The organism is Streptomyces sp. NPDC008092 (genome assembly GCF_042957285.1).
Lineage (GTDB): Bacteria > Actinomycetota > Actinomycetes > Streptomycetales > Streptomycetaceae > Streptomyces.
The window spans coordinates 114,265-171,352 of the sequence record NZ_JBIBHY010000020.1; the positions used below are offsets into that span (position 1 = coordinate 114,265).

Genomic DNA, 57,088 nt, shown 5'->3' on the forward strand with positions numbered 1-57,088 from the left:
GTCAGCGAGGGCTGAGCCCCAGGCGGTGCGCAGCTGGTACGGCCCCGGAGGCAGCGCCTCCGGGGCCGTACCGCGTCACGGGCGGCGGCCCACGATCCGGGCGAAGCCGAGCAGCTGCCCCCGGTCGGCCTTCACCAGCTCCACCGACTCCCGGGCCATCTCCGGGTCCGGGCTCTCCGCGGCGCACACCTCGCTCCACAGCAGCCAGTCGCGCCAGCCGTCCTCCAGCCAGTCGGCGGCCTCGACCTGCACGGCCCCGCTGCGGGTCCAGTGCCGGTGCCACCAGCCGACGGAGTGGAACGACCAGAAACCGGGGTCCCAGTGCGCCTTCAGGTGCTCCGGCGGCTCGGCGCCCGCAAGCTCCTCGCGCACCGCGGGCACGACGATCCCGATCCGCCCGCCGGGCTTGAGCAGCCGGGTGAGCGTGGGCAGATAGAGGTCGGCGGTGCCGAAGTACTGGTACGCGTCGACCGAGACGATCGCGTCGAAGCTGCCCTCGGCGAAGGGCAGGTCGTGCGCCTCCACGTGCACCGGCTGCACGCGGTCGGCGAACCCCGCCTCGGCGATGCGCCGGGCGTTGTCGTCGGGCCTGATCCACAGGTCAGCGGCGGTGACCTGCGCGTGGAACTCCCTGGCCAGGAAGATGGAGGTCATCGCCCGGCCGCAGCCCAGGTCGAGCACGCGCGCGCAGGGGCGCAGCGCGTCCAGGCCGAGGGCGGGGGCCAGCCACTCCAGCAGCCACAGGGCGTGCGGGCCCATCTGGTTCTCGACGGCCCAGCGGGCGTCGTAGGTGCTGCTGAGCGGGTACCGGGGGAGGGTCAGGCGGTCAGTGAGAGAGGCGTCCTTCGACGGTGCGGGAGAGACGGCGTCGGACATGGCTGAACGGGCTCCTTGTGATCTTCGTAGTGAAGGGCGATGCGTAGGAGCTCATTCGGACCGTCAAACAATGCACCCGCTTCGGTCGTCGGCGAGGGGCCGATCAGTGCTGACCAGCGGAAGCTAGCAGTTGTCGACCTGGTCCGCAGCCGTTTTCCCCAGGTGCGGGCAGTACGCTCGCCCGCCATGACCGCACACGCCGAATCCGAGGCCGAACCCGTGACACCCGGGGTGGAGGCCGCGGACGACGAGGACGAGGACCTCTACGAGGACGCCCGCCGGGCCCGCTGGACGGCCACCGTGACCGGGGCGCTGCTGACCCTGATGGGACTCACCGCGGCGCTGATGAGAGTGGGCGGGGGCGTGCCCGCCCTGGTGCCCGCCGCCTACGGCTCCGGATCCGCCGTGTGCGTGCTCGCGGCGGCGCTCGGGGCCCGCGGCCGTACCCGCTGGGCCCTCTGGCTGATGATCCTCGGGGTCATGGTGATGGCTCTCGGAGACCAGTTCGACTGACGCCCCGCCCAGCAGCGGTACCGGGCTCCCCGGGTGCCGCGCCGCGCATGAGAGGCTCGACGGGCCGGCCGAGCACGCGGTGGAACTGGAGAGACACGATGTACGCGATATCCCTGGGCGACGACGGCGCCGAACTGCGCCCGCTGGAGCCCTGGCACGCCGAGGAGTTCCTGGCCCACCTGGAACGCGGGCGGGAGTTCATCGGGCAGTTCATCGCCTTCGGGGCCAAGGCCACGGACGTGGCCTCCACACGGGCCATGCTCCAGCGGTACGCCGACATGCGCGCCGCCGACACCGGTTCCCTGCACGGCCTGTGGCTGGAGGGCACGCTCGTCGGCGGGGTGCTCTTCCTGAACTTCGACGCCGAACACGGGAACGCCGAGGTCGGCTGCTGGCTGGAGCCGGCCGGCACCGGGCGCGGACTCGTCACGCGCGCGATGCGGGTACTGCTCGACTTCGCGGTCGAGCAGCGCGGTATCCACCGGATCGAGTGGGTCGCCGCCTCCGGCAACGTGCCCAGCCTGAACGTGGCCCGGCGGCTGGGGATGACCCGCGATGGCGTACGCCGCCAGGCGCACCCCTATGGTGGCCTACGGCACGACCTGGAGGTGTGGTCGATCCTCGCCCCGGAATGGCGTGAAGCACGCGAGCGTGCCGCAGACAACGATCATTAAGACACCTCTCAGACAGGATCCGTACGGTGCCGGACATGGGAACCAAGACAGCTGACGAGACCGGTGCCGAGACGGGCGCCGAGGCCACGACCGACGAGGAGAAGGTGAGCGTCACCAAGACCGCCGACGACGCGTCGGAGTCCGCCACCGGGGCCGAGCCGGAGGCGGCGGCCGCCGGCACCGAGGCCGCCGCCGGCACGGACGCCGCCCTCGACGCCGAGGGCGCGGAGAGCGCCGACGACGCGGAGGACGCCGACGACGCCGACGACCTGGCGGACGACGCCGACCTCGCCGCGGAACTGGCCGAGGCCGAGGGTCCGTCGGGCGTCGGCCAGGGCGCCGGCGCCGTCGTCTCCGTCGCGCTCGGCCTGGTCTCGCTCACGGGCGGCTGGATCGGCACGGTGGCCGCCGCCCGCGAGACCCTCGTCGGCCAGCTCCAGACCTCGTCGACCGCGAGCGTCGCCACGCAGGTCAAGGAGGTGTACGGCGACGCGTGGCAGACCACCGCGCTGTGGGCCGGCCTGTTCGCGCTCGCCTCCCTGCTCACCGCCGTCGTGGTGCTGGCCCGGCCCGCCTTCGGCGCCCCCGGCAGGCCGCAGGCGCCGTGGATCAAGTCGGTCGCCTGGGCGGGTGTCGCGCTCGGTGTCATCGGCCTGCTGCTGGCCGTCCTGAAGTACTCCGACGCTCTCCTCGGACTGCCGTCTACCAGCTGAGCCGACTGCGACGGTCCAGGTCACAAGGGGCCTTAGGGCGTCCGTAAGCACCTTACGGACGGCCTGAGGCCCCTTACGCGTGTCCGGGGTCCGGCGGCCCCGCGAAGATGCGGAACTCTCCCGATGTGGCGCACCCCCCTCGGAGACGAAAGTGGAGGCATCGCGGAAAGCGAAGCCCAACCACCCACTCTCACAAGGGACACCACCATGTTCGAGTACGAACTCCACCGGATCCGTTCCGCCGAACTGCGCCGGCAGGCCGCGGACGAGCGTCTCGTCCGCGAGGCCGTCCGCTCCCGCCGGGCCGCCCGCCGCGACGCCCGGGCGGCCGGGGCCGCGGGCAACGCCACGGAGCCGGGAGACGCCCCGGTGGCGCAGGAGGCCCATACCGACCGCCGTGGCCGGCGCCGGCTCCCGCGCACCGCATGAGCACGGGGCTGCCGGGCGGGACGGACCGCCCGGAGGCCGGGAACGGGGAAGCCGGTGGCCCCACGGGGGTGGGCCACCGGCTTCCCCCGTTGCCTGCCACGCCACCGTCCACCGGTACGACAGTCGCACCGGTGCTGTGGAAAACCGCTGCCGCGGGCTCCGGGCCCCATGCGATGCTCTGGCCTGTGGAAACCAGGTCCGTGAGTCCCGTGTTCGTAGGCCGCAACGAAGAGTTGGACACACTGAACGACGCGCTGGAGCGTGCCGGGGCCGCCGAGCCGCAGGCGCTGCTGCTCGGCGGCGAGGCCGGCGTCGGCAAGACCCGGCTGGTCGAGGAGTTCGCCACCGCAGCCTGCCGCCGGGGCGCGGTCGTCGCCCTGGGCGGCTGCGTGGAGATCGGCGCCGACGGGCTGCCGTTCGCGCCCTTCTCCACGGCCCTGCGCGCCCTGCGCGCCGCCCTGCCCGACGAACTGGCCGAGGCCGCCGCCGGCCAGGAGGACGAACTGGCCCGGCTGCTGCCCGAGCTCGGCGAGGCCACCTCCGGCCGCCACGACGAGCAGGGCATGGCCCGCCTCTTCGAACTCACCGCACGCCTGCTGGAGCGGGTCGCCGCCGAGCGCACGGTGGTCGTCGCCCTGGAGGACCTGCACTGGGCCGACGCCTCCACCCGCCACCTCCTCGCCTACCTGCTGCGCACCCTGCGCACCGGCCGGCTCGTCGTCCTCGCCACCTACCGCTCCGACGACATCCACCGCCGCCACCCGCTGCGCCCCCTGCTCGCCGAGCTCGACCGGCTGCGCACCGTCCGCCGCCTCGAACTCGCCCGGTTCACCCGCGAGGAGGTCGGCCGCCAGATCGCCGGCATCCTCGCCGCCGAACCCGACCCCGCCCAGGTCGACGACATCTTCGAGCGCTCCGACGGCAACGCCTTCTTCGTCGAGGAACTCGCGGTGGCCGCAACCGAGGGCTGCTGCACCGGACTCACCGACTCGCTCCGCGACCTGCTCCTGGTCCGGGTCGAGGCGCTGCCCGAGAGCGCCCAGCGGGTCGCCCGGATCGTCGCCGAGGGCGGCTCCACCGTCGAGTACCGGCTGCTCGCCGCCGTCGCCCAGCTCGCCGAGGACGACCTCATCGAGGCGCTGCGGGCCGCCGTCGGCGCCAACCTCCTCACCGCCACCCCGGCCGGCGACGGCTACCGCTTCCGGCACTCCCTGGTCCGCGAGGCCGTCGCCGACGACCTGCTGCCCGGCGAACGCTCCCGGCTCAACCGCCGCTACGCCGAGGCCCTGGAGGCCGACCCGCTGCTGGTCCCGGCCGACGCGCGGGTGACCCGCCTGGCCAGCTACTGGTACCAGGCCAACGACCCGGCCAAGGCCCTGCCCGCCGCCCTCGACGCCTCCGTCGTGGCCCGCCGCCGGCACGCCTACAGCGAGCAACTGCGGCTCCTGGAGCGGGCGATGGAGCTGTGGGACACCGCCCCCGAGGAGGTCCGCGCGGCCCTGCGGCCCGTCGACTACACCGACGTCTACCCTCCCTGCGGCTGCGATCCCGCCACCACCCCGCTGCGCTACCTCGACCTGATGGCGGAGGCGGCCGTCGCCGGCCGCTTCTGCGGGGAGCGCGAACGCGCCCTGAAGATCACCAAGAAGGCGCTGCGGATCCTCCAGGACGAGCACGACGCGCAGCGCGCCGCCTGGTTCTGGGTGCAGCGCTCCCGGCTGGTCCAAGGGCTCGCCCGCGGCGACGGCCGGCAGGAACTGGGCACCGCACAGGACCTGGTGCGCGGCCTGCCGCCGTCCGAGGTGCACGCCGACGTGCTGGCCAACGCCGCCGCCTGGTCCATGCTGCACGAGCCGGGCCCCGAGGCCTTCGCCGCCGCCGAACGGGCCGTGGAGTACGCGCGGATGGTGGGCGCCCGCGAGATCGAGCTCAACGCGCGCGTCACCCTCGGCACCCTCATGGTCGACGCGGGCGACGTGGACAACGGCCTCGCGGAGCTGGAGCGCGTCAAGGACGCGGCGCTCCAGGAAGGCGTCGCCCACGTCGCCGGCCGCGCGTACACGAACCTCCCCTCCGAGCTGGAGTCGGTCGGCCGCTCCCGCGAGGCGGTGCCGATCCAGCGCGAGGGCATCGCCTTCACCCGCCGCTACGGCCTGCTGGACTCCGAGGCATGGGTCTGGGGCAACCTCTCCGAGTCGCTGTACGCGCTCGGCCGGTGGGACGAGGCCGCCGAAGCCGCCGCGGGCGCCCTCGGCTCCGCGGCCAGCGCCAAGCCCCGGGGCGCCGGCGCCCTGCACCTCGCCCACATCGCCCTCGCCCGCGGCGACACGGCCGAGGCGGCCCGCCGGCTGGCCATCGCGCGCGCCCACTACGGCACCCACGACCCGATGCCCCAGGCACAGCTGCCGGTCGCCCGGATCGCGATCGGCGTCGCCGCCGAGGAGGGCAGGTTCCTCGACGCCCGCGCCGAGCTGGACCGCGCCCTGGCGGCCGGCTTCCCGCCCGGCACCCACCGCTACGGCTGGCCCCTGCTGCTGGCCGCCGCCACCGCCGAGGCCGAAGCCCGCGCCCTGCCCGCGGCGGCCGACGGCCGCACCGAGGCGCTCGACCGGCTCGCCGAGGCCGCCCGCAAACTCACCACCGGCGCGCCCCTGTGGCAGGCGTACGAGCGCTGGACCCGCGCCGAGCTGCACCGCGCCCGGGGCACCGGGACCGCCGCCGTCTGGTCGGACGTGGTCACCGACTTCGAGTGCCTGGACCGCCCCTACGACCTCGCCCGGGTCCGCCGCCGCCTCGCCCAGGCCCTCCTCGAAGAGGCCACCGGCGACGACGAACGCGACCGCGCGACGGAACTCCTCCGGCTGGCCGGGGCCGTCGCCGGCCACCTCGGCGCCCGCCCGCTCGCCGAGGCCGTCGCCCTGCTGGCCCAGCGCGCCCGCCTCACCCTGACCACCCGCGCCGACCGCCGGACCCTCGACCCCGCCGGGAGCCTCGGCCTCACCAGCCGGGAGCGCGACGTCCTCCGCCTCGTCTCGGCCGGCCGCACCAACCGACAGATAGCCGAGGAGCTCTTCATCTCCCCGAAGACCGCGAGCGTCCACGTCTCGAACATTCTGGGCAAGCTGGGCGTTGCAGGGAGGGGCGAGGCGGCGGCGGTGGCACACAGACTGGGGATGTTCCCCGCCGAGGCCCTCGACCCGACCAGGTAGGGGACCGGCGGAGGAGGCACCGTGTTCAACATGTTCGAGGAGCTGTTCGCACCCGGCCGCAGACACACCCACGAGGAGCAGAAGCGGCTGGAGCTCACCCGGGAGGACGTGGGGGACGCGGATCCCGGACGCGGACCGATAGACCTCGCGTCCGGCAAGGTCGTCATACGGCTTCCGCAGGAGGAGCCCGCGGCGGACTCCGGGGCCGACAAGGAGTGAGAGGTGCCGCGGCCTACTTCACCCGCAGTTCCAGGATCCGGTCGTCGCCCGCCTTCGGCCTGCCCCGCCCGTCGGTGTTGCTGGTCACCAGCCACAGCTTGTCACCGCCGGCCGCCACGACCGTGCGGAGGCGGCCGTACTCGCCGGTGAGGAAGGCCTGCGGAGCCGCGGCTGCCGTGGTGCCGTCCAGCGGGATGCGCCACAGCCGCTGCCCCTTCAGCCCCGCCATCCAGATGACGCCGTCGACGTAGGCGATGCCGCTCGGGGAGGCGTCGTCGGTGTGCCACTGGGCGATCGGATTGACGTACTTCGGGTCGGACGACTTCCCTTCCGCGTCCGGCCAGCCGTAGTCGCCGCCGGGTTTGACGGCGTTCAGCTCGTCCCAGGTGTCCTGCCCGAACTCCGAGGCGAACAGCCGTTCCTTGTCGTCCCAGGCGAGCCCCTGCACGTTGCGGTGGCCGTAGGTGTAGACGGGGGAGTCCGGGAAGGGGTTGCCGGGGGCCGGGTCGCCCTCCGGCGTCAGCCGCAGGATCTTGCCGCCGAGGGACTTCCTGTCCTGCGCGAGCCCCCGCTGCCCGCTCTCCCCGGTCCCCGCGTAGAGCATGCCGTCCGGGCCGAAGGCGATCCGGCCGCCGTTGTGGATGAACCCCTTCGGAATGCCCTTGAAGATCGTGTCGGGGGCGCCCAGCTGCTCCTCGGCCGGTTTGCTCTCGTCCCAGAGCATGCGGACGATCCGGTTGTCGGAGGCCGACGTGAAGTACGCGTAGATCATGTGGTCCGAGGCGAAGCCGGGGGAGAGCGCGATCCCCAGCAGACCCCCCTCACCGGCCGCGGACACCCCGGAGACGACCCCCAGCTCCGTGGTCTTCCCGGTCTTCTCGTCGACCTTGCTGATCGTCCCGTCGTCCCGGTCGGACACCAGCAGCCCGGCGCCGTCCGGCAACGGCGCCAGCCCCCAGGGCGACTTCAGCCCCTCGGCGACCGTACGCACCACCGTGACCGAACCCTTGGCGGGCGCGGGCGAGTCCGGCGCCCCGGCGGACGCGGAGGCCGCCCCGGAACCACTCGCCGACGAACCCCCGGCCCAGGACGGCGTGGGCAGGCCGCCACCACCCCCGCCGGAGGAACAGCCCACCGTCAGCAGGAGTCCCGCCGCGGCCAACACAGCGGGCACAGCTCGACGTTGCACGATCACGGTCCCTCCGAACAGCCCTGGCTCCTCCGGCCGACGGTAGTACAACGCGCCCCGAAGGGGCGCGGGGAACCGCGCGACCAGCCACGACGGCGCCGTACCGAACCACCGGCAGACCGCGGCACTTCCGACAACCGCTCAGTCCCAGGAGCCCTGCGCAGCAGGCAGTCCGCCCAGCTCCGCCAGATCCTCAGCAGTCAGCCGGACGTCCGCCGAACCGGCGTTCTCGGCCACCCACCGCCCCTGCTTCGCCCCCGGCACCGGCACCACATGCGCCCCCTGCGCCAGCACCCACGCCAGCGCCACCTGAGCGGCGGTGACACCGTCGCCCCCCTGCCGGCCCGCAACCCTGCGCAGCCCCGCCACGATCGGCTGGTTCGCCGCCATCATCTCCGCCGTGAAGCGAGGGTGCCGCGCCCGCAGGTCGTCCGGCTCGAACCCCTCACCCGGCGTGAGCGTCCCGCTCAGGAAACCGTTGCCGAGCGGCATCGCCGCGAGGAACCCCACGCCCCGGGCCGCGCACCACGGCAGCAGCGACTCCAGCGCCTCCGGCGACCACACCGACAGTTCCGCCTCCACCGTGCTCACCGGAAACACCTGCTGCACCCGCTGAAGCTGTCGCAGGGTCGCGTCGTGCAGCCGCGCGCCGGACCTGCGCCCCCCGCGCGCCCCCACGGCGCACAACCCCAGCGCCCGCACCTTTCCCGCCTGCACCAGTTCCGCCATCGCGCCCCAGGTCTCCTCGACGGGAACCTCGGGGTCGGCGCGGTGCAGCTGGTAGAGGTCTATGACATCGGTCTGCAGCCGGCGCAGCGACGCGTCGCAGGCCCGCTTCACATACCCCGGCCGGCCGTTCGCCACGATGTGCTGGTCGCCCACCAGCAGCCCCACCTTCGTCGACACGAAGGCCTCCGCACGCCGCTCCCTGAGCACCCGCCCCAGCAGCAGCTCGTTGGTGAACGGGCCGTACATGTCGGCCGTGTCAAGCAGCGTCACACCCAGGTCCAGCGCCCGGTGCACCGCTCTCAGCGACTCGTCACCCCGCTGCCGCGACCCGCTGTACGCCCAGCTCATCGGCATGCACCCGAGTCCGACGGCCCCCACCCCGAGCGCCCCCGCACCGATCGTCCTGCGCTCCACCAGCTCGTGAACCTCCTTCTTGGGTCCCCAACCTAACCCGGTCGTGCACACGCCTCTGACATAGCCTCCTGCCCATGACCTCCGATGTATGGCTACCCATCCCCCCGGCCGAGATCCAGGGGCTCCCGGAAGGCCTCAGCTACCTCTTCTGGGACGGCGACCAGGACTTTCCCGGCGACCCCGCCGACTGCGCCGTGTACGTCGTCCCCTACATGAAGCGGCAGCCCGTCAAGGTGCGGCCGCTCCCGGCGATGCGCAACGTCCGGCTCATCCAGACCCTCACCGCCGGCGTCGACGACATGACCGCGGCCCTCGACCTGATCGCCCCCGGCGTGCAGCTCTGCAACGCGCGCGGGGTGCACGAGGCGAGCACCGCCGAACTCGCGCTCGCCCTGACGCTGGCGTCCCTGCGCGGCATCCCGGGGTTCGTCCGGGCCCAGCGGGAGGAGCGCTGGGCGAGCGGCTTCCACCAGGCCCTCGCCGACAAGTCCGTCCTCGTCGTCGGCTACGGCGCCATCGGTTCGGCCATCGAGGACCGGCTCGTGCCCTTCGAGGTTGCGCGGGTGGCGCGCGTCGCGCGCTCCGGGCGCGCCTCGGCGCGCGGTCCCGTGCATCCGCTCACCGAACTGCCGAATCTGCTTCCGGACGCCGATGTCGTCATCCTTGCCACGCCCCTCACGGACACCACGCGTGGCCTGGTCAACGCGGAGTTCCTCGCGCGGATGAAGGACGGCGCCCTGCTCGTGAACATCGCGCGCGGGCCCGTGGTGGACACCAAGGCCCTCCTCGCCGAACTGGAGAGCGGCCGCATCACCGCGGCCCTGGACGTCACCGACCCCGAGCCGCTGCCCGCCGGACACCCCCTGTGGCAGGCGCCCGGAGTGCTGATCAGCCCTCATGTCGGCGGCCCCACCTCGGCCTTCCTGCCGCGCGCCAAGCGCCTCGTCACCGATCAGTTGAACCGTTTCGTGAACCGGGAGCCGTTGCGAAACGTGATTTTGACGACGGGATCCACCGACAACTGACCATCACGGCAATACGCGTGTAATCCGCTTCCGGTACGGTCCGCAACCTTCCGGGCGCGGTGCGTGCAGACTCGACCGCTGATCGTCACGGAGCGTAGAGAAGCTATGTCCCTGAGTGACGAGACTGGTGTATCGTCCCGGAAGGGGCAGCGCCGCGCACCGTACGGCGCCGGGGATGGACATTTCAGATTTGTGAGGGGGGCGACGGGCGATGCACGGCCTATGGACGAACGATCCGACGCGGCGGAGCCGCCGGCGGCGACCCTGGCGCACAGCTGCGCGCAGACGCGGCCACCACACCAGCCATCACCACCACCGCAGGCACAGCGGGCGCAGGAGGCACGCTCACCCAGCGCACCGGGACCCGCGGGACCCGACAGCGGCGCGGACCGGGAGCCTCCGGTGACAGCGTCGACGCCCGTGCCGACCACCCTCCCCGGAGCGCTGCGGGCACAGCCTCCGGCGGGGATGCCGCATCCCCGGCCGCCGGCCACCGGCGGCGGGACCGGCGTGGTCCGCCAACTCGTCCTGGCCCTGATCTGCGCGGGATACGCCGTCGGTTCCGCGCTCGACTGGGGCTCGAACCAGATCGCCCTGTTCATGGGTGACTTCGGTCTGACCGCGGCCGCCGGCACCGCCGCCGTGTCGTGCTTCTTCTACGCCCGCTCCCCGCGGGTCCGCTTTCGACCTGCCTGGCTGCTGTTCGCCCTCTCCTCGGCGATGGCGGCCCTGGGCAACGCGGTATGGGGGTGGTACGAGGTCGTGCTCCAGCGCCCCGTGCCCAGCCCCAGCTACGCCGACCTGTTCTTCCTGTGCTTCGCGCCGCCCGCCATCGTCGGTCTGCTGGTGCTGGCCAAGCGGCCGGTGACCAAGGCCGGCTGGATCTGCCTGGCGCTGGACGCCTGGCTGATCGGCGGCTCGCTGCTCACCCTGTCGTGGAGCCTCGCGCTCGCCCAGGCCGCCCGGTTCGACGGGCCCAGCGTCGCGCACACCGCGCTCTCGCTGGCCTACCCGCTGCTGGACATCGCCCTGGTCAGCATGGTGCTCGCGCTGCACTTCCGGCGCTCGCCGGGCAACCGCACCGCGGTGAACACCGCGATCGGCGCCCTCGCCCTGACCGTGATGTGCGACGCCCTGTTCACCTCGCCGCTGCTGCACAGCAGTTACCGCTCCGGCCAGCTGCTGGACGCCGGCTGGTTCGCCGGCTCGCTGCTGCTCGCGTACGCCCCCTGGGCCGCGCCCCGGCCACCGGGCGCCCAGGACCCCGAGGGGCACACGCGCGTGGTCCACGAGCACGTGCCCGGCGGCCGTGCCCCGGCGGCCAAGCAGCCGCCGGCGCCCGCCCCGGGAGGCGATCACAGCCGGTACCCGGCGGGCCGCCCGATCACCGGCTCGCTGGCCGCGCTCACCCCGTACCTGGCCGCCGCCGTCTGCACCCTGGGCATCCTCTACAACGTCCTCAACGGCCGCAGCCCGGACCACGTCGTCCTGATCACCGCCGGCCTGGTGGTCCTCGCGCTCGTCGTGCGGCAGGGCATCATGCTGCTCGACAACATCACCCTCACCCAGGAACTGGCGCAGCAGGAGAACCACTTCCGCTCCCTGGTGCAGGGCTCAAGCGACGTCATCATGATCGCCGCGCCGAACGGCATGCTCCGCTACGTCTCCCCGGCCGCCGCCGGGGTCTACGGCCGGTCCGCCGAGGACCTGGTGGGCTCGGAACTGGCCAACCTCATCCACCCGGAGGACCTGGGCTGCGTGGTGCACGAGGTGCGCCGCTTCCTCGCCGCCAGCTCCCTGGAGGAACCCACCACCCGCATCGAGTGCCGGTTCCGGTCCGGCGAGGGCGGCTGGCTCAACGTCGAGTCCACCGTCAACCGCCACCACGGCGGCCTCATCTTCAACAGCCGGGACGTGACCGAAAGAGTGCGCCTGCAGGCGCAGCTCCAGCACAACGCCGAGCACGACCCGCTCACCGACCTGCCCAACCGCGCCCTGTTCACCCGGCGCGTGCAGCAGGCCCTGTCCGGCCGCCGTTCCTCCGACCGGGGCCCGGCCCTCAGGAACACGGCGGTGCTCTTCATCGACCTGGACGGGTTCAAGGCCGTCAACGACACGATCGGGCACCAGGCCGGGGACGAACTGCTCGTCCAGGCCGCGCGCAGACTCCAGGACGCGGTCCGCCACGGCGACACCGCGTCCCGGCTGGGCGGCGACGAGTTCGCGGCGCTGATCGTCGGCGACGGCACCCGTGACCGCAGTGCCCGGGAGCGGCACATCCTGGAGCTCGCCGACCGCCTCAGGGTGACCCTCTCCCAGCCGTACGCCATTGACGGCAACGATGTCCGTGTCAACGCGTCCATCGGTGTCGCCTTCGCCGAACCGGGTCTCGGCGCCGGTGAGCTGCTGCGCAACGCCGACCTGGCGATGTACCGCGCCAAGTCGGCCGGAAAGGGCCGCGTCAAGCTCTACAAGCCGCAGATGCAGCAGGACGTCGTACGCAAGGCGGAACTGGCCACCCGGCTCCGGGCCGCCCTGCACGACGGCGAGTTCGCGCTGCTGCACCAGCCCGTGGTCTGCCTGGAGAACGGCCGGATCGAATCGGTCTCCGCGCAGGCGCGCTGGCGCTCCTCGCAGGGCGTGCTGTTCACGCCGGCCGAGTTCCTGCGGGTCGCCGAGGACAGCGACAAGACGGCCGAGCTGGACCGCTGGATCCTCCAGGAGGCGGTCGAGCAGGCCGCCGAGCGGGCCGCGAGCGGACTCGTGGTGCCGGTCGCCGTCCGGACCTCCGCCCGGCGGCTGCTCGACCGGTCCTCGCCGCTCGGCTCGGTGGAGGCCCTGCTCACCCGGCACGGGCTGCCCTCGGGGGCGCTGCTCCTGGAGCTGTCCGACACCGACCCCCGGGTCCCGCTGGACGAGCTGGAGCGGCGGCTGACCGCGCTCAGCCGGCACGGTGTCCGGATCGCGCTGGACGGCTTCGGCAGCGGCTACGCGGCGATCACGGCCCTGCGCAAGCTCCCCGTCGACGTGCTCAAGCTCGACCGCAGCCTGGTCGAGGGGGTCGTCGAGTCGGCCCGCCTGCACAAGATCACCAGCGGGCTGCTGCGGATCGCCTGCGACCTCGGCCTGCAGTCCGTGGCCGAAGGCGTGGACCTGCCCGAGCAGGTCACGGTGCTCCGCGCGATGGGGTGCACGCACGGGATGGGCATGGCGTTCTCCGGCCCGGTGGACGAGTACCGGCTGCGCCGGGCGCTCGGTTCCGGCCACTATCCGGTCCCGCACGCACCGGCCGAACCGGCCTTCGCGGGGGGCGTGAGAGAGCCGGAGGGGCGGAGGGCCGCGGAGGTGAGCGCACAGTGAAAAGGGCCTCGGGGGTGTACACCAGTGGTGTACCCGCTGGTGTACCCGCCGTGCCCGGAGCCGTAAGTGGCCTACGCTCACATAATGAGACTCCCGTCCCACCCGCTTGACACGTGGTGCGCGTCGGAGGGAGGGTCAGTCCCATGCGCACCCGAATTCTCGTACTTGGACAGCGCGTCGGCTGAGCTGGGACCCACCGGAGGACGATCCGGAATCCCCAGCGACCACACCGGCGCGCTCCCCTCGCTTGCCTTTTGGCACGAGGGGTTTTTTGTTGCACCAGCACCAGACGTACGGCAGCGAAAATCCGTACGAACCTCGCAAAAACCCTCAGCATCGAGAAGAGAATGCCGATGACCGAGCAGGCCACCGGGGCCCACCATCCGCAGCCGCGGCCCCGTTCCGGAGGACAGCAGACCCCGACCGTCGAGCACGTCACGGGTGCGAAGTCCCTCATCCGCTCGCTTGAGGAGGTCGGCGCTGACACGGTATTCGGCATTCCCGGCGGCACGATCCTGCCGGCGTACGACCCGATGATGGACTCCACCCGGGTGCGCCACGTCCTGGTCCGGCACGAGCAGGGCGCCGGTCACGCGGCCACCGGTTACGCGCAGGCCACCGGCAAGGTCGGCGTCTGCATGGCGACCTCGGGCCCGGGTGCGACCAATCTGGTGACCCCGATCGCGGACGCCAACATGGACTCGGTGCCGCTCGTGGCGATCACCGGCCAGGTGGTCTCGGCCGCGATCGGTACGGACGCCTTCCAGGAGGCGGACATCGTCGGCATCACCATGCCGATCACCAAGCACAGCTTCCTGGTCACCAAGGCCGAGGACATCCCGCGGATCATCGCGCAGGCGTTCCACATCGCCTCCACCGGCCGTCCCGGCCCGGTCCTCGTGGACATCCCCAAGGACATCCTGCAGGCGAAGACCACCTTCTCCTGGCCGCCGGTCATGGACCTGCCCGGCTACCGCCCGGTGACCAAGCCGCACGCCAAGCAGATCCGCGAGGCCGCCAAGCTGATCACCGCCGCGAAGCGGCCGGTCCTCTACGTCGGTGGCGGCGTCATCAAGGCGCACGCCACCGCCGAGCTCAAGGTTCTCGCCGAGCTCACCGGAGCGCCCGTCACCACCACCCTGATGGCGCTCGGCGCGTTCCCCGACAGCCACCCGCTGCACGTGGGAATGCCGGGCATGCACGGTGCGGTCACCGCCGTCACCGCGCTGCAGAAGGCCGACCTGATCGTCGCCCTCGGAGCCCGTTTCGACGACCGCGTCACCGGCAAGCTGGACAGCTTCGCCCCGTACGCGAAGATCGTCCACGCCGACATCGACCCCGCGGAGATCGGCAAGAACCGCGCCGCCGACGTGCCGATCGTCGGTGACGCCCGCGAGGTCATCGCCGACCTGATCCAGGCGGTGCAGAAGGAGCACAGCGAGGGCAACCGGGGCGACTACACCGCCTGGTGGAAGGACCTCGACCGCTGGCGCGAGACCTACCCGCTGGGCTACGACCTGCCGGAGAACGGGTCGCTCTCGCCGCAGCAGGTCATCGAGCGCATCGGGCAGCTCGCCCCCGAGGGCACGATCTTCACGGCGGGCGTCGGCCAGCACCAGATGTGGGCCGCGCACTACGTGCAGTACGAGAAGCCCGCCACCTGGCTGAACTCCGGCGGTGCCGGAACCATGGGCTACGCGGTCCCGGCCGCCATGGGCGCCAAGGCCGGACAGCCCGACAGGACCGTCTGGGCGATCGACGGCGACGGCTGCTTCCAGATGACCAACCAGGAACTGACCACCTGCGCCCTGAACAACATCCCGATCAAGGTCGCCATCATCAACAACGGCGCCCTCGGGATGGTCCGCCAGTGGCAGACCCTGTTCTACAACCAGCGGTACTCCAACACGGTGCTGCACTCCGGCCCCGACGACGTCAACCCGGACGCCCGCGGCACCCGGGTCCCCGACTTCGTCAAGCTGTCGGAGGCCATGGGCTGCTACGCCATCCGGTGCGAGTCCCCGGACGACCTCGACAAGGTCATCGAAGAGGCCAACTCCATCAACGACCGTCCCGTCGTCGTCGACTTCATCGTCCACGAGGACGCCATGGTGTGGCCGATGGTCGCCGCCGGCACCTCCAACGACGAGATCCTGGCCGCCCGGGACGTCCGCCCCGACTTCGGCGACAACGAAGACGACTGAGCGAGAGCCGTCAAGACAGACGTCAAGAGAGAGACGCAGAAAAAATGTCCAAGCACACGCTCTCCGTCCTGGTGGAGAACAAGCCGGGCATCCTCGCCCGGATCGCCGCCCTGTTCTCCCGCCGCGGCTTCAACATCGACTCGCTCGCCGTCGGGGTCACCGAGCACGCCGACATCTCCCGCATCACGATCGTGGTGAGCGTCGAGGCGCTGCCGCTGGAGCAGGTCACCAAGCAGCTCAACAAGCTCGTCGAGGTGCTCAAGATCGTCGAACTGGAGCCGGGTTCGGCCGTTCAGCGGGAACTCGTTCTGGTGAAGGTGCGCGCCGACAACGAGACGCGCTCCCAGATCGTCGAGATCGTCCAGCTGTTCCGCGCCAAGACCGTCGACGTCTCCCCGGAGGCCGTCACCATCGAGGCCACCGGCAGCAGCGAGAAGCTCACCGCCATGCTCAAGATGCTGGAGCCGTTCGGCGTCAAGGAGCTGGTGCAGTCCGGCACCATCGCGATCGGGCGCGGGGCCCGTTCGATCACCGACCGGTCGCTGCGCGCCCTCGACCGATCTGCGTAAGGCTTGAGCAAGGCCTGATACGGGCGGCCGACGGTCGTTCGCGGCGCGCCGGCCGCCCGTATACCGAGACCCCGAAACTTCCCTTCCGCCCGCCGTCATACGGTGGGACGCAACACCTGCACACCAAGGAGAGAACCCAAAGTGGCCGAGCTGTTCTACGACGCCGACGCCGACCTGTCCATCATCCAGGGCCGCAAGGTCGCGGTCATCGGCTACGGCAGCCAGGGTCACGCCCACGCCCTGTCGCTGCGCGACTCGGGTGTCGACGTGCGTGTCGGTCTGCACGAGGGCTCCAAGTCCAAGGCGAAGGCCGAGGAGCAGGGCCTGCGCGTGGTGACCCCGGCCGAGGCCGCCGCCGAGGCCGACGTCATCATGATCCTGGTCCCGGACCCGATCCAGGCCCAGGTCTACGAGGAGTCCATCGCCCCGAACCTGAACGACGGCGACGCGCTGTTCTTCGGCCACGGCCTGAACATCCGCTTCGGCTTCATCAAGCCCCCGGCCGGCGTCGACGTCTGCATGGTCGCCCCCAAGGGCCCGGGCCACCTCGTCCGCCGTCAGTACGAGGAGGGCCGCGGCGTGCCGTGCATCGTGGCCGTCGAGCAGGACGCCACCGGCAACGGCTTCGCGCTCGCCCTGTCGTACGCCAAGGGCATCGGCGGCACCCGCGCCGGCGTCATCAAGACGACCTTCACCGAGGAGACCGAGACCGACCTGTTCGGTGAGCAGGCCGTCCTCTGCGGTGGTACCTCCGCCCTGGTCAAGGCCGGTTTCGAGACCCTGGTCGAGGCCGGCTACCAGCCGGAGATCGCCTACTTCGAGTGCCTGCACGAGCTGAAGCTCATCGTCGACCTGATGTACGAGGGCGGCCTGGAGAAGATGCGCTGGTCGGTCTCCGAGACCGCCGAGTGGGGCGACTACGTCACCGGCCCGCGGATCATCACCGACGCCACCAAGGCCGAGATGAAGCAGATCCTCGCCGAGATCCAGGACGGCACCTTCGCCAACAACTGGATGGACGAGTACCACGGCGGTCTGAAGAAGTACAACGAGTACAAGAAGCAGGACTCCGAGCACCTGCTGGAGACCACCGGCAAGCAGCTGCGCAAGCTGATGTCCTGGGTGAACGAAGACGCGTGAGCCCCAGGTGACAGGGCCGGGGCGAGCCGCCCCGGCCCTGTTGTCCGCCCCGTCGAATCTCGGACGGGTGATCCTTCCGCGGAGGCGCAGGACGACTCCCGCCACGCCACTACACTGCCGTACTACATACGCGTCAGGCCCACAGCGTCGTGCGTCTCCACGCGGCTAGCCAACCTCCACCGCCAGCGGCCGTCGGGACGGCCGTCCGCATTGGACATGTGAGGACTCACGTGAGCTCGAAACCTGTCGTACTCATCGCTGAAGAGCTGTCGCCCGCCACCGTCGACGCGCTGGGCCCGGACTTCGAGATCCGGCACACCAACGGAGCAGACCGAGCCGAGCTGCTCCCCGCCATCGCCGACGTGGACGCGATCCTGATCCGCTCCGCCACCAAGGTCGACGCCGAGGCCATCGCCGCGGCCAAGAAGCTGAAGGTCGTCGCACGAGCCGGCGTCGGCCTGGACAACGTCGACGTCTCCGCCGCCACCAAGGCCGGCGTGATGGTCGTCAACGCCCCGACCTCGAACATCGTGACCGCCGCCGAACTGGCCTGCGGTCTGCTGATCTCCAGCGCCCGCCACATCCCGCAGGCCAACTCGGCGCTGAAGAACGGTGAGTGGAAGCGCAGCAAGTACACCGGCGTCGAGCTCGCCGAGAAGACCCTCGGTGTCGTCGGCCTCGGCCGCATCGGCGCCCTGGTCGCGCAGCGCATGTCCGCCTTCGGCATGAAGGTCGTCGCCTACGACCCCTACATCCAGCCCGCCCGCGCCGCCCAGATGGGCGTCAAGGTGCTCTCCCTGGACGAACTGCTCGAAGTCGCCGACTTCATCACCGTGCACCTTCCGAAGACACCGGAGACGGTCGGCCTGATCGGCGACGAGGCGCTGCGCAAGGTCAAGCCGTCGGTGCGGATCGTCAACGCCGCGCGCGGTGGCATCGTCGATGAGGAGGCGCTGTACGCGGCGCTCAAGGAGGGCCGGGTCGCCGGCGCCGGCCTCGACGTGTACTCCAAGGAGCCGTGCACCGACTCCCCGCTCTTCGAGCTCGACCAGGTCGTCTGCACCCCGCACCTCGGCGCCTCCACCGACGAGGCCCAGGAGAAGGCGGGCATCGCGGTCGCCCGGTCGGTCCGCCTCGCCCTCGCCGGTGAGCTGGTCCCGGACGCGGTCAACGTCCAGGGCGGCGTCATCGCCGAGGACGTCAAGCCGGGCCTGCCGCTCGCCGAGCGCCTCGGCCGCATCTTCACCGCGCTCGCCGGTGAGGTCGCGGTCCGCCTCGACGTCGAGGTCTACGGCGAGATCACCCAGCACGACGTGAAGGTGCTGGAGCTCTCGGCGCTCAAGGGCGTCTTCGAGGACGTCGTCGACGAGACGGTGTCGTACGTCAACGCGCCGCTGTTCGCGCAGGAGCGCGGCGTCGAGGTCCGGCTGACGACCAGCTCGGAGTCGGCCGACCACCGCAACGTGGTGACCGTGCGCGGCACCCTCGGCAGCGGCGAGGAGGTCTCGGTCTCCGGCACGCTGTCCGGCCCGAAGAACCTCCAGAAGATCGTCGCGGTCGGCGACTACGACGTGGACCTCGCGATCGCCGACCACCTGCTGGTGCTGCGGTACGAGGACCGGCCGGGTGTCGTCGGCACCGTCGGCCGCATCCTGGGGGAGGCCGGGATCAACATCGCCGGTATGCAGGTCGCCCGTGCGGCGGCGGGTGGCGAGGCGCTGGCCGTGCTCACCGTCGACGACACGGTGGCCTCCGGCGTGCTGGCCGAGGTCGAGGCGGAGATCGGGGCCACGTCGGCTCGTTCGGTGAACCTCGTGTAGCGGCAACTTCCGCGAACGGCGGGCGGGCTGACGCAAGTCAGCCCGCCCGCCGTTCGCATGTCCTGCTACTCACCGAGCCTGCGCAGCGTCACCCCCGCCCCCACCGCCGCCAGCACCAGCAGCACCGCCCCCGCGATCGCCGCCCCCTGCATCCCGCTGGTGAACGCCTCCCGTGCGGTCCGGGTCAGGGCCTCTCCCGCGGGCCCCGGCAGCCGGCTCGCCGTGGCCAGCGCGCCGCCCAGGGTCTCGCGGGCCCCGGCCGGAGCCGTCGCCGGCATCTCGTGGCGGTAGACCGCCGTACCGATCGAGCCCAGTACGGCCATGCCGAGCGCACCGCCGAACTCCGCGGACGTCTCGAGGAGCGAGGACGCCGTCCCGGCCCGCTCCACCGGGGCGCCGCCCATCGCCAGGTCGGTCAGCTGGGAGACGATCGCGACCATCCCGCAGGCGAGGACGCCGGCGCCGGTCAGCACCAGCCACAGCGAGTCGGTGCCGACGAGGGCGAGCAGCACGAACCCGGCCGCCATGGCCGCGAAGCCGCCGGCGACGACGTATCCCCGGTCGGCGCCCCGCTGCACCAGCTGCGCCGTGAGCGGCCCCGCGGCTCCGATGAACACCGAGGGCAGCAGGCTCCACAGCGCCGCCGCGAGCGGGCTCATCCCGAGGACCGACTGCAGGTACTGCGTGGTGAAGATCGCCGAGCCCATCATGGCGAGCGAGGCGACGAGGTTCAGGACCAGGGCCGGGGTGAAGCCCCGGCCCTTCAGCAGGGCCGGCGGGATCAGGGGAGAGCCGGTGGTGCGCTGCCGGCGGACGAAGAGGGCGGCGAAGAGCAGGCCGACGGTGACCGAGACGACGTAGAGCGGGTGCCAGCCCTCGGAGGGGATCTCCTTGACGCCGTAGATCACCGGGAGCACGGCGGCCATCGAGAGCGGGACGCTCAGCCAGTCGAAGCGGCCGGGGGAGGGGTTCCGGGACTCCGGCAGCAGGAACGGGCCGACGAGCAGGAGCAGGGCCATCGCTGGGAGGTTGACCAGGAAGACCGAGCCCCACCAGAAGTGCTCGACGAGGATCCCGCTCATCACCGAGCCGAGCGCGATCCCGCCGGTCATCACCCCGGACCACAGGCCGATCGCCTTCGCGCGCTGGCCGGGGTCGGTGAACATCGTGCGCAGCAGCGCCATCGTCGACGGCATCAGGGTCGCGCCGCCGATGCCGAGGACCGCGCGGGCGGCGATCAGGGTCCCGGCGCTGTCCGCGTAGGCGGCGAGCAGCGAGGCGCCGCCGAAGGCCGCGGCGCCGAACAGGAGCAGGCGCCGGCGGCCGATGCGGTCGCCAAGGGCGCCCATCGTCATCAGCAGGCCGGCCAGGACGAAGCCGTAGATGTCGAGGATCCACAGCTGCTGGGTGCCGCTCGGCCGCAGGTCCGCGCCGATCGCCGGGAGGGCGAAGTAGAGGACCGAGACGTCCATCGAGACCAGGAGCAGCGGGAGCATCAGCACGCCGAGCGCGGTCCATTCGCGCCGCCCGGCCAGGGCGTTGGTGTCCGGTGGAGTGGTTGCGGTCGTGCTCGTCGGGTTCGTCATACCGAGGAATGTACGGGCGTCTTAAACGTGTGTCTAGAACGCTTGTATAAGTCATGCGTCTAGGACGACTGTATGGAATCCGGGTAGGGTGGTCGGCATGGGACACCGTGAGGATCTGCTGGAAGGCGCCAAGCGCTGCCTGCTGGAGAAGGGGTTCGCGCGGACGACGGCGCGCGACATCGTCAAGGAGTCGGGCACCAACCTCGCCTCGATCGGCTACCACTACGGCTCCAAGGACGCGCTGCTCGCCCAGGCCTACATCGCCCTGGTGGAGGAGATGTCCTTCGAGGGCGGCGACGGGGGACTGGCCGGGGCGCCCGGCTCCCTCGAACGGTTCCGGGAGGTGTGGTCGAACATCGTCGACAGCATGCGCGGGCCCGGCTCCATGTGGCGGCTCGGCGTGGAGATCGTGACGATGGGCGACCGGATGCCGGAGGTGCGCGACCAGTTGGCGCGCGCCCAGCGCGAGGGCGGCCGTGGGCTCACGTCACTGCTGATGGGCGTGCCGGAGGAGGAGGTGTCCGACGAGACCGCCGACACCCTGGGGCGCTTCTACATGACCCTGATGTCCGGCCTCATCTCGCAGTGGACCTTCGACCCGAAGACCGCGCCCGACGGCGACACCCTCGCCGAGGGGCTGCGCCGGATCGTCGAGGCCGCGAACCGGAGTTGACGCGCCGGACGGGCCGGTGCCGTGCGCCGGTCAGCCGAGCGGGTACGTGATCACGGTGCGGGCCGGGAACCGGAGCGCGTCGCCGTACAGCGGCGACCGCTCGACGGTGACCCGGACGCCGTCGGCGACGTCGTAGTACCAGACGGGGCTCTGCAGGGTGGGTCCGCACAGGCCGTCCGGGAGCTTGTACGGCTCGCCGGCCACGCCGACGCTGCCGTGGCGCTCGTCGAACAGGTCCGCGCCCGCCGGCAGGATGCCCGCGCCGCGCAGGTAGCCGGAGAGCAGGCCGCTCCGGAAGGACAGGTCGGCCCTGCCGTTCCGGGTGAAGTAGTGCACGTCGGAGGCGTCGGACGGGATCGGCGTGCCCCCGACGAGGATCCGGTCCGGCAGCCGCTGCTCGCTTCCGGCGCAGGCCCGTTCGTCGCCGAGCGGCTGGGGCAGGTCGTCCCGGAAGAGCCAGACGGCTCCGGCGGCCAGGCCCGTCAGGGCCAGCCCCGCGATCCCCAGCGCGGCCGACCGGCGGCCCGGCCGGGGCCGTTCGCCCGCGCCGTTCTCCTCCGCAGGCGAGGCCGCCGCCTCGCCCTGCCGTATGTCCGGACCCGAATCGCCCATGTCCGCCCCCGCCGACATCCTTGATGTGAACACGCGGAGCATACGCCGACCGGCCTCCGCGCACGGCCCGGAAGGCGCGCCTCAGGCCAGCCGGGCCCCCTTCAGTGCCATGTGCAGCAGCAGGCGGTCCTCGCCGTCGTCCAGGTCGAGACCGGTGAGCTGCTCGACGCGGGACAGGCGGTAGTACAGGGTCTGCCGGTGGATGCCGAGCGCGGTGGCCGTGCGGCCCGCCTGGCCCGCGTGGTCGAGGTAGACCTCGGCGGTGCGGGCCAGTTCGTGGTGGGCCGGGGTGAGGAGAGGGGCCACGGCCGGGTCCTGCGGGGCCTGCGGCGGCAGCGCGGTCAGCAGGCGGTAGGGGCCGATGTCCGCCCACCGAGCGACCGGCCCGAACCGCGGCTCCGCCAGCGCGGCCCGGGCGGCCGCCGACGCCTCCTGCCAGACCGCGCCCAGCTCGGCCAGCCCGGTCCGGGCCCCGCCCACGCCCGCGGCGCAGGCCTGCGCGCCCGGGACCGGCCCCGCCGATCCCGCGGCCACCGCCGCCGCCGTCCGCGCCCCGGCGCCGCGTGCCGCCGCCGACCGGGCCTCCTCCGCGTCCCTGAGCAGCCGGGCGGCGGCCGTCAGGGCGGGCGTGGCGGTGTCCGTGCTGCGCAGCCGGACCAGGACGGCCAGGCTGTGGCCGGCGGCCCCCCAGGGCAGGGCGCACAGCGCGGTGGCGTGCGGGACCGTGCGCGGGGACGGCGCGTCGTCCGGGTCGGCGGACGGCCAGGGGGCGACGCAGACCAGGGTGTGCGGGACGTCCGCGCGGGCGCCCAGGGCGGTACGGAGCTCGGCCACCGCCATGTCCCGCTGCCAGCCCCCCTCCGCGACCAGCACCGCCCGCAGCTCCCGGCCGAGCCCCGCGCCCGCCTGCGCCTCGTCCGCGAGCAGCGCCCCGATCCGCCCCGCCACGCCCATGGCGGCGGCCAGCTGGGCGTCCGTCGGACCCGGATCCGAGTCGAGCAGCCACACATAGCCGAGGACGACACCCCGATGGCGTACCGGCAGGCAGATCCGCCCCCGGTACACCCCGGCCTCCGGGGTCGGCGGGATCCGGACCGGCCCGGTCGCCCGGGTGATGCCGAAGCCCTCGAACCAGGTGCGGACCGCCGTCGTGGAGCGCCGGGTCAGGATCGAGCGGGTGCGGACCGGGTCCAGCGCCGACGGATCGAGGTCGCCCTCACTGTCGTACGCACCGAAGGCGATCAGCTCGAAGTCGCGGTTCTCCAGGGTCGCCGGGACGCCGAGCAGCTCCGAGATCTCGTCGACCAGCTCCTGGTAGTCACTCTTGAATTCCGACGTCACCCGGGCATTCTCCCGCAATTCACGGACGCCTTCATACATCTGTCTGAGATCCGCGGCACGGATGCGTGACAGCTGTCGATGGCACACGATCGGAGGGATCCTTAACTTTCACGGTGGTTCCCCGTGCCGTATCCAAACCGTCGGATCGCGGCCTGTCTGGCATGTGTTGTGGAGGTGCCCCGTGCTGGGTCCCGTGATTCTCGCCGCGTCGCGCAGCGACCGGATGCGACGCCTGATCTCGGCGGCCCCGGTGACGAAGCAGGTCGTCGACCGCTTCATCCCCGGCGAGTCGGTCGCGGACATCGTCCCGATCATCGAGGAGCTCACCGGCCGCGGCCTGGAGCTGACGATGGACGTCGTCGGCGAGGACATCACCACCCCGGAGCAGGCCACCGCCGCCCGGGACGCCTACCTCGCGCTCGTCGAGCGGCTGCGCGGGCTGGGCCTGGGCGAGCGGGTCGAGATGTCGGTGAAGCTGTCCATGTTCGGCCAGGCGCTGGACGGCGGTCACGAGCTGGCCCTCGCCAACGTCCGCCCGGTCGTCGAGGCCGCCGCCGCCATCGGTACGACCGTCACGCTCGACGCCGAGGACCACACCACCCTCGACTCGATGTTCGCCATCCACGAGGAGCTGCGCCGGGACTTCCCGCAGACCGGCTGCGTCATCCAGGCCTACCTCTTCCGCACCGAGGCCGACGCCCGCCGCCTCGCCGCGGCCGGCAGCCGGGTCCGCCTGGTCAAGGGCGCCTACAAGGAGCCCGCCGAGGTCGCTTACCAGCAGAAGCACGAGATCGACAAGGCGTACGTGCGGATCCTGCGGACCCTGATGGAAGGCGAGGGGTACCCGATGGTCGGCTCCCACGACCCGCGCCTCATCTCCATCGCCCAGGAACTCGCCCGGCGCGCCGGCCGCAAGCCCGACGAGTACGAGTTCCAGATGCTGTACGGCATCCGCAGCGACGAACACCTGCGCCTCGCCGCCGAGGGCCACCGCATGCGCGTCTACACCGCCTACGGCACCGACTGGTACGGCTACTTCATGCGCAGGCTCGCGGAGAAGCCGGCCAACCTGCGCTTCTTCGTCCGCTCGATGCTCAGCAAGGGCTGAAGCGCCGTCCCACCCGCCCGCCTCCCTGCAACACCCGCTCACGTACAAGGAGTTACGGATCCCATGGACGCTGTGACCCAGGTCCCCACCCCCGTCAACGAGCCGGTGCACGGCTACGCCCCCGGCTCTGCCGAGCGCACCCGCCTGGAGGCGAAGCTCAAGGAGCTGGCCGAGAACCCGATCGAGCTGTCGATGACCATCGGCGGCGAGAAGCGGCTCGGCGGCGGCGAGCCCTTCCAGGTCGTGCAGCCGCACAACCACAAGGCCGTCATCGGCACCGGCCGGCACGCCACCCAGCAGGACGCCCGGGACGCCGTCGACGCGGCCCTCGCCGCCGCGCCCGCCTGGCGCGCGATGTCCTTCGACGACCGCGCCGCGATCATCCTGCGCGCCGCCGAACTGCTCGCCGGCCCCTGGCGCGAGACGATCGCCGCCTCCACCATGCTCGGCCAGTCCAAGACCGCCCAGCAGGCCGAGATCGACAGCCCCTGCGAGCTGGTCGACTTCTGGCGGTTCAACGTCCACTACGCCCGCCAGATCCTGGCCGAGCAGCCCCCGGCCAACTCCCCGGGCGTCTGGAACCGCCTCGACCACCGCCCGCTGGAGGGCTTCGTCTACGCGATCACGCCGTTCAACTTCAGCGCAATCGCGGGCAACCTGCCGACCGCGCCGGCCCTCATGGGCAACGTGGTCGTGTGGAAGCCGTCGCCGACCCAGACCCACGCCGCCGTGCTGCTCATGCGGCTGCTGGAGGAGGCGGGTCTGCCCAAGGGCGTCATCAACCTCGTCACCGGCGACGGCATCGAGGTCTCCAAGGTCGCCCTCGAACACCGCGACCTGGCCGGCATCCACTTCACCGGCTCCACCAAGACCTTCCAGTACCTGTGGAAGACGGTCGGCAACAACATCGAGAAGTACCGCTCGTATCCGCGTCTGGTCGGCGAGACCGGCGGCAAGGACTTCCTGGTCGCCCACCCGAGCGCCGACCGGGCCGTCCTCAAGACGGCGCTCACCCGCGGTGCCTTCGAGTACCAGGGCCAGAAGTGCTCGGCGACCTCCCGCGCCTACATCCCCGCGTCCATCTGGAACGACGGCTTCCGCGAGGAGTTCGCCGCCGAGGTCGACTACCTGACCATGGGTGACGTCACCGACCTGTCGAACTTCGTCGGCGCCCTGATCGACGACCGCGCGTTCGCCAAGAACAAGGCCGCGATCGACCGCGCGAAGACCGACCCGTCCTGCGAGATCGTCGCGGGCGGCTCCTACGACGACTCGGTCGGCTACTTCGTCCGCCCGACGGTCGTCGTGTGCAGCGACCCGGAGAACGAGGTCTTCCGCACCGAGTACTTCGGCCCGTTCCTCGCCGTGCACGTCTACGAGGACGACGAGTACGACGAGATGCTGACCCAGATGGAGTCGGTGTCCGACTACGCGCTCACCGGCTCGGTCGTCTCCAACGACCGTGCGGCGGCCGCGTACACGATGGAGAAGCTGCGCTACGCGGCCGGCAACTTCTACATCAACGACAAGTCGACCGGTGCCGTCGTCGGCCAGCAGCCCTTCGGCGGCGGCCGCTCCTCCGGCACCAACGACAAGGCCGGCGCCCCGCAGAACCTGCTGCGCTGGACGCTGACCCGCGCGATCAAGGAGACGCTGGTCGCGCCGACCGACTACGCGTACCCGCACATGGGCTGACCCTCAGCCCCCCGAGCACGGGCCGGGAAGCCTGACCCACGAGCAGGCTTCCCGGCCCGTTCCCATGAGGCTCAGCCCGCCGGTGCCACCGCGTCCCGGAACCTGGCCTCCGCCTCGGTGTCCGGCGCCGCCGACAGGATCACGATCTTCAGCTCGGAGTCGCCGTCGGTCAGGACGTCGCAGTCCACCGGCACCGGCCCCACCCTCGGATGCTCGACCGTCTTGCGGTCCTCGCGGTGGCCCGCCACCGTGCCGCTCGCCCACATCCGGGCGAACCGCTCGTTCCCCTCGGACAGTTCCCTGATCAGCTCCGCCAGCCGGGCGTCCCGCGGAAAGCGGCCGGTCGCGCGGCGCAGGTCGGAGACGAGGGCGAGGTCCGAGCCGTCGACGTCGTCGACGTGCACCGGCCACCACGTGACCCGGGCGTCCGCGGTGCCGACCGGGAACCGCTCGCGGGCGAAGTTGCGCAGCTCCGGCGGGGTGGCCGACGGATCACCGAGGAGCGCGGCCCAGCGGGCGTTCCAGCACAGCAGCTGCCAGTGCGCGGTGAAGACGGCGACCGCGACGTCCCCGAGCCGGCCGAGCACGCGGCATACACCCGGCGGGAGGTCGTCGGGGATCGGACCGCCGTCCGGCGGGACCAGGCCCGCCATGCGGTAGAGGTGCTCGCGCTCGTCGGCGGTGAGCCGCAGGGCACGGGACAGGGCGGCGACCACCTGCCCGGACGGCGCCGTGGCCCGGCCCTGCTCCAGCCGTACGACGTAGTCCACCGACACCCCGGCCAGCTCGGCGAGTTCCTCGCGGCGCAGCCCCGTCGCACGCCGGGCCCGGCCGGTCTCGGGCACGCCCACGGCGGCCGGCGACAGCCGCTCCCGCCAGGCCCGGATCGTCGGGCCCAGACCGGCTTCCTCTTTCCTGGCCATGGCCCCCATCCTGCCCCAACCCGGTGATCCTGGTACCGCCGTTCCTACGGTCGAGGCGTACCTGGCTGCGGCCCCGCGCCGGGCAGACGATCGACGCATGACCATCACCTTCATCACCGGGGCCAACAAGGGCCTCGGCCGCGAGACCGCCCGCCGCCTCGCCGGACTCGGCCACACCGTGCTCGTCGGTGCCCGCGACCCGGAGCGGGGCGCGGCGGCCGCCGACGCGCTCGGCGCGCGGTTCGTGCGGATCGACGTGACCGACGACGCCTCGGTCGCCGCCGCGGCCGCCGACGTCGCCGCCCACGAGGGCCGGATCGACGTGCTGATCAACAACGCCGGCGTGGCAGGGCCGCACGGCGACCCGGGAGAGCTCACGGCCGCCGACGCCCTCGCCGTCTTCGACGTCAACCTCTTCGGCGTCATCCGCACGACCACCGCGTTCCTGCCCCTGCTGCGCCGGTCGGCGGACCCCGTCGTCGTCAACGTCAGCAGCGGGCTGGGGTCGGGCGCCGTCACCCACGACCCGGCCCGCATCGAGTCCACCGTCGTGGCGCCGCTCTACAACTCCTCCAAGGCGGCGCTCGTCATGCTCAGCACCCAGTACGCCAAGGCCTTCAAGGACATCCGCGTCGACGTCGTCGACCCCGGCTACACCGCGACCGACCTCAACGCCCACAGCGGCCCGCAGACCGTCACCGAGGGCACCGACGCGATCGTCCGCCTCGCCACCGAACCGTCCGGCGCCGGGACGGGCCGCTTCGTCGACCGCCACGGTCCCGTCGCCTGGTAGTCCGGTACGCCCCCGCAGCCCACCGGTTCCGTACGACACTTGGGCCATGTCTCTCCGTGTCGCCCACACCGCCGACCTCGACCCCGCCGACCTGCGCGCCGCCCGGGACCTCCTGCACGAGGCGTTCGGCGGGGACTTCGCCGACAGCGACTGGGAGCACGGGCTGGGCGGCCTGCACGCCCTCGTCCACGACGAGGCCGGGCTCGCCGCCCACGGCTCGGTCGTCATGCGCCGCGCCCGGCACCGGGGCCGCTGGCTGCGCGTCGGCTACGTCGAGGCCGTCGCGGTACGCCCCGACGCCCGCCGCCGGGGCCACGGCGGGCGGGTGATGGCGGCGCTGGAGCGGATCGTCGAGCGGGCCTACGACCTCGGCGCGCTCGGCGCGAGCGACGACGGCGCCCGGCTGTACACGGTCCGGGGCTGGCAGCGCTGGCCCGGCAGGATCTGCGCCCTGTCCCCGGACCGGGGGATCGTGCGGCTCGCGGCGGAGGAGGGGGACGTGTTCGTGTGGCCCGCCCTCGCCGGTGCCCTCGACCCCGCCCACGAGCTGATCTTCGACTGGCGCGACGGAGATGTCATGTAACCCGTTCGCCCCATCCGCCCCGGCCGTCAAAACCCCAGCTCACCGGCGGGTGCCCGGCCTTGCCGTCTCAGATAGTAGGAAGTCCGAGTAATTGTGCAGACAGAAGCGGGCCGCTCGCTTACTTTTGTAGGAGCCGAACGTCTCGCTCGATCAAGCGAATGGCGGTCGTGAGCCGGGCCCCGTGCAGGCAACCCCTGCGGCACCGCTCCCCGCCCCTTCCGGCGTCTCGTATCCCCCCTTGCCGTACTCCACGTATGTCGAAGGAGTCGATTTCCATGGCCGAGACGACCGTCCGCCGCCGAGTCCGCCACGTGTCCCGCACGAGCGACTCGGACCGCAAGAACGCCGCCGCCGCACTCCAGCGTGCCCTCGACCGCCGCGACAACGGCGGCGAGACCGGCCACTGAGCCGTTGACGAGCCGTTGACGCACCGCCGGTAACACGAGTAACAAACCCTCAACGGGAGCCGCACCCGCACGGGGTACGGCGCGGCCGGGACAGCCGCGCCGTACTCCGGGGAACTCCGGGGATCAGCCGCCCCGGCGCACCTCGAAGTGGTCGATCCGCGCACCGCTCTGCGCCAGCGCCGACACCTTCAGCCGCGGGGCCGTACCCGCCTCCGCCTCCACCCTGAGGAAGGAGAAGCCGGTGTACCGCACCCGCGACCACTCCACCGTCTCCGCGACGTTGTGCTGCCCCTTGGCCCAGTGGAAGCTGTCCACCGCGCCGTGCCGGGTGACGTGCCCCTCGTAGCTGTCCTTGACCCCGGACGGGAACCCGTACAGGTTCCGCCCGCCGCCGCCCGCCGTGACGTACACGATCCCGTCCCGCGTCGGGTCGGTCGAGCCGCCGACCGGGACCGCGCGGCCGACCCCGCCGTTCTTCACCGCGTCGGTGCGCTCGTAGACGTGGTTGTGGCCGTTGATCACCAGGTCCACCTGGTACTTGGTGAACAGCGGCAGCCAAGCGGCCCGGATCCCGCCGTCGGAGGCGTGCGAGGAGGTCGAGTACGCGCAGTGGTGGAAGAAGACGACCACGAAGTCGACGCCCTTCGCCGCGCGCAGCTCCTTCAGCTTCCGCTCCAGCCACTTCGTCTGCCGGCCGCCGCTGTAGCCGAGGTTGGCGGGGATCTCGTACGACACGTCGTTCGCGTCCAGCGCCACGAAGCCGACGTTGCCGTAGGTGAACGCGTACACACCCGGTGAGCCGTGCGGGTCGAAGCCGCTGTCCGGGAGGGCGAAGCGGGCGTACTGGCCGCCGTAGCCGTCGGGGGAGTACCAGGCCTCCATGTCGTGGTTGCCGGTCGTCACCATCCACGGGACCGACCGTGCCACCGGGTCGTTCTGCTTCAGGAACCGGTCCCACTCCCGGGCGTCGTAGCCGTCCGAGGTCTTCCCCGCGCCGTTGCCGTCCGCATAGCAGATGTCGCCGGCGTGCAGGTGGAAGGCGGGGTTCTGCTTCAACAGGGCGTTGTCACTGGCCTTTCCGGCCTGGCTGACGCCCTGGTCGCCGAAGGCCGTGAACACGAACCGCTCCGGGCTCGCGGGCGCGGTGCGGAACGGGGTGACGGCGGAGCGGTGGTTCGGCGCGGCCGGGTCCCAGCCGTCGTGGCCGACGCCGTAGTAGTACGTGGTGCCGGGCGTGAGGCCGGTCAGGGCCGCGTGCACGTAGTACTGCTCGACCACCGGGCGCACCCCCCGCACCCCGGGGGTGTGCAGGTGCCGGATCTCGGCGGCGACACGCGTGCCCAGCTGGTCCGGGCGGGTCCCGACCCGCACGAACGGCTTCTTCACGGCGAACGGCACCTGCCAGGAGATCCGCATCTGCGTGCGCGGGTCGGCGCCGAAGGCGAGATGGCGGCCGAACGGCACGACCGCCGCGCCCCGGACCGCCGAGGTGGCCGGTGCCGGACTCGCCGACTTCGCGGCGCACCCGGCGACCAGGCCGCCGCCCGCCACCGCGCCCGCCGTCACCAGGGTGCGGCGGCTCACCAGCCGGGCGCGCAGGTACTCGTACTGCTCGGCCATGCTCATCCGGGCGGCCAGCCGCGGCGGGATGCCGAAGTCGGGGATGTCCATGAGAGGGACGCTGCCCAGCGCAGGCCAACACCAGCCGCACATACGGGTGAACGCAGGTCGACGGAACGACCCGCCGCGTCCGTATGCCGGACAGTGTGTGTCATCCCATGGGACGAGGAGTAGGGTGCCGACATGTCTCGCAGCATCAATCTCGCAGTGATTCCCGGTGACGGCATCGGGCAGGAAGTCGTGGCCGAAGGCCTCAAGGTCCTCTCCGCCGTCCTCCCGCAGGATGTGAAGCTGGAGACCAAGGAGTACGACTTCGGCGCCAAGCGTTACCACGCCACCGGTGAGACCCTCACCGACGCCGACCTCGACGCGCTGAAGCAGCACGACGCCATCCTGCTGGGCGCCATCGGCGACCCGAGCGTCCCTTCCGGAGTCCTGGAGCGCGGCTTCCTGCTGAAGCTCCGCTTCGCCTTCGACCACCACGTCAACCTGCGTCCGTCGAAGCTCCTCCCCGGTGTCGCCACCCCGCTGGCCGGCGAGCCGCAGATCGACTTCGTCGTGGTCCGCGAGGGCACCGAGGGCCCGTACACCGGCAACGGCGGCACCATCCGCAAGGGCACCGAGCACGAGGTCGCCACCGAGGTCTCCGTCAACACGGCTTTCGGTGTCGAGCGCGTCGTCCGGGACGCCTTCGCCCGCGCCCAGGCCCGCCCGCGCAAGAAGCTCACGCTGGTCCACAAGAACAACGTGCTGACCTTCGCCGGGCACCTGTGGACGAACATCTTCAACAAGGTCGCCGCGGACTTCCCCGAGGTCGCCACGGACTACATCCACGTCGACGCGGCGACGATCTACCTCGTCACCGACCCCGGCCGCTTCGACGTCATCGTCACCGACAACCTCTTCGGCGACATCATCACCGACCTCGCCGCGGCCGTCTCCGGCGGCATCGGCGTCGCGGCGAGCGGGAACATCAACCCCGGCGGCGAGTTCCCGTCCATGTTCGAGCCGGTCCACGGCTCCGCGCCCGACATCGCCGGCCAGGGCAAGGCCGACCCCACCGCCACGGTCCTGTCCGTCGCCCTCCTGCTCCGCCACCTCGGCTACGAGACCGAGGCCGCCCGCATCGACGAGGCCGTCACCGCCGACCTCACCGAGCGCCAGGGCAGGCCCGCCCGCTCCACCTCGGAGATCGGCGACGCGCTCGCCGTACGAGTAGCCGGCTGACCCGCCGCGCTTCTCCCCTCACGACAGAAGCCGCCGGGTCGCACAAGCGCTCGGCGGCTTCCCCATGCCTGCCGCCGGGTGCCACCATCAACCCCGGGTCCGCATTCACCCCGATTCCTTCCACCCCGGCCCCCGCGAGATAATCGAACGCGGAGCCGCGCCATGAGGGAATGCTCGGACGTCCTAGGACAAGGGTGTGAGCGCGGCCCATCACTACAACCGGTGAAGGACACCTACTCATGACGACGCCCACGATCGAGCTCAAGCCGTCCGCACATCCGCTCGCCGCAGCCGAGCGCGAGGCGATCCTGGCCAGCCCCGGATTCGGCCGCCACTTCACCGACCACATGGTGACGATCAAGTGGACCGAGGGCCGCGGCTGGCACGACGGCCAGCTCGTCCCGTACGCGCCGATCCCCCTCGACCCGGCCACCAACGTCCTGCACTACGCCCAGGAGATCTTCGAGGGCCTGAAGGCCTACCGCCGCCCCGACGGCTCGGTGGCCACCTTCCGCCCCGACCAGAACGCCAAGCGCTTCCAGCGTTCCGCCCGCCGGCTCGCCATGCCCGAGCTGCCGGTGGAGACCTTCATCGAGGCCTGCGACCTGCTGGTCCAGCAGGACAAGGACTGGGTTCCGGCGCACGGCGGCGAGGAATCCCTCTACCTGCGCCCCTTCATGATCGCCACCGAGGTCGGCTTGGGCGTCAAGCCGGCCAACGAGTACCTCTTCCTGGTCATCGCCTCCCCGGCCGGCGCCTACTTCCCCGGCGGGGTCCGGCCGGTCTCCATCTGGGCCTCCGAGGACCGCGTCCGCGCCGTCCCCGGCGGCATGGGCGACGCCAAGACCGGCGGCAACTACGCGGCCTCCCTGCTGGCCCAGGCCGAGGCGGCGGCCCAGGGCTGCGACCAGGTCTGCTACCTCGACGCGGTCGAGCACAAGTGGGTCGAGGAGCTCGGCGGCATGAACCTGTACTTCGTGTACGGCGACAAGATCGTCACCCCGACCCTCACCGGTTCGATCCTCGAAGGCGTCACCCGCGACTCCCTCCTCACCGTCGCCCGCGACCTCGGCTACGAGTCCGAGGAGGCCCGGGTCTCCATCGAGCAGTGGCAGCGCGACTCCGAGAACGGCACCCTCACCGAGGTCTTCGCCTGCGGCACCGCCGCCGTGATCACCCCCGTCGGCACGGTCAAGCGCGCGAACGCCGAGTGGCAGCAGTCCGGCGGCGAGCCCGGCGAGGTCACCCTCAGGCTCCGCGAGGCACTCCTCGACATCCAGCGCGGCACGGCCGTGGACAAGCACGGCTGGATGCACCAGCTCGGCTGACCGATCTTCGGTCGCCCGTTCGACGCGTATTGCCTCCCCCGTACGGGTATCTCCTGAGTCCACACGGGGGAGGGAGCACGCGTGAGCGGACGGTCGCCGATGCCACGGCTGCGCTGGCTGATGCGCACGTTACGCACGCCGCGCCGCCCGCAGAGCCTCACCGTGCTCGCCCTGCTCACCGCCGTCGCGGGCCTGCTGCTTTGGCGGGCCTCGACGATGGACAACTACGGGCAGAACCTCGCCCTCAACCTCGGCACCGACATCGTCGGCGTGGTCGTCACCGTGTTCGTCATCGGCCCGCTGATATCCCGGGCCCAGGAGGGCCGGGTCCGCGAGCACACCCGGCTGGACTACGAGTGGTTCGCCGGGCAGGTGCACGGCTCGACCTCCAACGTGAAGGTCCTGGACACCTTCTCCAACCTGTTCGGACCGCAGTTCTCCGAGCGCCTGTTCCGGGGCGTCAGGTCCGCCACCGCGAGCGGCGCCCGGGTGCAGATCCTGCTCCTGGACCCCGACTCCCTCGCCGTCATCCTGCGCGGTCGCGAACTGGGCGAGCAGAGCGCCGACATCCGCCGCGACATCATGCGCAACCTGCGCACCCTGGACGCCTTCGCCCGCCGCCTGGACGCCGGCTCCCGGCAGCTCCTGGAGGTACGGCTGTGCTCCACCTCCCCCGGCGTCACCCTCTACCGCTGGGACGAGCGCTGCCTGGTCTCCTTCCTGACCGTCGGCCGGCTCTCCGGAGAGGGGGTCCAGCTGGAGGTCGCGGTCCGCTCGCCGCTGGGCACCTTCGTGGAGCAGCGCTTCGACGAACTGTGGCAGCAGGGCAAGCCGATGGAACGCTTCACCCGGCTGCCCGTCACCCTCGTCGACGCCACGGACGGGCGACGCGAGTTCGTCTGCCACTTCGTCTTCCTCGACGACCGCCTGTACGTCGCCGCGCCCGACCTCGTCACCTATTTGGCCCGTCACCGGCTCGACCAACTCAGTGCCTACAGCGAGGCGCTGAGCGGGTCCGGCGCGCACGACGTCATCGTCGTTGACGACGAGAGCGAGCTGCACCGGCGGCTCATCCACCACTTCGGGGAGAAGTACGATGCGCGGGCGGCCGCCTTCGTGGAGTTGCGGCCGTCCACGGTCCTGGTCACGGAATGAACAGAGGGCCCCGCCACACATGAGCTCAGCGCACCACCCCCGTTTCCGCGCCTTCACGCCCCGTGACCTGGACGGTCTGCTCCGGCGGGTCTCCCTGACGGACGATCAGCGGCTGGCGCTGCGGGCGGTCTCCTCGGTCCTGCCGTTCCGTACGAACGCGTACGTCGTCGACGAACTGATCGACTGGTCGGCCGTGCCCGAGGATCCCGTCTTCCGGCTGACCTTCCCGCAGTCCGGCATGCTGCCCGCGCCCGACGTCCGCCGGATGGCCGACCTGCTGGCCGGGGCCGCGCCGCGCGCGGAGATCCAGCGCGCCGCGCACGAGATCCGGATGCGGCTCAACCCGCACCCCTCCGGCCAGCTCGACGCCAACGTCCCCGTGCACGAGGGGCAGCGGCTGACCGGCCTGCAGCACAAGTACCCGGAGACGGTGCTGGTCTTCCCGCGCCAGGGCCAGACCTGCCACGCCTACTGCACCTACTGCTTCCGCTGGCCGCAGTTCGTCGGCGAGGCCGACCTGCGCATCGCGACCGACGACATCGCGGCCACCAGCGCCTATCTGCGCGCCCACCCCGAGGTCGCCAGCATCCTGGTCACGGGCGGCGACCCCCTGGTGATGAGCACGGAGGTGCTGCGCCGCTACGTCGAGCCGCTGCTCCGGATCGACACCGTCCGCTCGATCCGCATCGGCACCAAGTCCCTCGCCTTCTGGCCGTACCGCTTCACCACCGACCGCGACGCCGATGACCTGCTGCGCCTCTTCGAGGAGGTGGTGGCGAGCGGCCGGCACCTGGCCCTGATGGCCCACTTCACGCACCCGCAGGAGCTGCGCCCGCCCGTCGTCCGGGAGGCGATGCGGCGGGTCCGCGGCACCGGGGCCGTGATCCGCTGCCAGGGCCCGCTGGTCGCCGGGATCAACGACAGCGCGGACGCCTGGGCCGAGCTGTGGGAGGAGACGACCACGCTGGGCGCGGTGCCGTACTACCAGTTCGTGGAGCGGGACACTGGCCCCCAGGGCTACTTCGGCGTCCCGCTGGCCCGCGGCCACGCCGTCTTCCGCGACGCCTACGCCCGCGTCTCGGGCCTTGCCCGTACGGTCCGCGGTCCTGTCATGTCGGCGATGCCGGGCAAGGTCTGCGTGGACGGCGTCGCCGAGGTGGCCGGGGAGCGGGTCTTCGTCCTGCACCTGATCCAGGCCCGCGATCCGGACCTGGTCGACCGGCCGTTCTTCGCCGCGTACGACGAGGGGGCGACGTGGTGGACCGACCTGAAGCCGGCGTTCGGGGCGAGCCGGTTCCTGCCGGGGCTTGAGCCGGGGTGACGGTCCTTCTGGGGGCTGCGCCCCCAGACCCCCCTCCGGCCTGAACGGCCTCGTCCTCAAACGCCGGACGGGCTGGAGAGTGGTGCGGTCCGGTCCTCGTCCTCGGAGGTCGGGCGGGACGGGGCGGCCGGGCCTGCGGGCAGCAGCAGATACGCCGCGCCGCCCACCAGCCCCGACAGCAGGAAGCTGCAGTCCACCCCGCCCGTGAGCGACAGCAGCGGCCCCTCGTACGACGGCAGGGACACCGCCAGCAGGCCGACGCCCGCGCCGAGGGCCCAGGACGCCGTGGCCCGGAGGTTCCAGCCCGCCCGGTACCAGTAGATCCCGCCCCGCGAGCGCCGGTTGAAGACCTGCAGGGCGTCCGCGTCGTACACGCCCCGGCAGCGCACGAAGCCGATCAGGGTGATGACCGCCCACGGGGTGCCGATGGCGGTGAGCAGGAGCACGAAGGACGTCATCGCGGACTGCGCGTTCCAGGCGTAGTGGCCGGCGAAGACGCAGGCCGTGGCGACGATGGCGACCGTGTAGGTGGCGCGGGCGCGGGACGCGCGGGGGAGGATCGCGTCCAGGTCGAGGCCCATGGAGTAGAGCATGAGGCCCGCGTTGCCGACCGAGCCGGCCGAGGCGGAGAGCAGGAGGGGGACCAGGTACCAGGTGGGGGAGGCCGACACCAGCGGGCCCGCGTAGTCCGCCGCCGCCCGTGCCGCGTACGCGGTGAACGTGCCGAACAGCTGCGGGACCAGCAGGCCCAGGACCAGGCCCAGCCAGGTCGCGTGCAGGACCCGGCGGGAGGTGTGGCGGGCCGGGGAGATGTAGCGGGTGTAGTCGCCGAGCAGGGTGATGAAGGCGACCGGCCCGGACAGGCCCGCGGCCACCGCCGCCAGGCACCACGTCGGCCAGAAGCCGCCCAGCAGGTAGCCGCCCGCCTCCGGCAGCGCCGAGGTGGTGAAGTGCGGGGCGTAGGCGAAGATCCCGAGGACCAGCAGGCCCGTCATGACGACGGCGAGGACCTTGGACATGGCGAGCAGCACCCGGTAGCCGTAGACCGCGCCCGCCACCGTCGCCGCCGCGAGGACCATGTAGACCACGGCGTACGTCACCCCGTCCGCGGGCATCCCGAACAGCCGGCCCAGCACGCTCACCATCACGTCGCCGCCGATCCACACGGTCAGCGCGGTGTAGCCGAGGGCCAGCAGCAGGCCCACCACCGAGCCGACCAGCCGTCCGCGCACCCCGAACTGGGCGCCGGAGGAGGTGGAGAGGTTGGTGGCGGTGCGCAGCGAGACCAGGGCCAGCGGGGCCGTGAACACCGTGCCGACCAGCGTGCCCGCCACGATCGCGCTCACCGACGCCCACCAGCCGAGCCCGAAGGACGGCGGCAGCCAGCCGAAGATGATCACGCCGAGGCAGAGGTTGGAACCGAGCAGGATCGAGACCAGGTCCTTCGGCCCGCTGGTGCGTTCCCCGTCCGGGATCGTGTCGACTCCGCGCTGTTCAATCGGCATGGCTGGTCTCCTTCGACGGCCGCCTGAGAGTTAGAGCGACGTTCAATGTGGGTGACCCGGCGGTTGATGTCAATGGTTCCCTTCTCGTAATCCGGCATTTAGAGTGTTGTTCTAAGTCGAGCTGGGCAAGACGAAGCGAAGGAGGTGCCGGGCGTGCGCCTGACCCCCACGGAACGTGACCGGCTGCTGCTCTTCGGAGCCGCGGAACTGGCCCGCGCCCGCCGCGCGCGGGGCCTCAGGCTCAACGTGCCGGAGGCCACCGCGCTGATCGCGGACACCGTCTGCGAGGCCGCCCGGGACGGCCGGCGGCTCGCCGAGGCGATCGAGGCGGCCCGCTCCGTCCTCGGCCCGGCCGACGTGCTGCCCGGCGTCGCCGACGTCGTCACCGAGGTGCACGTCGAGGCCGTCTTCGACGACGGGTCGCGGCTCGCCGTCGTCACCGACCCGATCGGCGGCGGCGGACTCGGCGAGGACGCGCCCGGCGCGCTGCTGCCGGGGCCCGAGCACGCCGACCCGGAGGCGGTCGTACGGCTGACCGTCACCAACACCGCGACCGTGCCCGTCTCCGTCACCTCGCACTTCCACTTCTTCGAGGCCAACCCCCGCCTCGACTTCGACCGCGCCGCGGCCTACGGCCTGCGGCTCGCCGTGCCCGCCGGGTCGTCCGTGCGGTTCGGGCCGGGGGAGACGCACGAGGTCGGTCTCGTCCCGATCGGCGGCGGCCGGGTCGCCATCGGCTTCGCCGGGCTCGTCGACGGGCCGCTGGACGCGCCCGGCGCCCGCGAGGAGGCGCTGCGCCGCGCCGCCGCCTGCGGATACCTGGGCATTCGAGAGCAGGAGACCGAGCGATGAGCCGTCCCGGAGGCCACCCCGCCGAGGCCCGCCGCCTCACCCCGCACGAGTACGCGGCCACCCACGGCCCCCGCGCCGGCGACCGCGTCCGGCTCGGCGACTCGGGACTCGTGATCCGCGTCGAGGAGGACTCGCAGCGCTACGGCGACGAGTTCCTGGCCGGCTTCGGCAAGACCGCCCGTGACGGACTGCACCTCAAGGCCGCCGCCGTCCGCGAGACCTGTGACGTCGTGATCAGCAACGTCGTCGTGATCGACGCCGTGCTCGGGATCCGGAAGGTGTCCATCGGCATCAGGGAGGGGCGGATCTGCTCGATCGGGCGGGCCGGGAACCCCGACACCCTGGACGGGGTCGACGTCGTGGTCGGCACCGGCACCTCGATCGTCTCCGGCGAGGGGCTCATCGCCACCGCCGGGGCCGTCGACACGCACGTCCACCTGCTGTCGCCGCGCATCATGGAGGCCTCGCTGGCCTCCGGTGTCACGACGATCATCGGGCAGGAGTTCGGGCCGGTGTGGGGCGTCGGCGTCAACTCGCCGTGGGCCCTGAAGCACGCGTTCAGCGCCTTCGACGCCTGGCCGGTCAACATCGGCTTCCTCGGGCGGGGTTCGTCCTCGCACGCGGCTCCGCTGGTCGAGGCGCTGGCCGAGGGGGGCGCCTCCGGCTTCAAGGTGCACGAGGACATGGGCGCCCACACCCGCGCCCTGGACACCGCCCTGCGGGTCGCCGAGGAGTACGACGTCCAGGTCGCCCTGCACAGCGACGGGCTGAACGAGTGCCTGTCGGTCGAGGACACCCTCCGCGTCCTCGAAGGCCGCACCATCCACGCCTTCCACATCGAGGGCTGCGGCGGCGGCCACGTGCCCAACGTCCTGAAGATGGCCGGAGTCCCCAACGTCATCGGCTCCTCCACCAACCCCACCCTGCCCTTCGGCCGGGACGCGGTCGCCGAGCACTACGGGATGATCGTCTCCGTCCACGACCTCAAGACCGACCTGCCCGGCGACGCCGCCATGGCCCGCGACCGGATCCGTGCCGGGACCATGGGCGCCGAGGACGTGCTGCACGACCTGGGCGCGATCGGCATCACCTCGTCCGACGCGCAGGGCATGGGCCGGGCCGGGGAGACCGTCCGCCGTACCTTCGCCATGGCCGGCAAGATGAAGGCCGAGCTCGGCGCCCCGGACGACGGCCACGACAACGAGCGCGTCCTGCGCTACATGGCCAAGCTGACCATCAACCCCGCCATCGCCCACGGCCTCGCCCACGAGGTCGGCTCGATCGAGGTCGGCAAGCTCGCCGACATCGTGCTGTGGAGCCCGGAGTACTTCGGCGCCAAGCCGCAGCTCGTCCTCAAGTCCGGGTTCCCCGCGTACGGCGTGACCGGCGACCCGAACGCGGCCACCGACACCTGCGAACCCCTCGTCCTCGGCCCCCAGTTCGGGGCGCACGGCGCAACCCCCGCCGACATCTCCGTCGCGTTCGTCGCGCAGGCCGCCCTCGACCAGGGCCACGACACCATGCCCACCCGGCGCCGCCGGGTCGCCGTCCGCGGCACCCGCGGCATCGGCCCGGCCGACCTGCGGCGCAACTCCCGCACCGGAGCGGTCGACGTGGACCAGCGCACCGGCCTGGTGACCCTCGACGGCGAACCGCTGCGCTCGGAACCCGCCGACTCCGTCTCCCTCAACCGCCTGTACTTCCTCTGAATGTCAAAGCCTCTAAGGACCCCCATGAACAAGGCTGCCTCCGACGGCTTCCGGATGCCCGCCGAGTGGACCCCGCACGAGCGGACCTGGATGGCGTGGCCGGGCCCCAACCCCACCTTCGACGACGCCGACGACCTCATCGCCGCCCGGATGGCCTGGGCGTCGGTCGCCCGCGCCGTCCTGCGCTTCGAGCCGGTGACCGTCGTGTGCGGCCCCGGCCAGTCGGCGGCGGCACAGACGCTGCTCGGGCCCGGCGTCGACACCGTCGAGCGGGACCTCGACGACGCCTGGATGCGGGACATCGGCCCCACCTTCCTCACCGACGGCCGCGAACTGGCCGCCGTCGACTGGACGTTCAACGGCTGGGGCGCCCAGCACTGGGCCCGCTGGGAGCACGACGCGAAGATCGCCGCGCATGTCGCGGACCTCGCGGGGGCACGGACGTACGCCTCCCGGCTGGTCAACGAGGGCGGTGCCATCCACGTCGACGGCGAGGGGACCGTCCTGCTGACCGAGACCGTGCAGCTCGGCCCCGAGCGCAACCCGGGCTGGACGAAGGAGGAGGTCGAGGCCGAGATCCACGGGATGCTCGGCACCCGCAAGGCGATATGGCTGCCCCGCGGCCTCACCGGCGACTACCCCCCGTACGGCTTCGGCACCCTCGGGCACGTCGACATCGTCGCCGCGTTCGCCCGCCCGGGAGTCGTGGTCGCGCACTCCCAGCCGGACCCCGCGCACCCCGACCACGAGGTGTCCAAGGAGGTCATCGGCCTGCTGCGGTCCCAGACCGACGCCCGCGGCCGCACCCTGGAGGTCGTCGAGGTGCCGGCCCCGACCGTCCTGGAGGCCGACGGCCACTGGGCCGACTACTCGTACATCAACCACTACCTCTGCAACGGCGGGGTCGTGCTGTGCGGCTTCGACGACCCGCGCGACGAGATCGCCGCCGGGATCTTCCGCCGTCTCTTCCCCGAGCGGACGGTGACACTGGTGGACGCCCGTACGATCTTCGCGGGTGGTGGGGGCATCCACTGCATCACCCAGCAGCAGCCGAAGATCTAGTTCTGGAAGATCTAGTTCTGGAAGATCTAGTTCTGGAAGATCCAGTTCTGGCCGTAGTGCGAGGAGCCGAAAATGGCCGGTGGGCGCAGACAGGCCCCGCCCCGCGAGGACGTGCTCGCCGCCGCCATGACGATGATCGCCGGACGGGGCCTGGAGAAGCTCACCATGGCCGCGCTCGGCCACGAGGTCGGCATGAGCAGCGGCCATCTCCTCTACTACTTCCGCTCCAAGGACGAACTCCTGCTCCAGACCCTGGAGTGGAGCGAGGGCCGGCTCGGTGCCGAGCGCGGCCGGCTGCTCACCCGGCGCGGCACCGCCCGCGAACGCCTCGACGCCTACGTCGACCTGTACGTCCCCGACGGGCACCGCGACCCGCACTGGACGCTCTGGCTGGAGGTCTGGAACCGCTCGCAGAACGCCGACGAGGCGGCCCGGGACCGGCAGGCCGCCATCGAGGGCGCCTGGCACCGCGACCTGGTGGCGCTGGTCGCCGAGGGCATCTCGCGCGGCGAGTTCCGGCCCGTCGACCCCGACCGGTTCGCCGCCCGCCTGCGCGCCCTGCTCGACGGCTTCTCCATCCACGTGGCGATCGGGCTGCGCGGCACGGACCGGGCCCAGGTCCTCGGCCATGTGCGCGAGTTCCTGGCAGCCGACCTTCTCGCGGCCGCGTGACCTTCGCCGACGACCGACGACCGACGACCGCCGACCGCCGACCGCCGACCGACGACCTGGTGACGGGCGACACGAACGGCACCGTCGACGCGTTCGTACGGCACCTGGGCCGACGCCCGCGCCGACACCTGTGCCGCACTGCACACTGCTCGCATCATGAGACGGACGGTGAGCACCGGGCCGGTCTGTGCCAGACTGCCTCCGTGCTCTCGTTCGCCATGATTATTGGCAGCAGGCGCGCCGGTCCGCAGTGACCACCACGTACGACCAGGTACGGGTGGCCATCGTCGTCCTCGACCCGCGCGCAGACCTCTCGCACCCGCGAGGGGTTTTTTCGTTTTCCGGCCCACCTTCAGCCGGAAGGCAGGCGCGAGGGACCATGGAGGGACGGTGGAGCCGGTCATTCCGGTACGACCGAGATTCGACATCAGGAGCCTTGAGACCATGACCGAGACGGAAACCAACGAGCTGGACGACTCGTTCCACGTCTTCGACACCACGCTGCGCGACGGCGCACAGCGCGAGGGCATCAACCTCACCGTCGCGGACAAGCTGGCCATCGCCCGGCACCTGGACGACTTCGGCGTGGGCTTCATCGAGGGCGGCTGGCCGGGCGCCAACCCCCGGGACACCGAGTTCTTCGCCCGCGCCCAGCAGGAGATCACCTTCAGGAACGCCCAGCTGGTCGCCTTCGGCGCCACCCGCCGGGCGAATGCCAGGGCCGCGGACGACCCCCAGGTCAGGGCGCTGCTGGAGTCCGGCGCCCCAGTGATCACGCTGGTCGCCAAGTCCCACGACCGGCATGTCGAGCTGGCCCTGCGCACCACCCTCGACGAGAACCTGGAGATGGTCCGCGACACGGTGTCCTTCCTCAAGGACCAGGGCCGCCGGGTCTTCGTCGACTGCGAGCACTTCTTCGACGGCTACCGCGCCAACCCCGAGTACGCCAAGGCGGTCGTACGGGCCGCCGCCGAGGCCGGCGCCGACGTGGTCGTCCTCTGCGACACCAACGGCGGCATGCTCCCCGCCCAGGTCAACGCCGTCGTCTCCACCGTCCTCGCGGACACCGGCGCCCGGCTCGGCATCCACGCCCAGGACGACACCGGCTGCGCGGTGGCCAACACCCTCGCCGCGGTCGACGCGGGCGCCACCCACGTCCAGTGCACGGCGAACGGCTACGGCGAGCGGGTCGGCAACGCCAACCTGTTCCCGGTGGTCGCCGCCCTGGAGCTGAAGTACGGCAAGCAGGTGCTGCCCGAGGGCCGGCTCCGTGAGATGACCCGGATCTCGCACGCCATCGCCGAGGTCGTCAACCTCACGCCCTCCACCCACCAGCCCTATGTGGGTGTCTCCGCCTTCGCGCACAAGGCCGGACTGCACGCCTCCGCCATCAAGGTCGACCCCGACCTCTACCAGCACACCGACCCGGCCCTGGTCGGCAACACCATGCGCATGCTGGTCTCCGACATGGCCGGCCGCGCCTCGATCGAACTCAAGGGCAAGGAACTCGGCGTCGACCTCGGCGGCGACCGTGAACTGGTCGGCCGGGTGGTGGAGCGCGTCAAGGAACGCGAGCTGAGGGGCTACACCTACGAGGCCGCCGACGCCTCCTTCGAGCTCCTCCTGCGCGCCGAGGTCGAGGGCAAACCGCGCTCCTACTTCCGCGTCGAGTCCTGGCGGGCCATCGTCGAGGACCGCCCCGACGGCACCCATGCCAACGAGGCCACCGTCAAGCTCTGGGCCAAGAGCGAGCGGATCGTCGCCACGGCCGAGGGCAACGGCCCGGTCAACGCGCTGGACCGCGCCCTGCGCGTGGGCCTCGAAAAGATCTACCCGCAGCTCGCCAAGCTGGACCTCGTCGACTACAAGGTCCGCATCCTGGAGGGCAAGCACGGCACCGAGTCCACCACCCGGGTCCTGATCTCGACCTCCGACGGCACCGCCGAATGGTCGACGGTCGGCGTCGCCGAAAACGTCATCGCCGCCTCCTGGCAGGCCCTGGAGGACGCGTACACCTACGGCCTGCTGCGCGCGGGCGTGGAGCCGGCCGAGTAACCAAAGCCCCGCGGCCCGCGCCTGCTGTGCGGGATGTCGGGTGGCCTGCGCCCGCTGTGCGGCACGTCGGGTTACCCGCGCCTGCTGTGCGGGATGTCGGGTGGCCTGCGCCTGCTGTGCGGGATGTCGGGTGGCCTGCGCCCGCTGTGCGGCACGTCGGGTGACCCGCGCCCGCTGTGCGGCACGTCGGGTGACCCGCGCCCGCTGTGCGGGACGTCGGGTGACCCGCGCCTGCTGTGCGGGATGTCGGGTGGCCTGCGCCCGCTGTGCGGGACGTCGGGTGACCCGCGCCGCCGTGCGGGATGTCGGGTGGCCTGCGCCTGCTGTGCGGGATGTCGGGTGGCCTGCGCCTGCTGTGCGGGATGTCGGGTGGCCTGCGCCTGCTGTGCGGGATGTCGGGTGGCCTGCGCCCGCTGTGCGGGACGTCAGGCGGCCCGCCGTCGTCGTGCAGGACGTCAGGCGGCCCGCGCCGCTGTGCCGGACATCAGGCGGCCCGCGCCGTTGTGCCGGACGTCGGGCGGACTGCCCTCACCGTGCCGGACGTCGGGCGGACTGCCCTCACCGTGCCGGAGGTCGGGTGGTCCGCCCTCACCGTGCCGGATGGTCGGGTGGGCCGCCCGGCGCCGGTTCGGCCGGCGCCGGGTGGGTCTTGTCTCTCTCACTTTTCTCCCGACCGAGTCGGGTGGTGGGTGGGCGAGGGTCTTACTGGAGGTGCCACTTCTGGTTGGACGCCCCGGTGCAGGACCAGATCTGCGCCCGCGCCCCGTTCGCCGACGAGTTGTCCGTGACGTCCAGGCACTTGCCGGCCGCCGTGTTGACCACGTCACCCGTCGAGGAGTTGTACGACCACTGCTGCGCTCCGGTGCCGTTGCAGTCGTACAGCTGCACCTTCGCCCCGTTCGCCGTCGACGCCGACGTCACGTCGAGGCACTTGCCGAGCGCCCGGACCGACCCGTCGGACTGCACGGTCCACTGCTGGGCGGTGGAGCCGTTGCAGTCGTAGAGCTGGACGGCCGTGCCGTTGGCGGTCGCGCCGCCCGCCACGTCCAGGCACTTGCTCGCGAGCCCCACGAAGGCCCCCGTCTGGCTGCCGCCGCCCGACTGGGTGCCGGACCAGGTGAAGGTCGCCGAGGTCTTGCCGGGGAGCGAGTAGGTGGCGTGCTGCGAGCCCCAGTTGATGGTCACCGTCTGCGCGCTCGACGAGTCGTTGTAGGCGATCAGCGCCTTCGAGCCGTCCGGGTTGCGCCAGGCCACGTTCGGCACGGTGGTGGACGCGGTGGAGGCGATCCGCTGCGCGCCGGGCCGGACGAACTTGGTCAGGTGGCCCATCGTGTAGTACTCGACGGTGTAGTCGACCGTGCCGCTCGCGCCGTCCCCGTTGTGCACGGTGATCAGGCCGGTGCAGGTGCCGCAGCCGCCGTTGTGCGGGCCCATGTTCTGGTCCACGGCCAGCGACCACTTGGTCACCGACTTCGCCCAGTTGCGGGTGTAGTCGATGATGTTGTTCATGTCCTCGCGCTGCTGGTTGGCGATCCAGGTGCCGCCCGAGTGCTCGGTGCCGAAGGCGTCCAGCGTCGGGTACTGGTTGTGCACGGTGGTCTGTTCGCCGACGTCACCGCCGTAGCCGTGCCAGGCGATCCCGCCGAAGTTGGGGTGGTTGCGGATCGTCGAGTCGTTGACGAGCGCCGCCGCGTACGAGTCGTACACGTCCCAGTTCCAGTCGTGGGCGAGGACCTTGGTGGACAGGCCGGCCGACTGGAGCTGCGGCAGCAGGTTGTTCTTGAGGAAGTACTGCAGTCCCGACGCGTTCCAGCTCATCGACGGGTAGCCGGAACAGCAGGTGGGCTCGTTCTGCGGGGTCACGTAGGAGACGTTGACGCCCTGCGCCTGGTACGCCTGGAGGTACTTCACGAAGTACGCGGCGTAGGCGGCGTAGTCCTCCGACTTGAGCCAGCCCCCGTTCAGCGAGCCGCTGTCCTTCATCCAGGCCGGCGCCGTCCATGGCGAGGCCATGACAGTCAGAGAGGGGTTCAGCTGGAGCGCCTGCTTGGTCAGCGGCACGACGTCCGCGAGGTCGTGCGAGATGGAGAAGCTGTTGAGGTTCGGGTCGGTCTGCCCGGCGGGTACGTCGTCGTACGTGTACCCGTACCGAGCCAGGTCCGAGGCGCCCATCGGATTGCGCAGGAACGACAGCCCGATGCCGTTCGTCGGCGAGAACAGCTTCTGCATGGTCGCGTCCCGGGTGGCCTGGGACAGCGCCCCGCTGCTGTTCATCAGCCAGGCCGCGGTGTCCGTGAAGGACGCGCCGCCGCCGGTGAAGGTCTGGTAGCGGGTGTTCTCGTCGACGGTGATGTTCGTACCGCTGCCACCGGTCCCGGCGGAGAAGGCGAACGGCGTCTGCGCCTGGAGCCCGCGCGTGACATGGCGTCCGGCGGAGTCGTCGGTGGTGGTGAGGTACGCGGTGACCTGCTCGCCGGCCGCGTGCGCCGGCGGCACGACGGCGCTGAAGCCGGCCGCGGTGAGCAGCCCGGCCAGCAGCAGGCGCAGGGTGTGGGGGGTTCTTCTCATGGGCACATCGCCCTTCCTGACGGGACGTCTTGACGGGTGTGCGAGCCGTTAGTTAACTCACGTCGTGATCTAAGCCATGAGTGAACTGTGAGAGCCCCGAGTGAACCAGAGAGTCGAGGGAAGGTCCATGCCAAGAGCCGCCCTGCTCGTCTCCACCGCACTGCTCGCAGCCCTGATACCCCTGTCGGCGGCCAGCGCCGCCGACGACCCGGCCCCCACCCCCGTCGACCGTTTCGAGGGCGAGGTCCCCTTCGCCTCCCAGCCCGCCGAGGGCATCTTCACCTGGGGGAGCGACAGCGACGACCCGCCCGCCCTCCAGTTCGCCGACCGCGCCGACGCCCCCGAGGGTGCCAAGGTCCTCGCCGGGACCTACGACATCAGCGGCTACGGCGGCTTCACCCACGACTACGCGGCCACCGAGCCCGCCCACGACTGGTCCGCCCACAAGGGCATCCGCTTCTGGTGGGACGGCCAGGACAACGGCAAGAAGATCGCCTTCGAGATCAAGGACGGCGGCGCCAACGGGGAGGCCTCCGAGCTGTGGACGACGTCGTTCACCGACGACTTCACCGGCTGGAAGCAGATCGAGATCCCGTTCTCGGACTTCGTCTACCGGACCGACTACCAGCCGGTCGGCGGCATCGACCACGTCCTCGGCCTGACCCAGATGTGGGGGTACGCGGTCACCCTCCCGGTCGGCGTGCAGGGTCATTTCGCCATGGACGACGTGGAGCTGTACGGCAAGGCCGACCAGGCGCTGCGGGCCTCCGTCACCACGGACGCGGCCGTCTACCCGGTCAGGGAGGGCTCCACGGCGACCGTCAAGGTCACCCTCGCGACCACCGGCTCCGCCCCGACCGGCGACCCGGTGACCGTCGCCTACGAGACGTCCGGCGGGACCGCCGACGCCGGCAAGGACTACAAGGCCGTCTCCGGCACCCTCACCTTCCCGGCGGGCACGGCCTCCGGGGCCACGCAGACCATCAAGGTGCCGACGCTGAAGGACCGTTCGGCCGAATCCGCGGAGACCATCCCGCTGAAGCTCACGGTCACCGGCGCCAAGGCCCCCGCCGAGACCCCGCAGGTGGTCATCGACGCGCACGGACTGCCCTACCTGGACAGCAAGCTGCCGGTGAAGAAGCGGGTCGCCGATCTCCTCTCCCGGATGTCCCTGGCGGAGAAGGTCGGCCAGATGACCCAGGCCGAGCGCGGCGCGGTGGGCACCGGCGGTGACGTCACCGCGTACGACCTCGGCTCGCTGCTCTCCGGCGGCGGCTCGACCCCCACGCCCAACACGGCCGCGGCCTGGGCGCAGATGATCGACTCCTTCCAGCTCCGGGCGCAGGCGACCCGGTACCAGATCCCGCTGATCTACGGCGTCGACGCGGTGCACGGCCACAACAACCTGGCCGGCGCCACGATCATGCCGCACAACATCGGCATCGGCGCCACCCGCGACCCCGGGCTCGCCGAGAAGACCGGCGCGGTGACGGCCTCCGAAGTCCGCGCCACTGGCATCCCCTGGGACTTCGCGCCCTGCCTCTGCGTCACCCGTGACGAACGCTGGGGCCGCTCCTACGAGTCCTTCGGGGAGGACCCGGCCCTGGTGAAGTCCATGGAGACCGTCATCCAGGGCCTCCAGGGCCGCGCCGACGGACGCGACCTGAAGGACGACGACAAGGTCCTCGCCACCGCCAAGCACTTCGTCGGCGACGGCGGCACCGCGTACGGGTCCTCCACGACCGGGTCGTACACGATCGACCAGGGCGTCACCACGGTCACCCGGCAGCAGCTGGAGGCGATCCACCTGGCGCCGTACCAGACCGCCGTGGACCGCGGCATCGGCACGGTCATGCCGTCGTACTCCTCGCTGGACATCGTCGGCGACGGCCAGGGCCCGGTGAAGATGCACGCCCGCGCCGACATGATCAACGGGGTGCTCAAGGGGCGGATGGGCTTCCAGGGCTTCGTGATCAGCGACTGGAACGCCATGGACCAGCTCCCCGGCGACTACGCCGCCCATGTGCGCACGGCCGTCAACGCGGGCGTCGACATGATGATGGTCCCGTACGGCTACAAGGACTTCACGGCGTCCCTGACCGACCAGGTCACGGCGGGCACCGTCACCGGGCAGCGCATCGACGACGCGGTGTCCCGCATCCTCACCCAGAAGTTCAGGCTGGGCCTCTTCGAGCACCCCTACGCCGACACCTCCGGCGCCGCGCAGATCGGCTCCGCCAAGCACCGGGCGGTGGCCCGGCAGGCGGCCGCCGAGTCGCAGGTGCTGCTGAAGAACGACGGCGGCGTGCTGCCCCTGAAGAAGTCGGAGAAGGTGTACGTCGCCGGGTCCAACGCCGACGACCTCGGCAACCAGACCGGCGGCTGGACCATCACCTGGCAGGGCCAGTCCGGCACCCACACCACCGGCACCACCATCCTCCAGGGCATGAGGAACGCCGGGGGAGACGTCACCTACTCCAAGGACGCCTCGGCGCCGACGAGCGGTTACGACGTGGGCGTGGTCGTGGTCGGCGAGACCCCGTACGCCGAGGGCGTCGGAGACGTCGGCAACGGCAACGACCTCACGCTGACCCCGGCCGACCAGGCCGCCGTGGACAAGGTGTGCGCGGCCATGAAGTGCGCGGTGCTGGTCGTCTCCGGGCGCCCGCAGCTGATCGGCGACCGGCTCGGCGAGATCGACTCCCTGGTGGCGTCCTGGCTGCCGGGCACCGAGGGCGACGGCGTGGCCGACGTGCTCTACGGGAAGAAGGCCTTCACCGGGCAGCTCCCGGTCACCTGGCCGAAGTCCGAGGCGCAGCTGCCGATCAACGTGGGCGACGCGTCGTACGACCCGCAGTACCCGTACGGCTGGGGTCTGACCACCCTGACCAAGGCCCCCAAGGGCGGCGAGGCCACCCTGAAGGCGCTCGGCGCGGCGGCGAAGGCGGCCGAACGGGCGGGCTCCGACGCGGCCGGCCGGAAGCTCGTCGCCAAGGCGCGGCTGCTGGTCCAGGCGAAGATCGGCCAGTCGGTCACGGCGGCCGTCTCCAAGCCCTTCGCCGACGCCGACCACCTGCTGCTGACCGGCAGGTACGCGGCTGCGGTGGAGAAGCTGACGGAGGCCTACCGGGCAGCGTAGGAGGACAGCGCTCCTGGGGAGGCTTCGGGGTAGGTTCGAAGCATGAACGCGGTGCGACGGACCACCCGAAGCCTCCCGGGGCTCCTGTTCCTGGCGCTTGCGCTGGCTCTGGTCGCCCTGACCGCGACCGCCCCGCGGGCCGGCGCGGCGACCGGCGTCTCGGCGGTCGCCGACGCCCTGCGCAAGAACCCGGTGTACGTCGACCCGGCGGCCGCCGCCCAGCTCTCCACGGCCGACGCCGACGCGCTGGCCCGGCAGATCAAGGACGCGGACAAACCCCTGTTCGTCGCCGTCCTGCCGGCCGGCTACCCCACCAAGGACCTCTTCACGAACCTGCGCACCGCCACCGGCGTCACCGGCCTCTACGCGGTCCGCCTCGGCGACCGCTTCGACGCCCGCGCCGACTCCTCCGTGTTGTCCCGGACGGCCGTGCAGAACCTGGTCACCAGCGTCCAGGGCGAGACCGCCAGGACCCAGCTGACCGACTTCACCGGCCGCGCCCTGACCAACATGGGCGGCAAGGCCCCCGCGAGCTGGGGCGGCGGCAGCACGGGCGGCTCGGGAGTCTCCGGTACGGCGCTGATCGCGCTCGGCGCGGTGGTCGTGGCCGGCGGGGCGGGCGCCTACGCGCTGGTCCGCCGCAACCGCCGGCGGCACGAGGAGGAGCAGCGGGCCGCCCTGGACCGGCTCCGGGTGGTCGTGGACGAGGACATCACCGCGTTCGGCGAGGAACTGGACCGCCTCGACTTCCACCCGGCCGAGCCGGGCGCCGACGACGCGATGCGCGCCGACTACGAGCGCGCCCTGAACGCCTACGACCAGGCGAAGTCCGCGATGGCCGACGCCCGCAGGCCGGAGGACGTCCGCGCGGTCACCCAGGCCCTGGAGGACGGCCGCTTCTCGCTCGCCGAGCTGGCCGCCCGCCGCGAGGGCCGCCCGCTCCCGGAGCGCCGCCCGCCCTGCTTCTTCGACCCCCGGCACGGCCCCTCGGTCACCGACGCCACCTGGACCCCGGCCGGCGGCGCGCCCCGCGAGGTCCCGGTCTGCGCGGCCGACGCCACCCGCCTCGCCGACGGCCGCGACCCCGCGGTCCGCGAGGTCGACACCGACTACGGCCGCCGCCCCTACTGGGACGCCGGCCCGGCCTACGGCCCGTGGGCGGGCGGCTACTTCGGCGGCGGCATCCTCCCCGGACTCCTCCTCGGCACCGCGCTGGGCGGCTGGATGTCCGCCCCCGCCTACGCGGCCGACTACGGCACCGGGTACGGCGACTTCGGCGCCGGCGGCTACCAGGGCGGCGACGTGTCGGGCGCGGACTTCGACCCCGGGGACTTCGGGTCCTTCGGCGGCGGGGACTTCGGCGGCGGCGGGGACTTCGGGGGCGGGGGCGGCGACAGCGGGGACTTCGGCGGCGGGTTCTGACGTACGGGGCACGGGCCCGGCGCGTGGCGGCGCCGGACCCGTGCCCGCGGCTGTGTCCTACGAGGTGTACGAGGCGTACGAGGCGTGATTCAGAGTGTTGCCGCCGCCGCGGCGATCGTGGAGGCGAACGTCGAGACCTCGGAGTAGACACCGGGGGCGTTGGCCCGGGCGCAGCCGATGCCCCAGCTGACTATGCCGACCTGGATCCACGCGCCGGCGCTGTCCTTGCGGAACATGGGGCCGCCGGAGTCGCCCTGGCAGGTGTCGACGCCCCCCGCCGCGTAACCGGCGCAGATCTCGTCGCTCGCGACCAGGCCGCTGTAGCCGCTGTAGGAGCGGCAGGTGGCGTCGCTGACGAACGGCACGGTGGCCTTGAGCAGGTAGCGCTGCTGGGCGCCGCCCTCGGTGGCCGAGCCCCAGCCGGCGATGGTGAAGGTGCCGGTGTTGTACGTCGTGGTGGTGGCGATGGGCAGCGTCGCCAGGTTGATGGGCGAGGCGAGCTTGATGAGCGCCCAGTCCTTGCCGTTGCCGTTGTAGCCGGGCGCCCGGTAGACGTACGTCGACTTGACCTGGACCCGCCCGGTGGTCGACTGGAGGTCCACGACACCGGCGGTGGCCGTGATGCTGGTGTTGGCGCCGGTGCCGCTCACACAGTGCGCGGCGGTGAGCACGATCTGCTGGGTGTACAGCGCCCCGCCACAGCCCATGGAGAGCCGGACCATGAACGGGAACTCGCCCTGCGTGGCGCGGGTTCCGCCGACCACGGGCTGAGGGGCGGCCTGGGCGGCCGAGACGGGCTGAAGACTGGCGATCGCGAGCGCGGCGGCGCCGATGACCGCGCATCTCTTGAGGACCGTGAGGAGTCTCTTCACCGTGATGCCTTCCGGGTGGGGGGCTTGTTCTTTGATCCGAGCATGTCAATCTCAGGCGTTAAAGAATCGCCCAACTTCTGGCATGGCCCGGTCAAATCTGTTCACGAATTATGGGAATCCTGTGAACGTGCGCACAAGGGGGGTGATTCAGCCACTCCCGCCCGGCCGGGCCTCCTCCGCGTCGGCCAGCCGCTCCATCAGTCCGGCGGCGAGCTCCAGCACCCCCCGCTCCGTCGCGCTGAGGGACGCGAGCGCACTCGCGAGCCATGCGTCCCGGTCGGCCATGTCCCGCTCCAGCGCCTGCCGCCCCTCCGTGGTGAGCGACAGCACGGACTGCCGCCGGTCGACGGTGTCCGCCGCGCGCACGATCAGTGCCTCCGCCTCCAGCTCGGCGAAGACCCGGGTGAGCGACTGCGGCCGCTGCCGCTCGGCCGCCGCGATCTCCCCCGGGGTCGCGCTGCCGCGCCGGTACAGATGGCCGAGGACGACGAGCTGATTGGCGCTGAGGCTGCCGTCCCCGCGTTCCTGCCGGAGCCGGCGGTTGAACCGGATGACGGCACCGCGGATACGGGCGGCGTCGGAGAGAGATGGCTGATCCATGGGAGAGATAGTAAGCAAGAACTGACTATTGGTGCGCTGAAATAGCCCTACTATCCTGCTTGTGACCGCAAAACTGATACGCAACGCGTACGAAGCGGCGCTGACGATGACCGCTGTCCTGCTCTGCTGGGCCGCCGCCCTGGCGCTGGAGGGTGCCGCCGGACTGCACACCGATGTGCTCGTTCTCGCGGTGGCCCTGACCATGACCCTCACCGCGAGCCAGCGCACCGCCGACACCCGGCGCCGGCTCACCGCCCTGGCGGTGCTGCCGGTGACGGCAGGCGCCTCGATCTTCCTGGGCCGCCTGATCGCCGCCCACTATGTGATCGGCGCCTGCGTCTACACGGCCGGGATGGCACTGGCCATCTGGATCCGCCGCTACGGCCCCGCCGCCACCAAGGCCGGCACCCTGATCGCCCTCCCGCTGATCGCCCTGCTCGTCGTCCCCGGCCCCGCACTGCCGCCCGAGGCGCAGAGCGGACTGGTGACCTGGGGCTGGGCGGCACTGATCGGGGCGATAGCGTGCGGGGTGGTGTGGCTGGTGCAGGGGCTGGGGGACCGGTACAGCCCCTGGCGCCCGGACCCGACCCCCGCCGCACCCGCGCGCCGCTCCCGCCTCCACCCCCGCCCCAGCACCCGCATGGCCCTGCAGATGGCGGCCGGAATCGCCGCCGCCTTCATCCTCGGCCGCCTGCTCTTCGACGGCCACTGGCCCTGGGCCGTCCTGACCGCCTACGTCGCCGCGAGCGGGAACCGAGGCCGAACGGACGTACTGCGCAAGGGAATCGAGCGCCTTGCCGGAGCCTGCGTAGGCACGCTCCTGGCGGCGGGCGTGGCGGCGGCCGGGATCACGGGCCACCTGGCCGTGGCCCTGATGTTCACGATCCTCGCCATCGCCCTCTGGCTGCGCCCCCTCAACTACGCCTACTGGGCAGCCGGCATGACCTGCGCCCTCTCCCTCCTCCTCGGCTACTTCGGCCAGAACGCGGAGAGCCTGCTGCCGACCCGCCTGGAGGGCATCGCGGTGGGGGCGGTGCTGTCGGTGGCGTCGGCCTGGTGGCTGTTGCCGGTGCGGCGCAGGTCTCCGGGCAAGCCTTCTCAGGGGCGACGGAGGACGTACCGCTCACCGGCGGCATGCCACCAGGTGGGCGGGGAGGGCCCGTTGACGACGGAGGACGGCTGATCAGGGTGCAGGCCGAGCCGCCACAGGGCGCAGGCCTCGACCGACAGGCTGATCCACCCGCGCCAGTGCCCGGTGACCTCCCGTCGGCACGCGAGATCGCACCGGATTTCCCCTTCCGCGAACGGCATCCAGTCGATGCCGCGCTCACGCAGTCAAGCGCAGAGGGCGACGATGGGGCGAGGGCGCCCCGGTACGTTCTCGTACGAGGTGACGAAGACCCAGTCGGTCTGCTCAGCCGCGGGTGACGCGGTCAAGGAACTCACTCCAGGTGGAGGGGGAGACGGTGAGGGTGGCGCCGTCCGTGTTCTTGGAATCGCGAATGTGGATGGCGGTGGGGTGGGTGGCTACCTCTACGCAGTTGCCGCCTTCGTTGCTGCTGTAGCTGGACTTGCGCCAGTGGTAGGCGACTTCGATGCAGTTGCCGCCTTCGCTGCCGCTGTAGCTGGACTTGAACCAGGCAAGCGATGCTGCGTTCATGACTCTCCTAGCAGTCCACTCAAGTAGCGCACGCTCTCGTCGGGTGAGAGGGCCTGTGACCGCAGCATTCCATATTTATGGTGGTAGTCGCTGACCTCGTCGGGGTCGTCCACAAGGAAGCTGACACGCTGCACTTCCAGGTACGCCAGACGCTCGTGTTCGGGTGTCTCCAGCAGAACCATGGGGCCGTCGAGACCGGCGTGCGGTGTCCGGTCCTCGGGCATGATCTGAAAACTCATGTGGACCGGCTCGGTGTACTCCAGGATCTGCCGAATCTGCTCTCGCATGACTTCCGGACCGCCGACCTTCCGCCGCAGGATGCTCTCTTCGATGACGAAGTGCCCCACGGGTGGCCGTTCCCGCTGCCAGACCAACTGCCGCTCCATACGGGCATTCACCCACTGCTCTGCCGTATCACTCCCGAGAGCCGGATACCGGTAGCTGAAGATGGCGCGACAGTAGTCACGGGTCTGGAGAAGTCCCGGAACAAGCAGGCTCTCGTACGACAGGAGGCCCACCGCCTCCTGTTCGTGATCGACCAGCCCTTGCGCGAACTGCACGATCCGCTCCCGCACCGGCAACTTGGCCACCAGTACTGCCAACACCCCACCCGTGCCCAGCAGTTCATCGAACTGCTCGGCCCGGTCCGGCTGAAGTGCCAACCTCCCCTGTTCGATGGACCCCACCGTGTCCACATGGAGGCTCGCCATCTCGGCGAACTGCTCCTGAGTGACGCGGGCTTGTTTCCTGCAGTGGGCCAACACCGCCCCGACTGCCTGCCATGATCCGACCTTCTTGGATTTGCTCACCGAGCGCATGCGTGGTCCTTTCCCCCGTGCACACCCGAAGTCCTCGTAGTGGAGTCGTACGGATCAGAACTACGACTTCACCCATTGGTTCACTGTAGTGACTCACAGTGACACTCGCCTCATGAACCCGGAGTTCCAACACCCCCACACCCGCGAAGCGTTCTACCGCCGCGACCGCAGATCCGTACGCCTGGCCCGGGACTTCACCCGCGAGGCCCTCACCGACTGGGCGGTGGCCCGGCGTGCGGACGACCTGCTGCTCTGCGTGAGCGAACTGACCACCAACGCGGTGCTCCACGGCGTACCCCCGGGCCGCGGCTTCCGCCTCCGGCTGGCCCTGCACCCCGACGGAGTCCTCCGCGCCGAGGTCCACGACAGCGGCCCGGGCGAACTCCGCTACGGCGACATGTCCCCGGAGTCGGAACACGGCCGGGGCCTGCTGCTGGTCAGCCTGCTCGCTGACAAATGGGGGGTGGGGGAGCGGGAGCCGGGAAAGGTGGTGTGGTGCGAGTTCGCGGTGCGGGAATGACCATGTCCGGGCTCAAAAACCACCCTGCGGAGGAACAGCGCGCCCGGCCCGGCGTCGACCTGGTGGCGGACCTGGCGCGTCTCTACGAAGGTGAGTGAGGCGGGTGACCGTCCTAGACTTGGGGGCCTGGGCGGGGGAACCCCACTCCAGGAGGACGCGATGGTGCGGCAGACCAGGCTGGTCGGGGAGTCCGAGGAGTATCTCGGTGCCCGCGAGGAGCTGCGGCTGGCCGAGATCGGGCTCATGCGGCGCCGGGAGGAGGTCGCGGCGCTGCGGCGGGCGCTCCCGCCGGGGCCGGCCGTCGCCGACTACGTCTTCCTCGAAGGCCCCGCCGGCCTCGACGCCGGTGACGCCCCGGTCCGCGAGACCGCGCTGAGCGAGCTGTTCACCGCCCCCGAACGCCCGCTGATCGTCTACCACTTCATGTACGGCAAGCTGCAGACCAGCCCCTGCCCGATGTGCACCCTGTGGATCGACGGCTACAACGGCGTCGCGCACCACGTCACCCGGAACGCCGACTTCGTCATCGCCGCGGCCGCCGACCCGGCCACCCTGCGGACCTACGCCCGCGAGCGCGGCTGGCACCGGCTGCGGCTGCTCAGCTGCGGTGACAGCACGTTCAAGTACGACCTCGGGAGCGAGGACGAGGACGGCGCGCAGGACTCCACGGTCTCCGTCTTCACCCGCGACGGCGACGGCACGGTCCGGCACGCGTACTCCGCCCACCCGCGGATGGCCGACGACATCCGGGAGCGCGGCATCGACCTGCTGGCGCCCGTCTGGCACCTGCTCGACCTGACCCCGCAGGGGCGCGGGGACTGGTACCCGACCATCGACTACTAGGACACCGCGCACCAGGACACCGCGCACGCAGGACGCCGGACATGGCTGAGCGCCGCCCTCAGGGGAGTGGAGGGCGGCGCTCAGCGGTGGTGATCGGGGCCGGCGGTCCGGCGCCGCGGGCTCACGCGTTCTTGATCGCCGAGATGTCGAAGTTCAGCTTGATCTTGTCGGAGACGAGGACGCCGCCGGTCTCCAGCGCCGCGTTCCAGGAGACGCCCCAGTCGGAGCGCTTGATCTCGGCCTTGCCCTCGAAGCCGACGCGCTCGTTGCCGAACGGGTCCTTGGCGGCGCCGTTGAACTCCAGGTCGATGGTGACCGGCTTGGTGACACCGAGGATCGTGAGGTCGCCGGTGATGCGGTAGTCCTCGCCGCCGAGCGCCTCCGCCGAGGTGGAGCGGAAGGTCATCGTCGGGAACTCGTCGATCTTGAAGAAGTCGGCCGACTTCAGGTGACCGTCGCGGTCGGGGCTGCCGGTGGTGATGCTGTCCATCTTGATGTCGAGCGAGGCCGTGGACTTGGACGGGTCCGCGCCGTCCAGGTGCAGGGTGCCCTCGAACTCCTGGAAGCTGCCCTTGACGTTGGTGACCATCGCGTGGCGGGCCACGAAGCCGAGCGTGGTGTGCGCCGGGTCGATCGTGTAGTCGCCGGTCAGCGCGGCGGTGTCGGCGGTCGTGCCGGCGGCGGTGGTCTCGTCGTTCTTGCGGCTGAAGATGCCCATGGGGTGCTCCTTGAGGGGGACGGGTCGCGACTTCGAAGCGGTTGTCTGCGGAAGGTGCGGCCTTGATGTTTAACGTTCAACGAACTCAACGAGAGACACCGTAGACCCATTCCCTTCAACCTTCAACATCATCGACATGCGTGTTGTGCTCATTACTCACCGTAACCTCGCGTGTGTCCCGTTGTCGCGACGGGACCCGCTGGGGGAGCCGCTAGGCTCTGTGTGGGTGAACCGCCGTCCGGAGGCCTGTGTCACTCCGCGGGTGGTATGGACCGCCGGTGAATGTGAGGCGCATCTCAACTCCGCCTTTGTCGCACCCCTACAACGGCGAAGCCCTCTGAGCAGTCGGAACGGCTGCATGCCGTTCTGGTTCTGTTCAGTGGTTCCAGGAAAACGCGTCGGAGACTGTACGGAGTCGACGTCTCGCATTCCTTGGTGTCCTTCGTAAGGTCACTACATGACCGTTTTGGAAGAGACGACGGGTGAGCCCACCGGTGAGCCGACGGACGCGCGCGGGCGGGTCGCCGAGCTGCACGAGATCCGTGCGGCGGCGGTGGCGGGGCCCAGCGAGAAGGCGACCGAGGCGCAGCGGGCCAAGGGCAAGCTGACGGCCCGGGA

Annotated in this window: 47 protein-coding genes and 1 pseudogene (1 of these 48 cut by a window edge); 33 read left to right on the plus strand and 15 right to left on the minus strand. The window is 71.5% G+C overall.

Translation table 11 applies throughout. The features are described 5' to 3' along the window. Positions 1-15: the end of an Asp-tRNA(Asn)/Glu-tRNA(Gln) amidotransferase subunit GatB gene (gatB, locus tag ACFZB3_RS44230; protein WP_391388135.1), read on the plus strand. Its footprint begins 1,500 nt before the window's first position; 15 of the gene's 1,515 nt are visible here — the last part of the coding sequence; the start codon falls outside the window, past its left edge; the stop codon is at positions 13-15. A gap of 60 nt (positions 16-75) precedes the next feature. Here the strand turns inward: gatB and ACFZB3_RS44235 are convergent, their stop codons facing one another. Beyond that, complete coding sequence (locus tag ACFZB3_RS44235) at positions 76-876, minus strand: methyltransferase domain-containing protein (RefSeq protein WP_391388138.1); 801 nt, start codon at positions 874-876, stop codon at positions 76-78. A gap of 186 nt (positions 877-1,062) precedes the next feature. Here ACFZB3_RS44235 and ACFZB3_RS44240 point away from each other — a divergent pair, with 186 nt between their 5' ends. The 6 genes from ACFZB3_RS44240 to ACFZB3_RS44265 all read left to right on the plus strand — a co-directional run bounded on the left by ACFZB3_RS44240 (position 1,063) and on the right by ACFZB3_RS44265 (position 6,633). After that, on the plus strand, positions 1,063-1,389 hold the full coding sequence (locus ACFZB3_RS44240) for a hypothetical protein (protein ID WP_391388141.1): 327 nt from the start codon (positions 1,063-1,065) through the stop codon (positions 1,387-1,389). Positions 1,390-1,487: 98 nt separating this feature from the next. Beyond that, on the plus strand, positions 1,488-2,063 hold the full coding sequence (locus tag ACFZB3_RS44245; protein WP_391388144.1) for a GNAT family N-acetyltransferase: 576 nt from the start codon (positions 1,488-1,490) through the stop codon (positions 2,061-2,063). A gap of 35 nt (positions 2,064-2,098) precedes the next feature. Then, positions 2,099-2,776, plus strand: a complete 678-nt coding sequence (locus tag ACFZB3_RS44250) for a hypothetical protein (protein WP_391388148.1) — start codon at positions 2,099-2,101, stop codon at positions 2,774-2,776. Positions 2,777-2,983: 207 nt separating this feature from the next. After that, on the plus strand, positions 2,984-3,205 hold the full coding sequence (locus ACFZB3_RS44255; protein ID WP_391388151.1) for a hypothetical protein: 222 nt from the start codon (positions 2,984-2,986) through the stop codon (positions 3,203-3,205). Positions 3,206-3,378: 173 nt separating this feature from the next. Next, on the plus strand, positions 3,379-6,414 hold the full coding sequence (locus ACFZB3_RS44260) for an AAA family ATPase (RefSeq protein ID WP_391388269.1): 3,036 nt from the start codon (positions 3,379-3,381) through the stop codon (positions 6,412-6,414). 21 nt (positions 6,415-6,435) lie between these two features. Further along, positions 6,436-6,633, plus strand: a complete 198-nt coding sequence (locus ACFZB3_RS44265) for a DUF6191 domain-containing protein (RefSeq protein ID WP_391388154.1) — start codon at positions 6,436-6,438, stop codon at positions 6,631-6,633. Positions 6,634-6,646: 13 nt separating this feature from the next. Here the strand turns inward: ACFZB3_RS44265 and ACFZB3_RS44270 are convergent, their stop codons facing one another. Together ACFZB3_RS44270 and ACFZB3_RS44275 are read right to left on the minus strand one after the other, a co-directional pair. Next, positions 6,647-7,807, minus strand: a complete 1,161-nt coding sequence (locus tag ACFZB3_RS44270) for a PQQ-dependent sugar dehydrogenase (RefSeq protein ID WP_391388157.1) — start codon at positions 7,805-7,807, stop codon at positions 6,647-6,649. Positions 7,808-7,963: 156 nt separating this feature from the next. After that, positions 7,964-8,965 (minus strand): aldo/keto reductase, encoded by a 1,002-nt coding sequence (locus ACFZB3_RS44275; protein ID WP_391388159.1) that lies wholly within the window; start codon positions 8,963-8,965, stop codon positions 7,964-7,966. Positions 8,966-9,039: 74 nt separating this feature from the next. Between ACFZB3_RS44275 and ACFZB3_RS44280 the strand changes: the two genes are divergently transcribed. From ACFZB3_RS44280 to serA, 6 genes and pseudogenes are all read left to right on the plus strand, one after another. After that, complete coding sequence (locus ACFZB3_RS44280; RefSeq protein WP_391388161.1) at positions 9,040-9,990, plus strand: NAD(P)-dependent oxidoreductase; 951 nt, start codon at positions 9,040-9,042, stop codon at positions 9,988-9,990. Positions 9,991-10,458: 468 nt separating this feature from the next. After that, positions 10,459-13,460 (plus strand): annotated as a pseudogene (locus ACFZB3_RS44285) (putative bifunctional diguanylate cyclase/phosphodiesterase). Between the two features lie 243 nt (positions 13,461-13,703). Next, positions 13,704-15,554, plus strand: a complete 1,851-nt coding sequence (locus ACFZB3_RS44290) for an acetolactate synthase large subunit (protein WP_391388164.1) — start codon at positions 13,704-13,706, stop codon at positions 15,552-15,554. 44 nt (positions 15,555-15,598) lie between these two features. Further along, on the plus strand, positions 15,599-16,123 hold the full coding sequence (gene ilvN, locus ACFZB3_RS44295; RefSeq protein ID WP_361301446.1) for an acetolactate synthase small subunit: 525 nt from the start codon (positions 15,599-15,601) through the stop codon (positions 16,121-16,123). Between the two features lie 141 nt (positions 16,124-16,264). After that, positions 16,265-17,263, plus strand: coding sequence for a ketol-acid reductoisomerase (gene ilvC / locus ACFZB3_RS44300; RefSeq protein ID WP_089098583.1), 999 nt, complete (start codon positions 16,265-16,267; stop codon positions 17,261-17,263). 230 nt (positions 17,264-17,493) lie between these two features. Next, entirely contained in the window at positions 17,494-19,083 is a 1,590-nt protein-coding gene (gene serA, locus ACFZB3_RS44305) for a phosphoglycerate dehydrogenase (RefSeq protein ID WP_351961304.1), read from the plus strand. 65 nt (positions 19,084-19,148) lie between these two features. Here the strand turns inward: serA and ACFZB3_RS44310 are convergent, their stop codons facing one another. Next, positions 19,149-20,669 carry an MFS transporter gene (locus tag ACFZB3_RS44310; RefSeq protein ID WP_391388168.1) on the minus strand — a complete coding sequence of 507 codons (1,521 nt, stop codon included), beginning with the start codon at positions 20,667-20,669 and terminating at the stop codon, positions 19,149-19,151. A 97-nt stretch (positions 20,670-20,766) separates the two neighbouring features. On the opposite strand from ACFZB3_RS44310, the gene ACFZB3_RS44315 reads away from it, so the two are divergent. Beyond that, a complete protein-coding gene (locus ACFZB3_RS44315; protein ID WP_391388171.1) occupies positions 20,767-21,342 on the plus strand; it encodes a TetR family transcriptional regulator in 576 nt (191 codons plus the stop codon). A gap of 30 nt (positions 21,343-21,372) precedes the next feature. Here ACFZB3_RS44315 and ACFZB3_RS44320 read toward each other — a convergent pair whose 3' ends face one another. Together ACFZB3_RS44320 and ACFZB3_RS44325 are read right to left on the minus strand one after the other, a co-directional pair. Next, positions 21,373-21,954, minus strand: a complete 582-nt coding sequence (locus ACFZB3_RS44320; protein WP_391388174.1) for a hypothetical protein — start codon at positions 21,952-21,954, stop codon at positions 21,373-21,375. Between the two features lie 81 nt (positions 21,955-22,035). Then, positions 22,036-23,334, minus strand: coding sequence for a helix-turn-helix domain-containing protein (locus ACFZB3_RS44325; protein WP_391388176.1), 1,299 nt, complete (start codon positions 23,332-23,334; stop codon positions 22,036-22,038). Positions 23,335-23,476: 142 nt separating this feature from the next. Between ACFZB3_RS44325 and ACFZB3_RS44330 the strand changes: the two genes are divergently transcribed. Both ACFZB3_RS44330 and pruA read left to right on the plus strand, forming a co-directional pair. Continuing rightward, complete coding sequence (locus ACFZB3_RS44330; RefSeq protein WP_391388179.1) at positions 23,477-24,403, plus strand: proline dehydrogenase family protein; 927 nt, start codon at positions 23,477-23,479, stop codon at positions 24,401-24,403. A 63-nt stretch (positions 24,404-24,466) separates the two neighbouring features. Next, positions 24,467-26,098, plus strand: coding sequence for an L-glutamate gamma-semialdehyde dehydrogenase (pruA, locus tag ACFZB3_RS44335; RefSeq protein WP_391388182.1), 1,632 nt, complete (start codon positions 24,467-24,469; stop codon positions 26,096-26,098). A 71-nt stretch (positions 26,099-26,169) separates the two neighbouring features. Here the strand turns inward: pruA and ACFZB3_RS44340 are convergent, their stop codons facing one another. Next, the gene (locus ACFZB3_RS44340; RefSeq protein ID WP_391388185.1) at positions 26,170-27,030 is read right to left on the minus strand and encodes a helix-turn-helix domain-containing protein; all 861 of its coding nucleotides are present in this window, start codon (positions 27,028-27,030) and stop codon (positions 26,170-26,172) included. An 88-nt stretch (positions 27,031-27,118) separates the two neighbouring features. Between ACFZB3_RS44340 and ACFZB3_RS44345 the strand changes: the two genes are divergently transcribed. From ACFZB3_RS44345 to ACFZB3_RS44355, 3 genes are all read left to right on the plus strand, one after another. Continuing rightward, entirely contained in the window at positions 27,119-27,814 is a 696-nt protein-coding gene (locus ACFZB3_RS44345; protein ID WP_391388188.1) for an SDR family NAD(P)-dependent oxidoreductase, read from the plus strand. Positions 27,815-27,860: 46 nt separating this feature from the next. After that, entirely contained in the window at positions 27,861-28,397 is a 537-nt protein-coding gene (locus tag ACFZB3_RS44350) for a GNAT family N-acetyltransferase (protein ID WP_391388192.1), read from the plus strand. Between the two features lie 275 nt (positions 28,398-28,672). Beyond that, entirely contained in the window at positions 28,673-28,804 is a 132-nt protein-coding gene (locus ACFZB3_RS44355; RefSeq protein ID WP_294004210.1) for a hypothetical protein, read from the plus strand. A 123-nt stretch (positions 28,805-28,927) separates the two neighbouring features. Here ACFZB3_RS44355 and ACFZB3_RS44360 read toward each other — a convergent pair whose 3' ends face one another. Continuing rightward, positions 28,928-30,475, minus strand: coding sequence for a fibronectin type III domain-containing protein (locus ACFZB3_RS44360; RefSeq protein WP_391388194.1), 1,548 nt, complete (start codon positions 30,473-30,475; stop codon positions 28,928-28,930). Between the two features lie 132 nt (positions 30,476-30,607). On the opposite strand from ACFZB3_RS44360, the gene ACFZB3_RS44365 reads away from it, so the two are divergent. From ACFZB3_RS44365 to ACFZB3_RS44380, 4 genes are all read left to right on the plus strand, one after another. Then, positions 30,608-31,651 (plus strand): 3-isopropylmalate dehydrogenase, encoded by a 1,044-nt coding sequence (locus tag ACFZB3_RS44365; RefSeq protein ID WP_391388197.1) that lies wholly within the window; start codon positions 30,608-30,610, stop codon positions 31,649-31,651. A gap of 239 nt (positions 31,652-31,890) precedes the next feature. Next, positions 31,891-32,979: a branched-chain amino acid aminotransferase gene (locus ACFZB3_RS44370; RefSeq protein WP_391388200.1), complete on the plus strand. Its 1,089-nt coding sequence runs from the start codon at positions 31,891-31,893 to the stop codon at positions 32,977-32,979. Between the two features lie 81 nt (positions 32,980-33,060). Then, entirely contained in the window at positions 33,061-34,134 is a 1,074-nt protein-coding gene (locus ACFZB3_RS44375; RefSeq protein WP_391388203.1) for a hypothetical protein, read from the plus strand. A 19-nt stretch (positions 34,135-34,153) separates the two neighbouring features. After that, positions 34,154-35,455, plus strand: coding sequence for a KamA family radical SAM protein (locus ACFZB3_RS44380; protein WP_391388205.1), 1,302 nt, complete (start codon positions 34,154-34,156; stop codon positions 35,453-35,455). Positions 35,456-35,511: 56 nt separating this feature from the next. Here the strand turns inward: ACFZB3_RS44380 and ACFZB3_RS44385 are convergent, their stop codons facing one another. Further along, positions 35,512-36,960, minus strand: a complete 1,449-nt coding sequence (locus ACFZB3_RS44385; protein WP_391388207.1) for a cytosine permease — start codon at positions 36,958-36,960, stop codon at positions 35,512-35,514. A 153-nt stretch (positions 36,961-37,113) separates the two neighbouring features. Between ACFZB3_RS44385 and ureA the strand changes: the two genes are divergently transcribed. The 5 genes from ureA to cimA all read left to right on the plus strand — a co-directional run bounded on the left by ureA (position 37,114) and on the right by cimA (position 43,310). Next, positions 37,114-37,812, plus strand: coding sequence for an urease subunit gamma (gene ureA, locus ACFZB3_RS44390; protein ID WP_391388210.1), 699 nt, complete (start codon positions 37,114-37,116; stop codon positions 37,810-37,812). After that, complete coding sequence (locus ACFZB3_RS44395; protein WP_391388212.1) at positions 37,809-39,521, plus strand: urease subunit alpha; 1,713 nt, start codon at positions 37,809-37,811, stop codon at positions 39,519-39,521. Before ureA ends, ACFZB3_RS44395 begins: the two co-directional genes overlap by 4 nt. Before the next feature lie 24 nt (positions 39,522-39,545). Next, on the plus strand, positions 39,546-40,583 hold the full coding sequence (locus ACFZB3_RS44400) for an agmatine deiminase family protein (protein WP_391388215.1): 1,038 nt from the start codon (positions 39,546-39,548) through the stop codon (positions 40,581-40,583). A 72-nt stretch (positions 40,584-40,655) separates the two neighbouring features. Then, on the plus strand, positions 40,656-41,255 hold the full coding sequence (locus ACFZB3_RS44405) for a TetR family transcriptional regulator C-terminal domain-containing protein (protein WP_391388218.1): 600 nt from the start codon (positions 40,656-40,658) through the stop codon (positions 41,253-41,255). A 444-nt stretch (positions 41,256-41,699) separates the two neighbouring features. After that, positions 41,700-43,310, plus strand: coding sequence for a citramalate synthase (cimA, locus tag ACFZB3_RS44410; RefSeq protein WP_391388221.1), 1,611 nt, complete (start codon positions 41,700-41,702; stop codon positions 43,308-43,310). Between the two features lie 702 nt (positions 43,311-44,012). Here the strand turns inward: cimA and ACFZB3_RS44415 are convergent. Then, positions 44,013-45,878: a ricin-type beta-trefoil lectin domain protein gene (locus ACFZB3_RS44415; RefSeq protein ID WP_391388224.1), complete on the minus strand. Its 1,866-nt coding sequence runs from the start codon at positions 45,876-45,878 to the stop codon at positions 44,013-44,015. A 127-nt stretch (positions 45,879-46,005) separates the two neighbouring features. On the opposite strand from ACFZB3_RS44415, the gene ACFZB3_RS44420 reads away from it, so the two are divergent. Both ACFZB3_RS44420 and ACFZB3_RS44425 read left to right on the plus strand, forming a co-directional pair. Further along, a complete protein-coding gene (locus ACFZB3_RS44420) occupies positions 46,006-49,017 on the plus strand; it encodes a glycoside hydrolase family 3 N-terminal domain-containing protein (protein WP_391388227.1) in 3,012 nt (1,003 codons plus the stop codon). A 42-nt stretch (positions 49,018-49,059) separates the two neighbouring features. Then, the gene (locus tag ACFZB3_RS44425; protein ID WP_391388230.1) at positions 49,060-50,439 is read left to right on the plus strand and encodes a hypothetical protein; all 1,380 of its coding nucleotides are present in this window, start codon (positions 49,060-49,062) and stop codon (positions 50,437-50,439) included. Positions 50,440-50,528: 89 nt separating this feature from the next. Here the strand turns inward: ACFZB3_RS44425 and ACFZB3_RS44430 are convergent, their stop codons facing one another. After that, entirely contained in the window at positions 50,529-51,311 is a 783-nt protein-coding gene (locus tag ACFZB3_RS44430; RefSeq protein ID WP_391388232.1) for a trypsin-like serine protease, read from the minus strand. Positions 51,312-51,458: 147 nt separating this feature from the next. Further along, positions 51,459-51,911: a MarR family transcriptional regulator gene (locus tag ACFZB3_RS44435; protein ID WP_391388235.1), complete on the minus strand. Its 453-nt coding sequence runs from the start codon at positions 51,909-51,911 to the stop codon at positions 51,459-51,461. Positions 51,912-51,972: 61 nt separating this feature from the next. Between ACFZB3_RS44435 and ACFZB3_RS44440 the strand changes: the two genes are divergently transcribed. Then, positions 51,973-53,094 carry an FUSC family protein gene (locus ACFZB3_RS44440; RefSeq protein ID WP_391388238.1) on the plus strand — a complete coding sequence of 374 codons (1,122 nt, stop codon included), beginning with the start codon at positions 51,973-51,975 and terminating at the stop codon, positions 53,092-53,094. Between the two features lie 231 nt (positions 53,095-53,325). On the opposite strand, the gene ACFZB3_RS44445 is transcribed toward ACFZB3_RS44440, so the two are convergent. Continuing rightward, complete coding sequence (locus ACFZB3_RS44445; RefSeq protein ID WP_391388241.1) at positions 53,326-53,571, minus strand: DUF397 domain-containing protein; 246 nt, start codon at positions 53,569-53,571, stop codon at positions 53,326-53,328. Continuing rightward, entirely contained in the window at positions 53,568-54,389 is an 822-nt protein-coding gene (locus ACFZB3_RS44450; RefSeq protein WP_391388244.1) for a Scr1 family TA system antitoxin-like transcriptional regulator, read from the minus strand. Before ACFZB3_RS44450 ends, ACFZB3_RS44445 begins: the two co-directional genes overlap by 4 nt. 112 nt (positions 54,390-54,501) lie before the next feature. On the opposite strand from ACFZB3_RS44450, the gene ACFZB3_RS44455 reads away from it, so the two are divergent. Together ACFZB3_RS44455 and ACFZB3_RS44460 are read left to right on the plus strand one after the other, a co-directional pair. Continuing rightward, positions 54,502-54,909 (plus strand): ATP-binding protein, encoded by a 408-nt coding sequence (locus ACFZB3_RS44455; RefSeq protein WP_391388247.1) that lies wholly within the window; start codon positions 54,502-54,504, stop codon positions 54,907-54,909. 159 nt (positions 54,910-55,068) lie between these two features. After that, entirely contained in the window at positions 55,069-55,752 is a 684-nt protein-coding gene (locus tag ACFZB3_RS44460; protein ID WP_391388249.1) for a DUF899 family protein, read from the plus strand. Positions 55,753-55,873: 121 nt separating this feature from the next. Here the strand turns inward: ACFZB3_RS44460 and ACFZB3_RS44465 are convergent, their stop codons facing one another. Further along, positions 55,874-56,470, minus strand: coding sequence for a YceI family protein (locus tag ACFZB3_RS44465; RefSeq protein ID WP_391388252.1), 597 nt, complete (start codon positions 56,468-56,470; stop codon positions 55,874-55,876). Between the last annotated feature and the right edge of the window lie 618 nt (positions 56,471-57,088).

Excerpts from the sequence above, each read along its gene's own strand:
- ACFZB3_RS44235 (WP_391388138.1), bottom strand. The coding sequence starts at position 876 with ATGTCCGACGCCGTCTCTCCCGCACCGTCGAAGGACGCCTCTCTCACT.
- ACFZB3_RS44240 (WP_391388141.1), top strand. The coding sequence starts at position 1,063 with ATGACCGCACACGCCGAATCCGAGGCCGAACCCGTGACACCCGGGGTG.
- ACFZB3_RS44245 (WP_391388144.1), top strand. The coding sequence starts at position 1,488 with ATGTACGCGATATCCCTGGGCGACGACGGCGCCGAACTGCGCCCGCTG.
- ACFZB3_RS44250 (WP_391388148.1), top strand. The coding sequence starts at position 2,099 with ATGGGAACCAAGACAGCTGACGAGACCGGTGCCGAGACGGGCGCCGAG.
- ACFZB3_RS44255 (WP_391388151.1), top strand. The coding sequence starts at position 2,984 with ATGTTCGAGTACGAACTCCACCGGATCCGTTCCGCCGAACTGCGCCGG.
- ACFZB3_RS44260 (WP_391388269.1), top strand. The coding sequence starts at position 3,379 with ATGCTCTGGCCTGTGGAAACCAGGTCCGTGAGTCCCGTGTTCGTAGGC.
- ACFZB3_RS44280 (WP_391388161.1), top strand. The coding sequence starts at position 9,040 with ATGACCTCCGATGTATGGCTACCCATCCCCCCGGCCGAGATCCAGGGG.
- ACFZB3_RS44290 (WP_391388164.1), top strand. The coding sequence starts at position 13,704 with ATGACCGAGCAGGCCACCGGGGCCCACCATCCGCAGCCGCGGCCCCGT.
- ilvN (WP_361301446.1), top strand. The coding sequence starts at position 15,599 with ATGTCCAAGCACACGCTCTCCGTCCTGGTGGAGAACAAGCCGGGCATC.
- ACFZB3_RS44310 (WP_391388168.1), bottom strand. The coding sequence starts at position 20,669 with ATGACGAACCCGACGAGCACGACCGCAACCACTCCACCGGACACCAAC.
- ACFZB3_RS44315 (WP_391388171.1), top strand. The coding sequence starts at position 20,767 with ATGGGACACCGTGAGGATCTGCTGGAAGGCGCCAAGCGCTGCCTGCTG.
- ACFZB3_RS44320 (WP_391388174.1), bottom strand. The coding sequence starts at position 21,954 with ATGGGCGATTCGGGTCCGGACATACGGCAGGGCGAGGCGGCGGCCTCG.
- ACFZB3_RS44325 (WP_391388176.1), bottom strand. The coding sequence starts at position 23,334 with ATGTATGAAGGCGTCCGTGAATTGCGGGAGAATGCCCGGGTGACGTCG.
- pruA (WP_391388182.1), top strand. The coding sequence starts at position 24,467 with ATGGACGCTGTGACCCAGGTCCCCACCCCCGTCAACGAGCCGGTGCAC.
- ACFZB3_RS44340 (WP_391388185.1), bottom strand. The coding sequence starts at position 27,030 with ATGGGGGCCATGGCCAGGAAAGAGGAAGCCGGTCTGGGCCCGACGATC.
- ACFZB3_RS44345 (WP_391388188.1), top strand. The coding sequence starts at position 27,119 with ATGACCATCACCTTCATCACCGGGGCCAACAAGGGCCTCGGCCGCGAG.
- ACFZB3_RS44350 (WP_391388192.1), top strand. The coding sequence starts at position 27,861 with ATGTCTCTCCGTGTCGCCCACACCGCCGACCTCGACCCCGCCGACCTG.
- ACFZB3_RS44355 (WP_294004210.1), top strand. The coding sequence starts at position 28,673 with ATGGCCGAGACGACCGTCCGCCGCCGAGTCCGCCACGTGTCCCGCACG.
- ACFZB3_RS44360 (WP_391388194.1), bottom strand. The coding sequence starts at position 30,475 with ATGGACATCCCCGACTTCGGCATCCCGCCGCGGCTGGCCGCCCGGATG.
- ACFZB3_RS44365 (WP_391388197.1), top strand. The coding sequence starts at position 30,608 with ATGTCTCGCAGCATCAATCTCGCAGTGATTCCCGGTGACGGCATCGGG.
- ACFZB3_RS44370 (WP_391388200.1), top strand. The coding sequence starts at position 31,891 with ATGACGACGCCCACGATCGAGCTCAAGCCGTCCGCACATCCGCTCGCC.
- ACFZB3_RS44380 (WP_391388205.1), top strand. The coding sequence starts at position 34,154 with ATGAGCTCAGCGCACCACCCCCGTTTCCGCGCCTTCACGCCCCGTGAC.
- ACFZB3_RS44385 (WP_391388207.1), bottom strand. The coding sequence starts at position 36,960 with ATGCCGATTGAACAGCGCGGAGTCGACACGATCCCGGACGGGGAACGC.
- ACFZB3_RS44395 (WP_391388212.1), top strand. The coding sequence starts at position 37,809 with ATGAGCCGTCCCGGAGGCCACCCCGCCGAGGCCCGCCGCCTCACCCCG.
- ACFZB3_RS44400 (WP_391388215.1), top strand. The coding sequence starts at position 39,546 with ATGAACAAGGCTGCCTCCGACGGCTTCCGGATGCCCGCCGAGTGGACC.
- ACFZB3_RS44405 (WP_391388218.1), top strand. The coding sequence starts at position 40,656 with ATGGCCGGTGGGCGCAGACAGGCCCCGCCCCGCGAGGACGTGCTCGCC.
- cimA (WP_391388221.1), top strand. The coding sequence starts at position 41,700 with ATGACCGAGACGGAAACCAACGAGCTGGACGACTCGTTCCACGTCTTC.
- ACFZB3_RS44415 (WP_391388224.1), bottom strand. The coding sequence starts at position 45,878 with ATGAGAAGAACCCCCCACACCCTGCGCCTGCTGCTGGCCGGGCTGCTC.
- ACFZB3_RS44420 (WP_391388227.1), top strand. The coding sequence starts at position 46,006 with ATGCCAAGAGCCGCCCTGCTCGTCTCCACCGCACTGCTCGCAGCCCTG.
- ACFZB3_RS44425 (WP_391388230.1), top strand. The coding sequence starts at position 49,060 with ATGAACGCGGTGCGACGGACCACCCGAAGCCTCCCGGGGCTCCTGTTC.
- ACFZB3_RS44435 (WP_391388235.1), bottom strand. The coding sequence starts at position 51,911 with ATGGATCAGCCATCTCTCTCCGACGCCGCCCGTATCCGCGGTGCCGTC.
- ACFZB3_RS44445 (WP_391388241.1), bottom strand. The coding sequence starts at position 53,571 with ATGAACGCAGCATCGCTTGCCTGGTTCAAGTCCAGCTACAGCGGCAGC.
- ACFZB3_RS44450 (WP_391388244.1), bottom strand. The coding sequence starts at position 54,389 with ATGCGCTCGGTGAGCAAATCCAAGAAGGTCGGATCATGGCAGGCAGTC.
- ACFZB3_RS44455 (WP_391388247.1), top strand. The coding sequence starts at position 54,502 with ATGAACCCGGAGTTCCAACACCCCCACACCCGCGAAGCGTTCTACCGC.
- ACFZB3_RS44460 (WP_391388249.1), top strand. The coding sequence starts at position 55,069 with ATGGTGCGGCAGACCAGGCTGGTCGGGGAGTCCGAGGAGTATCTCGGT.
- ACFZB3_RS44465 (WP_391388252.1), bottom strand. The coding sequence starts at position 56,470 with ATGGGCATCTTCAGCCGCAAGAACGACGAGACCACCGCCGCCGGCACG.